This window comes from Nonomuraea sp. NPDC003709, assembly GCF_040610775.1.
Lineage (GTDB): Bacteria > Actinomycetota > Actinomycetes > Streptosporangiales > Streptosporangiaceae > Nonomuraea > Nonomuraea angiospora_A.
Map to the genome: position 1 here is coordinate 123632 of NZ_JBEXMW010000024.1, position 55477 is coordinate 179108.

The 55477-nt window shown below is 71.4% G+C and carries 58 protein-coding genes and 1 tRNA gene (2 of these 59 cut by a window edge); 23 read left to right on the top strand and 36 right to left on the bottom strand.

Annotated elements, in window-relative coordinates:
• Positions 1 to 402 carry the 5' portion of a DUF3105 domain-containing protein gene (locus tag ABZX61_RS50395; protein WP_355206328.1) on the bottom strand. The gene continues 312 nt to the left of window position 1, outside the view, so only the first 402 of its 714 coding nucleotides appear in the window; its start codon is at positions 400 to 402; its stop codon lies beyond the left edge, outside the window.
• A gap of 128 nt (positions 403 to 530) precedes the next feature.
• Here ABZX61_RS50395 and ABZX61_RS50400 point away from each other — a divergent pair, with 128 nt between their 5' ends.
• The gene (locus tag ABZX61_RS50400) at positions 531 to 1166 is read left to right on the top strand and encodes a DUF305 domain-containing protein (protein ID WP_355206331.1); all 636 of its coding nucleotides are present in this window, start codon (positions 531 to 533) and stop codon (positions 1164 to 1166) included.
• Between the two features lie 8 nt (positions 1167 to 1174).
• On the top strand, positions 1175 to 2596 hold the full coding sequence (locus ABZX61_RS50405) for an NAD(P)/FAD-dependent oxidoreductase (protein WP_355206334.1): 1422 nt from the start codon (positions 1175 to 1177) through the stop codon (positions 2594 to 2596).
• Positions 2597 to 2617: 21 nt separating this feature from the next.
• Here ABZX61_RS50405 and ABZX61_RS50410 read toward each other — a convergent pair whose 3' ends face one another.
• From ABZX61_RS50410 to ABZX61_RS50435, 6 genes are all read right to left on the bottom strand, one after another.
• The gene (locus tag ABZX61_RS50410; protein ID WP_355206336.1) at positions 2618 to 3667 is read right to left on the bottom strand and encodes a low specificity L-threonine aldolase; all 1050 of its coding nucleotides are present in this window, start codon (positions 3665 to 3667) and stop codon (positions 2618 to 2620) included.
• Positions 3664 to 4293, bottom strand: a complete 630-nt coding sequence (locus tag ABZX61_RS50415; RefSeq protein ID WP_350728684.1) for an SDR family NAD(P)-dependent oxidoreductase — start codon at positions 4291 to 4293, stop codon at positions 3664 to 3666. The genes ABZX61_RS50410 and ABZX61_RS50415 overlap by 4 nt, the downstream gene beginning before the upstream one ends.
• Entirely contained in the window at positions 4290 to 6365 is a 2076-nt protein-coding gene (locus tag ABZX61_RS50420; protein ID WP_355206340.1) for a DUF6421 family protein, read from the bottom strand. Before ABZX61_RS50420 ends, ABZX61_RS50415 begins: the two co-directional genes overlap by 4 nt.
• Before the next feature lie 70 nt (positions 6366 to 6435).
• Positions 6436 to 7092: a response regulator transcription factor gene (locus ABZX61_RS50425; RefSeq protein ID WP_185072735.1), complete on the bottom strand. Its 657-nt coding sequence runs from the start codon at positions 7090 to 7092 to the stop codon at positions 6436 to 6438.
• Between the two features lie 70 nt (positions 7093 to 7162).
• Entirely contained in the window at positions 7163 to 8890 is a 1728-nt protein-coding gene (locus ABZX61_RS50430; RefSeq protein ID WP_355206343.1) for a serine/threonine-protein kinase, read from the bottom strand.
• Positions 8890 to 10359, bottom strand: coding sequence for a zinc ribbon domain-containing protein (locus ABZX61_RS50435; protein WP_355206345.1), 1470 nt, complete (start codon positions 10357 to 10359; stop codon positions 8890 to 8892). Before ABZX61_RS50435 ends, ABZX61_RS50430 begins: the two co-directional genes overlap by 1 nt.
• A gap of 103 nt (positions 10360 to 10462) precedes the next feature.
• Here ABZX61_RS50435 and ABZX61_RS50440 point away from each other — a divergent pair, with 103 nt between their 5' ends.
• The gene (locus tag ABZX61_RS50440; RefSeq protein WP_355206348.1) at positions 10463 to 12550 is read left to right on the top strand and encodes a hydantoinase/oxoprolinase family protein; all 2088 of its coding nucleotides are present in this window, start codon (positions 10463 to 10465) and stop codon (positions 12548 to 12550) included.
• Complete coding sequence (locus ABZX61_RS50445) at positions 12535 to 14259, top strand: hydantoinase B/oxoprolinase family protein (RefSeq protein ID WP_355206351.1); 1725 nt, start codon at positions 12535 to 12537, stop codon at positions 14257 to 14259. The genes ABZX61_RS50440 and ABZX61_RS50445 overlap by 16 nt, the downstream gene beginning before the upstream one ends.
• Here the strand turns inward: ABZX61_RS50445 and ABZX61_RS50450 are convergent.
• From ABZX61_RS50450 to ABZX61_RS50495, 10 genes are all read right to left on the bottom strand, one after another.
• A complete protein-coding gene (locus ABZX61_RS50450) occupies positions 14178 to 14747 on the bottom strand; it encodes a Uma2 family endonuclease (RefSeq protein ID WP_355206354.1) in 570 nt (189 codons plus the stop codon). The genes ABZX61_RS50445 and ABZX61_RS50450 overlap by 82 nt on opposite strands.
• Before the next feature lie 32 nt (positions 14748 to 14779).
• Positions 14780 to 15418, bottom strand: coding sequence for an adenosylcobinamide amidohydrolase (locus tag ABZX61_RS50455; protein WP_355206356.1), 639 nt, complete (start codon positions 15416 to 15418; stop codon positions 14780 to 14782).
• Positions 15415 to 16188, bottom strand: coding sequence for an ABC transporter ATP-binding protein (locus ABZX61_RS50460; RefSeq protein WP_355206359.1), 774 nt, complete (start codon positions 16186 to 16188; stop codon positions 15415 to 15417). Before ABZX61_RS50460 ends, ABZX61_RS50455 begins: the two co-directional genes overlap by 4 nt.
• The gene (locus tag ABZX61_RS50465; RefSeq protein WP_355206361.1) at positions 16185 to 17219 is read right to left on the bottom strand and encodes an iron ABC transporter permease; all 1035 of its coding nucleotides are present in this window, start codon (positions 17217 to 17219) and stop codon (positions 16185 to 16187) included. Before ABZX61_RS50465 ends, ABZX61_RS50460 begins: the two co-directional genes overlap by 4 nt.
• Positions 17220 to 17221: 2 nt before the next feature.
• Complete coding sequence (locus ABZX61_RS50470) at positions 17222 to 18196, bottom strand: ABC transporter substrate-binding protein (protein WP_355206364.1); 975 nt, start codon at positions 18194 to 18196, stop codon at positions 17222 to 17224.
• Between the two features lie 198 nt (positions 18197 to 18394).
• The gene (locus ABZX61_RS50475; RefSeq protein WP_355206367.1) at positions 18395 to 19252 is read right to left on the bottom strand and encodes a Gfo/Idh/MocA family oxidoreductase; all 858 of its coding nucleotides are present in this window, start codon (positions 19250 to 19252) and stop codon (positions 18395 to 18397) included.
• A gap of 106 nt (positions 19253 to 19358) precedes the next feature.
• Positions 19359 to 20201 (bottom strand): SDR family oxidoreductase, encoded by an 843-nt coding sequence (locus tag ABZX61_RS50480; RefSeq protein ID WP_355206370.1) that lies wholly within the window; start codon positions 20199 to 20201, stop codon positions 19359 to 19361.
• The gene (locus tag ABZX61_RS50485) at positions 20198 to 21400 is read right to left on the bottom strand and encodes a cytochrome P450 (protein ID WP_355206373.1); all 1203 of its coding nucleotides are present in this window, start codon (positions 21398 to 21400) and stop codon (positions 20198 to 20200) included. The genes ABZX61_RS50480 and ABZX61_RS50485 overlap by 4 nt, the downstream gene beginning before the upstream one ends.
• Complete coding sequence (locus ABZX61_RS50490) at positions 21397 to 22353, bottom strand: phosphotriesterase-related protein (protein ID WP_355206375.1); 957 nt, start codon at positions 22351 to 22353, stop codon at positions 21397 to 21399. The genes ABZX61_RS50485 and ABZX61_RS50490 overlap by 4 nt, the downstream gene beginning before the upstream one ends.
• Entirely contained in the window at positions 22346 to 23128 is a 783-nt protein-coding gene (locus ABZX61_RS50495; RefSeq protein WP_355206377.1) for a phytanoyl-CoA dioxygenase family protein, read from the bottom strand. Before ABZX61_RS50495 ends, ABZX61_RS50490 begins: the two co-directional genes overlap by 8 nt.
• Positions 23129 to 23224: 96 nt before the next feature.
• Between ABZX61_RS50495 and ABZX61_RS50500 the strand changes: the two genes are divergently transcribed.
• The 3 genes from ABZX61_RS50500 to ABZX61_RS50510 all read left to right on the top strand — a co-directional run bounded on the left by ABZX61_RS50500 (position 23225) and on the right by ABZX61_RS50510 (position 25465).
• A complete protein-coding gene (locus ABZX61_RS50500; RefSeq protein ID WP_355206379.1) occupies positions 23225 to 23869 on the top strand; it encodes a hypothetical protein in 645 nt (214 codons plus the stop codon).
• A gap of 64 nt (positions 23870 to 23933) precedes the next feature.
• Entirely contained in the window at positions 23934 to 24842 is a 909-nt protein-coding gene (locus ABZX61_RS50505) for a TIGR03621 family F420-dependent LLM class oxidoreductase (RefSeq protein WP_355206382.1), read from the top strand.
• Positions 24843 to 24880: 38 nt separating this feature from the next.
• Entirely contained in the window at positions 24881 to 25465 is a 585-nt protein-coding gene (locus ABZX61_RS50510) for a histidine phosphatase family protein (protein ID WP_355206385.1), read from the top strand.
• A gap of 4 nt (positions 25466 to 25469) precedes the next feature.
• On the opposite strand, the gene ABZX61_RS50515 is transcribed toward ABZX61_RS50510, so the two are convergent.
• The 6 genes from ABZX61_RS50515 to ABZX61_RS50540 form a co-directional block, all read right to left on the bottom strand.
• Positions 25470 to 25733 (bottom strand): sigma factor, encoded by a 264-nt coding sequence (locus ABZX61_RS50515; RefSeq protein WP_355206387.1) that lies wholly within the window; start codon positions 25731 to 25733, stop codon positions 25470 to 25472.
• Positions 25733 to 26614, bottom strand: a complete 882-nt coding sequence (locus ABZX61_RS50520; protein WP_350741574.1) for a maleylpyruvate isomerase family mycothiol-dependent enzyme — start codon at positions 26612 to 26614, stop codon at positions 25733 to 25735. Before ABZX61_RS50520 ends, ABZX61_RS50515 begins: the two co-directional genes overlap by 1 nt.
• Positions 26615 to 26634: 20 nt before the next feature.
• Positions 26635 to 27393 (bottom strand): hypothetical protein, encoded by a 759-nt coding sequence (locus tag ABZX61_RS50525; RefSeq protein ID WP_350741572.1) that lies wholly within the window; start codon positions 27391 to 27393, stop codon positions 26635 to 26637.
• Positions 27394 to 27436: 43 nt separating this feature from the next.
• Positions 27437 to 27694 carry a hypothetical protein gene (locus ABZX61_RS50530; RefSeq protein WP_350741570.1) on the bottom strand — a complete coding sequence of 86 codons (258 nt, stop codon included), beginning with the start codon at positions 27692 to 27694 and terminating at the stop codon, positions 27437 to 27439.
• A gap of 88 nt (positions 27695 to 27782) precedes the next feature.
• Positions 27783 to 28019, bottom strand: coding sequence for a DUF397 domain-containing protein (locus ABZX61_RS50535; protein WP_185072716.1), 237 nt, complete (start codon positions 28017 to 28019; stop codon positions 27783 to 27785).
• Positions 28020 to 28841, bottom strand: a complete 822-nt coding sequence (locus tag ABZX61_RS50540; RefSeq protein WP_350741585.1) for a helix-turn-helix transcriptional regulator — start codon at positions 28839 to 28841, stop codon at positions 28020 to 28022.
• A 377-nt stretch (positions 28842 to 29218) separates the two neighbouring features.
• Between ABZX61_RS50540 and ABZX61_RS50545 the strand changes: the two genes are divergently transcribed.
• Together ABZX61_RS50545 and ABZX61_RS50550 are read left to right on the top strand one after the other, a co-directional pair.
• Positions 29219 to 29713, top strand: coding sequence for an ATP-binding protein (locus tag ABZX61_RS50545; protein ID WP_350741568.1), 495 nt, complete (start codon positions 29219 to 29221; stop codon positions 29711 to 29713).
• Between the two features lie 80 nt (positions 29714 to 29793).
• Positions 29794 to 32211, top strand: a complete 2418-nt coding sequence (locus ABZX61_RS50550) for a helicase-associated domain-containing protein (RefSeq protein ID WP_355206392.1) — start codon at positions 29794 to 29796, stop codon at positions 32209 to 32211.
• On the opposite strand, the gene ABZX61_RS50555 is transcribed toward ABZX61_RS50550, so the two are convergent.
• Complete coding sequence (locus tag ABZX61_RS50555) at positions 32195 to 33208, bottom strand: ABC transporter substrate-binding protein (RefSeq protein WP_355206394.1); 1014 nt, start codon at positions 33206 to 33208, stop codon at positions 32195 to 32197. The genes ABZX61_RS50550 and ABZX61_RS50555 overlap by 17 nt on opposite strands.
• An 85-nt stretch (positions 33209 to 33293) precedes the next feature.
• Between ABZX61_RS50555 and ABZX61_RS50560 the strand changes: the two genes are divergently transcribed.
• Genes ABZX61_RS50560 through ABZX61_RS50570 form a run of 3 tightly spaced genes read left to right on the top strand, consistent with a single transcriptional unit; the run spans position 33294 to position 36177 of the window.
• On the top strand, positions 33294 to 34376 hold the full coding sequence (locus ABZX61_RS50560) for an iron ABC transporter permease (protein WP_355206397.1): 1083 nt from the start codon (positions 33294 to 33296) through the stop codon (positions 34374 to 34376).
• Positions 34373 to 35380 (top strand): iron chelate uptake ABC transporter family permease subunit, encoded by a 1008-nt coding sequence (locus ABZX61_RS50565; RefSeq protein WP_355206400.1) that lies wholly within the window; start codon positions 34373 to 34375, stop codon positions 35378 to 35380. The genes ABZX61_RS50560 and ABZX61_RS50565 overlap by 4 nt, the downstream gene beginning before the upstream one ends.
• Positions 35380 to 36177 carry an ABC transporter ATP-binding protein gene (locus ABZX61_RS50570; protein ID WP_355206402.1) on the top strand — a complete coding sequence of 266 codons (798 nt, stop codon included), beginning with the start codon at positions 35380 to 35382 and terminating at the stop codon, positions 36175 to 36177. Before ABZX61_RS50565 ends, ABZX61_RS50570 begins: the two co-directional genes overlap by 1 nt.
• A 43-nt stretch (positions 36178 to 36220) precedes the next feature.
• On the opposite strand, the gene ABZX61_RS50575 is transcribed toward ABZX61_RS50570, so the two are convergent.
• Positions 36221 to 36820 carry a helix-turn-helix domain-containing protein gene (locus ABZX61_RS50575; protein WP_355206405.1) on the bottom strand — a complete coding sequence of 200 codons (600 nt, stop codon included), beginning with the start codon at positions 36818 to 36820 and terminating at the stop codon, positions 36221 to 36223.
• A 120-nt stretch (positions 36821 to 36940) separates the two neighbouring features.
• On the opposite strand from ABZX61_RS50575, the gene ABZX61_RS50580 reads away from it, so the two are divergent.
• Entirely contained in the window at positions 36941 to 38233 is a 1293-nt protein-coding gene (locus tag ABZX61_RS50580) for a tryptophan 7-halogenase (RefSeq protein ID WP_355206408.1), read from the top strand.
• Here the strand turns inward: ABZX61_RS50580 and ABZX61_RS50585 are convergent.
• Positions 38184 to 39437 carry an ArgE/DapE family deacylase gene (locus tag ABZX61_RS50585; protein WP_355206411.1) on the bottom strand — a complete coding sequence of 418 codons (1254 nt, stop codon included), beginning with the start codon at positions 39435 to 39437 and terminating at the stop codon, positions 38184 to 38186. The genes ABZX61_RS50580 and ABZX61_RS50585 overlap by 50 nt on opposite strands.
• Positions 39438 to 39488: 51 nt before the next feature.
• Between ABZX61_RS50585 and ABZX61_RS50590 the strand changes: the two genes are divergently transcribed.
• Entirely contained in the window at positions 39489 to 40421 is a 933-nt protein-coding gene (locus ABZX61_RS50590) for an endonuclease/exonuclease/phosphatase family protein (protein ID WP_355206414.1), read from the top strand.
• A gap of 47 nt (positions 40422 to 40468) precedes the next feature.
• The gene (locus tag ABZX61_RS50595) at positions 40469 to 40789 is read left to right on the top strand and encodes a co-chaperone GroES (protein WP_350741555.1); all 321 of its coding nucleotides are present in this window, start codon (positions 40469 to 40471) and stop codon (positions 40787 to 40789) included.
• Here ABZX61_RS50595 and ABZX61_RS50600 read toward each other — a convergent pair.
• Together ABZX61_RS50600 and ABZX61_RS50605 are read right to left on the bottom strand one after the other, a co-directional pair.
• Positions 40784 to 41728: a hypothetical protein gene (locus tag ABZX61_RS50600; protein WP_355206417.1), complete on the bottom strand. Its 945-nt coding sequence runs from the start codon at positions 41726 to 41728 to the stop codon at positions 40784 to 40786. The genes ABZX61_RS50595 and ABZX61_RS50600 overlap by 6 nt on opposite strands.
• A 54-nt stretch (positions 41729 to 41782) precedes the next feature.
• The gene (locus tag ABZX61_RS50605) at positions 41783 to 42238 is read right to left on the bottom strand and encodes a TIGR02611 family protein (protein WP_355206420.1); all 456 of its coding nucleotides are present in this window, start codon (positions 42236 to 42238) and stop codon (positions 41783 to 41785) included.
• A 150-nt stretch (positions 42239 to 42388) separates the two neighbouring features.
• Here ABZX61_RS50605 and ABZX61_RS50610 point away from each other — a divergent pair, with 150 nt between their 5' ends.
• The 4 genes from ABZX61_RS50610 (at position 42389) to ABZX61_RS50625 (ending at position 45444) form a co-directional block, all read left to right on the top strand.
• Positions 42389 to 43297, top strand: a complete 909-nt coding sequence (locus ABZX61_RS50610) for an aryldialkylphosphatase (protein ID WP_355206423.1) — start codon at positions 42389 to 42391, stop codon at positions 43295 to 43297.
• Between the two features lie 34 nt (positions 43298 to 43331).
• Positions 43332 to 43721: a PPOX class F420-dependent oxidoreductase gene (locus ABZX61_RS50615; protein ID WP_355206426.1), complete on the top strand. Its 390-nt coding sequence runs from the start codon at positions 43332 to 43334 to the stop codon at positions 43719 to 43721.
• Positions 43722 to 43765: 44 nt separating this feature from the next.
• A complete protein-coding gene (locus ABZX61_RS50620) occupies positions 43766 to 44677 on the top strand; it encodes a histidine kinase (protein WP_355206529.1) in 912 nt (303 codons plus the stop codon).
• A gap of 122 nt (positions 44678 to 44799) precedes the next feature.
• Positions 44800 to 45444: a response regulator transcription factor gene (locus tag ABZX61_RS50625; protein ID WP_355206532.1), complete on the top strand. Its 645-nt coding sequence runs from the start codon at positions 44800 to 44802 to the stop codon at positions 45442 to 45444.
• Position 45445: 1 nt separating this feature from the next.
• On the opposite strand, the gene secY is transcribed toward ABZX61_RS50625, so the two are convergent.
• Both secY and ABZX61_RS50635 read right to left on the bottom strand, forming a co-directional pair.
• The gene (gene secY / locus ABZX61_RS50630) at positions 45446 to 46735 is read right to left on the bottom strand and encodes a preprotein translocase subunit SecY (protein WP_355206429.1); all 1290 of its coding nucleotides are present in this window, start codon (positions 46733 to 46735) and stop codon (positions 45446 to 45448) included.
• An 83-nt stretch (positions 46736 to 46818) separates the two neighbouring features.
• Positions 46819 to 47601: a putative hydro-lyase gene (locus ABZX61_RS50635; RefSeq protein WP_355206432.1), complete on the bottom strand. Its 783-nt coding sequence runs from the start codon at positions 47599 to 47601 to the stop codon at positions 46819 to 46821.
• A gap of 66 nt (positions 47602 to 47667) precedes the next feature.
• On the opposite strand from ABZX61_RS50635, the gene ABZX61_RS50640 reads away from it, so the two are divergent.
• Positions 47668 to 49299 (top strand): sodium:solute symporter family protein, encoded by a 1632-nt coding sequence (locus ABZX61_RS50640; protein WP_355206434.1) that lies wholly within the window; start codon positions 47668 to 47670, stop codon positions 49297 to 49299.
• Entirely contained in the window at positions 49296 to 49457 is a 162-nt protein-coding gene (locus tag ABZX61_RS50645) for a hypothetical protein (RefSeq protein ID WP_355206437.1), read from the top strand. Before ABZX61_RS50640 ends, ABZX61_RS50645 begins: the two co-directional genes overlap by 4 nt.
• A gap of 366 nt (positions 49458 to 49823) precedes the next feature.
• Here the strand turns inward: ABZX61_RS50645 and ABZX61_RS50650 are convergent, their stop codons facing one another.
• Positions 49824 to 50060 (bottom strand): hypothetical protein, encoded by a 237-nt coding sequence (locus tag ABZX61_RS50650; protein ID WP_355206440.1) that lies wholly within the window; start codon positions 50058 to 50060, stop codon positions 49824 to 49826.
• Positions 50057 to 50284 (bottom strand): DUF6158 family protein, encoded by a 228-nt coding sequence (locus tag ABZX61_RS50655; protein ID WP_350741535.1) that lies wholly within the window; start codon positions 50282 to 50284, stop codon positions 50057 to 50059. The genes ABZX61_RS50650 and ABZX61_RS50655 overlap by 4 nt, the downstream gene beginning before the upstream one ends.
• 95 nt (positions 50285 to 50379) lie before the next feature.
• On the opposite strand from ABZX61_RS50655, the gene ABZX61_RS50660 reads away from it, so the two are divergent.
• Positions 50380 to 51312, top strand: coding sequence for a LysR family transcriptional regulator (locus tag ABZX61_RS50660; protein ID WP_355206443.1), 933 nt, complete (start codon positions 50380 to 50382; stop codon positions 51310 to 51312).
• Between the two features lie 177 nt (positions 51313 to 51489).
• On the opposite strand, the gene ABZX61_RS50665 is transcribed toward ABZX61_RS50660, so the two are convergent.
• Entirely contained in the window at positions 51490 to 52011 is a 522-nt protein-coding gene (locus tag ABZX61_RS50665; protein WP_355206446.1) for a histidine phosphatase family protein, read from the bottom strand.
• A 229-nt stretch (positions 52012 to 52240) separates the two neighbouring features.
• Here ABZX61_RS50665 and ABZX61_RS50670 point away from each other — a divergent pair.
• A tRNA-Ile gene (locus ABZX61_RS50670) sits at positions 52241 to 52314 on the top strand.
• Positions 52315 to 52742: 428 nt separating this feature from the next.
• On the opposite strand, the gene ABZX61_RS50675 is transcribed toward ABZX61_RS50670, so the two are convergent.
• The 3 genes from ABZX61_RS50675 to ABZX61_RS50685 all read right to left on the bottom strand — a co-directional run.
• A complete protein-coding gene (locus tag ABZX61_RS50675; RefSeq protein ID WP_355206449.1) occupies positions 52743 to 53261 on the bottom strand; it encodes a tyrosine-type recombinase/integrase in 519 nt (172 codons plus the stop codon).
• Positions 53258 to 54334, bottom strand: a complete 1077-nt coding sequence (locus ABZX61_RS50680; protein WP_355206452.1) for a hypothetical protein — start codon at positions 54332 to 54334, stop codon at positions 53258 to 53260. The genes ABZX61_RS50675 and ABZX61_RS50680 overlap by 4 nt, the downstream gene beginning before the upstream one ends.
• Positions 54335 to 55069: 735 nt before the next feature.
• A protein-coding gene (locus tag ABZX61_RS50685) for a tyrosine-type recombinase/integrase (protein ID WP_355206455.1) crosses the window boundary here: on the bottom strand, positions 55070 to 55477 show its 3' portion. The gene runs 738 nt beyond the window's last position; the window shows 408 of its 1146 coding nt (coding positions 739–1146); its start codon lies off the right edge, out of view; its stop codon occupies positions 55070 to 55072.

Genomic DNA, 55477 nt, shown 5'->3' on the forward strand with positions numbered 1-55477 from the left:
CTTCAGCTTGTCGACCTGCGCCTTGGGCAGGTCGGGCCGGTAGGTGATCCAGACGGCCCCGTGCTCCATGGAGTGCACGGCGTGCTCACTGTGGATGGGCTTGTCGTAGACCGAGCACGCCTGCCAGTAGTTGTTGTGCTGGCCGCCCACCGGAGGGTTCTCCTTGTAGGTGACCGCGTTCCACACGTGCTGCCCGGCCTCGTACTTGTAACTGGCCACGGCGTCCAACGAGGTCTCCCTGGCCTGCTTGACCAGGTAGAAGCCGACCACGCCGACGAGCACCACGATGATCAGACCGCCCGTCCCCCACATGAGCAGCGCGGCGCGGCGTTGTTTGCGCTTCTGCTCGGCCCGCATCTTCGCAAGATGCTCGCGCCTCGCCTGCGCCTTCTCCTTCGTCATCGTTCCTCCATCGGCGTACCAACTCCGGTCACCCTATTGCCTCCCGGCGTATGCGGAGAATAAGGCGCTTATAAGCGTCCGATCACGACGCCATCGGTGGGTACGCTGGACGGGCCATGGAAAAGCCCGTGAGTAAACCCATCCTGATCGCCTGCGGCGTGCTCGTGCTCGCCGTGGCCGCATTCTTCCTGTTCGGCCGTGACGGCACGCCCGGCGACACCTCGGCCGAGGCCGGGTTCGCCCGCGACATGGCCACGCATCACGCCCAGGCCGTGGACATGTCGTTCATCGTCAGGGACAAGGGCCCGGCCAAGGAGATCAGAAACCTGGCCTTCGACATCATCAACACCCAGGCCAACCAGCGCGGCATGTTCCTGGGCTGGCTGCAGCAGTGGGGTCTCGACCAGGCAAGCGACCAGAAGCCGATGGCCTGGATGGCCGGCCACGGCCACGGCGGCACCGCGACGCCCGCCAACGGTGCCGCGCCCGGCTCCATGCCCGGCATGGCCACGCCGCAGGAGCTGACCCAGCTCAAGGAGGCGCAGGGCACGCAGGCCGAGGTGCTGTTCCTGCAGCTGATGATCCGCCACCACGAGGGGGGTGTGCAGATGGCCGAGGGGCTGCTCAAGCTGTCCACGCGCGCCGAGGTCGTCAGCATGGCGCAGAAGATCGTCCAGGGGCAGAGCGGCGAGATCAAGCTCATGACGGAGCTGCTCAAGCAGCGCGGCGCGCAGCCCTACCCGTCGATCCTCAAGCCCCAGTAAGGCCGGCCGTGGACGGGGACGCCGACGCGGTCGTGGTGGGCTCCGGGCCCAACGGGCTCGTCGCCGCCGTCACACTGGCCCGCGCCGGGCGCAGGGTGCTGCTGCTGGAGGCCGCCGACCGGTTCGGCGGCGGGCTGCGCTCCGGCGAGCTGACGCTGCCGGGGCGGGTACACGACCTGTGCGCGACGGTGATGGCGATGGCGGTGGCGTCTCCCGCGTTCCGGGCGCTGGACCTTCCGGGTGTGGAGTTCGCGCATCCTCCGGTGCCCGTGGCCCATCCGCTCGACGACCGTCCCGCCGTACTCGTGCACCGCGACGCCCACCGCACCGCCCAGGGCCTGGGCCGCGACGCGGGCGCCTGGCTGGCGACCGTGGGCGCGGCCGCCCGCGCCGGGCTCCCGCTGGTGGACCTGCTCCTCAAGCCGCTCGGCCCGTGGCGGGCCACGGGGCCGCGTACGTTCGCGCAGGCGGCCGGGTTCGGGCTCGCGGCGGCCCTGCCCGCCACGACGTTCGCCCGGCGGGCGTTCCGGACCGTGGAGGGGCGGGCGCTCATCGCGGGCATGGCCGCCCACTCCGTACGGGACCTGCGCGCGCCCATCACCGCCGGATACGGGCTGATGCTGGCGTCCCTGGCCCACCTGGCGGGCTGGCCGCTGGTGCGGGGCGGGTCGCAGGTGCTGGCCGACGCGCTGGTGGCCGAGCTCAGGTCGCTGGGCGGGGAGGCGGTCACCGGCCACCGCGTGCGCCGGCTGTCGGAGCTGTCCGCGCCGACGGTGGTGCTGGACGTCTCGCCCCGGCAGTTCCTCGCGATGGCGGACCTCCCGGCGGGCTACCGGCGGCGGCTGGCCCGCTTCCGCTACGGTCCCGGCGTCTTCAAGATGGACTGGGCCCTGGACGGGCCGGTGCCGTGGCGGGATCCGGCGGTGGCGGACGCGGGCACGGTGCACCTGGGCGGGACGCTGGAGGAGATCGCGCTGAGCGAGGCGGAGACGACCGCCGGCCGGCACTCGCCCCGGCCGTACGTGCTGGCGGTCCAGCCGTACGCGGCGGATCCGACGAGGGGCGGGCACACGTTCTGGGCCTATTGCCACGTGCCCGCCGGCTCGACCGTGGACATGACGGACGCCATCGAGACCCAGATCGAGCGGTACGCGCCCGGCTTCCGCGACCGCGTCCTGGCCCGCCACACGATGGGCCCGGCCGCGATGGAGGCCGCCAACCCCAACCTGGTGGGGGGCGACATCACCGGCGGCCTGACCAGCCTGGTCCAGTTCCTGCGCCGCCCCGTCTGGTCGCCGGCGCCGTGGCGCACCCCGCTGCCGGGCGTCTTCCTGTGCTCGGCCTCCACCCCACCCGGCCCGTCGGTACACGGGATGGGCGGCTGGCAGGCGGCCCGCCTCGCCCTGCGGACCACCCCCGCCAAGCCATAACGACCACCGGCGACGCAGGGGTCAGGGGTGCATCTCGTCGGTGAGGGCGGCGGCGAAGGCGTCCACGTCGGACTCCGTCGTGTCGAAGGCGCACATCCACCGCACCTCCCCCGTCGCCTCGTTCCACGTGTAGAACCGGAACCGCTTGGCCAGCCGCTCCGTCACGTCCCGGGGCAGGATCGCGAAGACCGCGTTCGCCTCCACCGGCCGGGTGAGCGTCACCCCCGGGATGCCGCTGACCGCCTCGGCCAGGCGCCGGCCCATGGCGTTGGCCTGGCGGGCGTTGCGCAGCCACAGGTCGCCCGACAGCAGCGCCTCGAACTGCGCCGACACGAAGCGCATCTTCGACGACAGCTGCATGAACGTCTTGCGGATGTAGTCGACCCCGCTGGCGGCGGCCGGGTTGAGGACGACGACGGCCTCGCCGTACAGCAGCCCGATCTTGGTGCCGCCGAAGGAGAGCACGTCCACCCCCACGTCCGTCGTGAGGGCCCGCAGCGGGACGTCGAGGGCGGCGGCGGCGTTGGTGAGGCGGGAGCCGTCGAGGTGGACGAGCAGCCCCAGGTCATGGGCGTGCGAGCAGATCGCCGCGATCTCGTCGGCCGTGTAGAGGGTGCCGAGCTCGGTGGTGTTGGAGATGGACACCACGCGCGGCTGCGCCCGGTGCACGTCGCCGAACCCCCACGCCTGCCGGTCGATCAGCTCCGGCGTGAGCTTGCCGTCGGGCGTGGGCACGGTGAGCAGCTTGATGCCGCCCGCCACCTCGGGCGCGCCGCCCTCGTCGGTGTGGATGTGGGCGCTTTCCGCGCAGATGACCGCCTCCCAGTGGGTGGTCATCGAACGGAGGGAGACGACGTTCGCGGCGGTGCCGTTGAAGACCGGCCAGGCCTGCGCCTGCTCGCCGAAGTGCCGCTTGAAGACCTCCGCCATGGCCTCGGTGTAGACGTCCTCGCCGTAGGCGGTCTGGTGGCCGCCGTTGGCGGCGGCGATGGCCTGGAGGATCTCGGGGTGTACCCCGGCGTAGTTGTCGCTGGCGAACGCCTTGAGCCGGGGGTCGTGCCGGGAAGTCACGCAGTAAGGTCCAATCGGGTGCCGTTGACCTCGGCGGCGGGGCGGTCGTAGAGGCCGCCGATGGCCTCCGCGAGGTCGTGTACGTCGGTGAAGCCGGCGAACTTCGCGGCGGGCTTCTCGGCCCGCATGGCGTCGTTCACCAGGGCCTTGACCACCAGGATGGTGGCCGCGCTGCCGGTGCCGGAGAGCGCGTCGGCGAGGGAGAGCGTCCACGCCTCCGCCGCCGCCTTGGCCGCCGCGTAGGCGGCGCCGCCGGCGGAGGGCCGCTCGGCCGCCTTGGCCGAGACGATCACGAAGCGGCCGTTGTCGCTGTCCCGCAGCAGCGGCTCGAAGGCCAGCGACACGTTCTGGAGCGTGCGGATCAACAGGTCGTGCAGGAGGTCCCAGTCGTCGAGGCTGGTCTCGGCGAACGAGCCGGCGCCGCGCCAGCCGCCGACCAGGTGCACCACGCCGTCCACGCGGCCGTGATCGCGCTCGATCCAGTCGGCCAGGCCCTGTACGGCGGTACGGTCGAGCAGGTCGACGTCCTCCTTGTCGACCCCGATCACCGTATGACCATTTTTCCGGAAATATTCGGAAACGGCCTCCCCTGTCGGCCCTCCAGCACCCGTAACCAGAATGATCATGCGCGAAGTCCCTTAGTCGATTCGACCACTTCGGCCAGCTTACGGCGCAGTGCCTCGTAGAACATGCTCAGGGGGAACTCGTCCGGCAGCACCGCGTCCACCTTGGCCTTCTGCTCCTCCGGCAGCGCCTGGACGCCCTTGGCCCAGACGGAGCCGGGATGCGGCGCCACGTATGCGCCCACCAGCTCGTACGCCGCCAGCCAGTGCGCCAGCTTGGACCGGTCGATGCTGTCGCGATACAGCTTCTCGACCTCGCCCCGCAGGTCGGCGACCCCGTCCGCGACCCGCTCCCAGTCGATCGTGAGCCGGTTGTCCGTCCAGCGCACGATGTCGTTGCGATGCAGGTACGCGAAGAGCAGCTGCCCGCCGAGCCCGTCGTAGTTCCGCACCCGCTCCCCGGTGATCGGGAACCTGAACAGCCGGTCGAACAGGATCGCCACCTGCACGTACCGCGCGTGCGGCACGCCCTGGGCCTCCAGCTTGACGGCCTCCCCGAACGCGGTCAGGTCGCAGCGCAGTTCCTCCAGCGAGTACAGCCAGTACGGCATCCGCTGCTTGATCATGAACGGGTCGAACGGCAGGTCTCCGTGGCTGTGGGTGCGGTCGTGGACCAGGTCCCAGAGCACGAACGTGTCCTGCGCGAGCCGCTGCGAGGCCAGCAGCCTGGCCGCGTCCGGCGGCAGGTCGAGCTTGAGCGTCTCGGCGGCGGCCTGCGACACCCGCCTGAACCTGGCGGCCTCGCGATCGGCGAAGATCCCGCCCCAGGTGAAGCGCGCCGGAGCCTGCCGCACCGCGACCGTCTCGGGGAAGAGCACGGCGGAGTGGGTGTCGTAGCCGGAGGTGAAGTCCTCGAACGCGATCGGCACGAACATCGGGTTGTCGTAGCCGCCCGCCTCCAGCCCGGCCAGCCAGTCCGGCCAGATCGTCCGGATCCAGACGGCCTCCAGGTTGCGGGCGGGGTTGCCGTTCTGGGTGTACATGGGGAAGACCACGACGTGCTCCAGCCCGTCCTCGCGCTGGGTGTCGGGGTGGAACAGGTCGAGCGAGTCGAGGAAGTCGGGCACGCCGAGGTCCTGCTCGGCCCACTTCGCCAGGTCAGCCTGGACGGCCTGGAGGTACGCGGCGTCATGCGGGAAATATGGCGATATTTCGCCCAGGCGCGCGCCGATCTCGGCCACCAGCGCCTTCGCCCGCTCCTTCTCCTCCGGCACCGAGCCGTCCTTGACCTGCAGCGGACGCAGCTCCTCGACGGCCGCCTTGAGCCGGGCGAACCCGGCCGCCTTGGCCTCGTCGCGCGACGCTGCGGCGTCGCCGGCGTCCGGGACGCGGGCGGCCCAGGTGACCACGTTCCCCCAGAGGCGCCGGTGGTCGTAGTCCTCGATGGAGTCGTCGCCGAAGAGGTCGGAGTCGGCGAACGCGACCACGCGCCCCTTGCCGTACCGGACGGCGGCGGCCAGCGGCGCGCCCGCCGGGTCGGCGGTCGGCGAGGTCGCGAACAGCACCTCGCCCTCGCCCTCGCCCTCACTCTCCATCGTGAGGACGCCGGTGCGGTAGAAGCAGGCCGTACGGATCCCGGCGAGCAGGCCGGAGGTGGTGGCGGGCTCGGCGAGCACCCAGGTGGCCACCTCCCGGTGCGCGTGCTTCGGGTCGCGCACGGTGGTGTGCGCCACGCCCACCCCGAACCGCCCGAGCAGCTCACGCAGGTTGTTGCCGTACTTGTCCTGCTCCTCCTCGGCCAGCACCACCAGCCCGCCGCCGTCGGCGACGAAGGACTCGATCGCGTCCAGCTCGGCGGCGGTGAAGACGGGGCTGCCCTGCCCGATGGTACGTTCCCACCGCTCTCCCGACGGGTGCGCGATCACCAGGACGTCCTGCTCGGCGAGCGTCTCGGGCGTGAGCGCGCCGGCCGTGTGGGCGCCGACCGTGTGCCCCAGGTGCCGGAGCAGCCCGGCCGCGCGGGCGTAGCTGTTGTCGTCGGGATGGGCGGGGTTGATGGCCTCGGCCACCTCGCGCCGAACGGTCCACGACTCGCTGTGAGCCTCGTCGAACAGCACCCGAGGGAACGCTTGCATGAAATATCTCCTGTATCTACCGCCTTCTGACGGAAAATATACACATGATGCTCCATGTACCGCCAAACCCTCAGGCGGCGCCCGGCCGAACCACCCCGGTCTCGTACGCGAAGACCACGGCCTGCGCCCGGTCGCGCAGCGACAGCTTCATCAGCACCCGCGCCACGTGCGTCTTGACCGTGGCCTCCCCCACGTACAGCTCCCCGGCGATCTCCGCGTTGGTGAGGCCGCGCGCCAGCAACCGCAGCACCTCCAGCTCGCGCGGCGTCAGCTCGGCCAGCCGGGGCGAGGGCGTCGGCTCGGCCCGGCCCGCGAACGTGGCGATCACCCGGCTCGTCACGGCCGGGTCGAGCAGCGCGTCACCCGCGTGCACCACCCTGATCGCCTCCAGGAGCTGCTCCGGCGGCGACACCTTCAGCAGGAACCCGCTGGTGCCGGCGCGCAGCGCGGCGTAGAGGTTCTCGTCGGTGTCGAACGTGGTCAGCGTGATGACCTTGGGCGGCGACGGGTCGTCCAGCAGCTCCTTGGCCGCGGCCAGCCCGTCGAGCCGGGGCATCGAGATGTCCATGAGCACGATGTCCGGCCGCGTACGCCTGACCACGGCGACGGCCTCGCGCCCGTCGGACGCCTCCCCGACCACCTCCATGCCGGGATCGCTGTCGACGACCATGCGCAGCCCGGCCCTGACCATCGCCTGATCGTCGGCGATGACTATGCGAATGCCCACAAGCCGGAGGGTAGACGCCGGGCACCCGCCTTGAACACCCAGGCCAAGCCGCACGCAAGTGAGTCACAAGTCACGACACATGGACGCTCTGCCGGATGCGGGTCTGGGTGGCGTCGTCGCACGTGGCCTTGGCGCAGAAGTACATCACGAGCATGGTCTTGGGCTGGCGGTCGATCACGTAGCTGACGAAGCCCAGCCTGGTGCCGGACGCAGGGTCGTGCAGGGAGCCGTCGAAGCGGGTGGCGGGACTGGTGCCGGCCTGGTCCGGCACGGGTTTGCCGACGTCGACCTGGCCGGGCAGCAGGGCCTCCATCTTGGCCTTCATCTGCTCGGAGTTGCCGCCGGCGTCGAGGGTGTCGGAGACCTGGACGTAGACGCCCGAGGCGGAGTCGGGGTCGTCCTCGACGACCTGGGAGATCGCCGACCAGTCCGCTCCGGGGCCGGCCACGAACAGGGACTCGAACTCCTGGGCGTGCGGCGAGACCACCGCGAACAGGTCCTGGTGGGTGCGCACGGTCCAGTCGCCCGGGTACTCGAACGTGAGCGGCGCGGCGGCGCTGGTCTTGTAGCGGGACCAGGTGTCGCCGCGGTGGTTCATGATGATCATGGCGACGAGCGCGAGGGCCGCGACGGCGGCGACCAGCGTGGCGGCCACGATCGGGACGCGTCCCGGGCGTTTCTTGGGCGCGGTCGGATGCGTGGGGGGCGCGGGGGCCCGGTCCGACCCGATCGGCGGGAACGGGGGCCCCAGGACGGGCGCGGGACGCGGGCCTGAGGTGAGCCCAGACGCGGGGCCGGTCGGGGGGCCGGTCGTGGGTCCCGTCGTGGGTCCCGTCGTGGGTCCGGTCGTGGGTCCCGGGACAGGCGCGGGGTACGGCGCCGGGTGCGGCCCGGAGTGGGGACCCTGGCGGGGCACGAGGTGCGGCCCGCTGGTGGGGCCGCTCATGGGGTCGGACTGGTGCCCGCTGATCGCGTCACGCAGCGCGGTCACGAACTCCGTACAGGTGGCGTAACGCTGCTCGGGCGCCTTGGCCAGCGCCCGCATCATCACGGCGTCGATCTGCGCGGGCAGGTCGGGCCTGAGCTGCGACAGCGGCGTCGGCTGCTCGGCCAGGTGGGCCCAGAGCAGGGCGATGTCGTTCTCGCGCTGGAACGGCAGCCGCGCCGACAGCCCCTCGTAGACCACGCACGCCAGCGCGTACTGGTCGGCGCGGCCGTCGATGTGCTCCTTGTTGATCTGCTCGGGCGACATGTAGCGGGGCGTGCCGATGAACTGGTCGGTCTGGGTCAGCCCGGAGATCGACGAGCGGTGCTTGGTGATGCCGAAGTCGGTGAGGTAGACGTGGTCGCCGGCCATCAGGATGTTGGCCGGTTTGACGTCGCGGTGGATCAGGTCGTGCGCGTGCGCGGCGTCGAGGGCGGCGGCGACCTGGGCGAAGACCTGGTTTGCCTGGGCGATCGGCAGCGGTCCGCGGTCGTAGATGAGCCGGCGCAGGTCGAGCCCGTCGACGTAGCGCATGGCGATGTAGAGGACGCCGTCGGCGTCCGCGTTGGCCTCGTAGATCGGGATGATGTTGGGGTGCTCGATGCTGGCGACCGTTCTGGACTCCAGGATGAACCGCTGCCTGAACCGGTCGTCGACGCTGAGCACCGGGTTGAGGATCTTCAGCGCCACCCGGCGGCTCAACCTGGGGTCGAGCGCAAGGTAGACCACGGCCATGCCGCCCTTGCCGACGATGTCCTCGATGTAGTACCCGGCCACCTCCTGGCCGATAAGCGATCTTTCGTTCAATGGCATCACGTCTCGATGGGGTGGCCGCAGTAACCGCAGAAGCGATGCGCGGGCCCGAGTCGCATGCCGCACGAGGTGCAGTACTTGATCCCCGGGTTCGGCGCGGTCATCACCTGCTGTTGTTGCTGCGGGACCATGGGGAACGCCTGCGACCGCCGTACGACCACGGTCTGGTTGGCCCCGTCGTCGAGCGGTGGCGCGGCCGCCCCCGGTGGTTCTGGCGGCTCTGTCACCTTTTCAGGAGCACGGCGGCGCCACAGCAGATACGCCCCGCCCGCGGCCGCCATGAAAAGGATTCCGGCCGCCACGATGAACGGCCACAGCGGGGTCGACCGGGTGGTGGTGGCCGCCACCTGTTTCGTACCCTGGTCCTCCGGCCCGCCCCGTTTCTCCAGCGAGGTCTTCAGCAGCTTGGCGGCCACCACGTTGCCCGGATAGAGCTCGAGCACGCGCTGGAAGCCGGGCGCGGCCTCCGTGTAGTACTTGGTGTGGTAGCGGGTCAGCGCCGCCTCGAACGCCGTGTCGATCGCGCCTCTGCGCGGCGCCACCTTGGCGGCGGCCAGGATGCCGTTGATCTCCCTGACGCCGATCATCCTGCCCTCTTTGCCGCCACCCACCAGCAGGCCGATGACGTGGCCGTTCTTGTCGCCGATCACGGGGGCGCCGATGAGTCCCTGGTCGGCCAGGCCGCCCAGCTTGACCGGCTCGTCCACCTTCTTCTCCGGGTCGGCGAACGGCCTGCCGTTGTCACCGCCCCCGCCACCCTTGCCCAGGTGGGCGATCTCGACGGTCTCCAGGACCTTCGGGCCCGGCCGGCCGAGGAAGCCCGCCACGTTGGTGGGCGCGCCCTCCTGCTCGGGCACCTGGTCGGCGAGCGGCGCGGTGGGCATGCCGACGCCTCCGGTCATGGGGGTCACCGGCACCAGCACAGCGGGGCTGTCGGGCGTCGGGCCGGCCTTGATGCACTTGACCTTGATGCCGTTGGGGGTCGGCGGCGACACGTTGGGATAGGCCGTGATCTCGGTGGTCACGTTGATGATGCAGGTGGCGGTGTCGGTCTTCGGCGGGTAGCACTCCGCCAGGTGGTGGTTGAGCAGGTCGTCCTTGAGCTTGTGCTTCTCGTAGTCGAGGGGGATCTTCACCTTGTGGTGCTCGGCGAAGACCTTGTTCGCCGCGTAGATCGCGACGTCGTTGGGGTTCACGGCCAGGCGCCTGAGCGCGACGATCGTGCCGTCGGGGTTGACGACGGTCCCCGTGCCCGCGGCGAACGGGATGTCGTAGGACCGCTCCACATGTTTGAGCTCGCCGATGTGGTCGAGCAGGGTGATCTCCACATGAGACACGGCTTCCAGTCGCACCACGGCGGGGGTCACCAGGTCGGTGATCCCGCTCGGGTGTTCGTGAGCCGCGGCCGGCATCGCGATCAGCACCAGTGCCGTCGCGACGCCACCGGCAAGAGCTGTGAGGCGCGCCATCTCCGCTCCCAACGCAGGTCTAGGACCAGGGTCCCAATCGCATGCTGTAAGTCAATAGACCGCCACGTAGACAAGCGCTTGCTAGGGGGCATAACGTACCCAGGTGGGCTACACGATCGGCGTAGATGTCGGTGGCACCTTCACCGATGTGGTCCTTGGAGGCACGTTCGGCGCGATTGCCGTGGCCAAATGTTTGAGCACCCACTACGACCCCATCGCGGGCATCGTGGCCGGCGTTACGCGCGCGCTCGGCGACCGCGACCCCGCGCAGGTCACGCGGGTCGTCCACGCGACGACGCTGGCCACCAACGCGGTGCTCGAACGCAAGGGGGTCCGGGTGGCTTTTGTCACCACCCAGGGCTTTCGCGCCGCCATCCCGCTCGGGCGCTACGCGCGGGTCGAGGAGGACCGCTACGATCTGCGCTTCTCGCCGCCGCCTCCGCCGGTGGCCGCGGGCGACTGCTTCGAGGTGGTGGAACGCGTCTCGGCGCGCGGGGCGGTGCTGACGCCGCTGGACCTCGATTCCGTACGCCGGGCCGCTGCGGCGATCACGGCCCGCGGCATCACGTCGGCGGCGGTCTGCCTGCTGCACTCGTACGCCAACCCGGCCCATGAGCGGCAGGTCGCCGAGCTCCTGCGGGAGTCGATCCCGGACGTGGTGACGTCGTCGGAGATCTGGCCGGAGATCCGCGAGTACGAGCGCGCCACCACCACCATCATGTCCGCATATATCGGCCCATTGATGGCTTCGTACCTTTCGCAGCTCCAGGAGCGGCTGGCCGAGATCGGGATCCGCGCGCCCGTCCACGTCATGGAGTCGAGCGGCGGTGTGATCTCCGCCGAGCTGGCCGCCCGGCGCGCGGTGGCCACGATCGAGTCGGGCCCGGCGGCGGGGGTGCTGGCGGCGGCCGGGACCGGGTTCCCGGACGTGATCTCGTTCGACATGGGCGGGACCACCGCAAAGGCGTGCGTCGTACGCGGCGGTGCGCCCGAGATCACGAACGAGTTCCACGTCGGCGGCAAGGGCAGCTTCGGCGGCCGACGCGCGGGCACCGGCGTGCCCATCAAGACCCCGGCCATCGACCTGGCGGAGGTGGGGGCGGGCGGGGGCAGCGTCGCCTGGCTCGACGCGGCCGGCGCGCTCCGCGTCGGCCCGCACTCGGCGGGCTCCTCCCCCGGGCCCGCCTGTTACGGCCTGGGCGGCTCCGAACCCACGGTCACGGACGCGAACCTGGTCCTCGGTTACCTCTCCTCGGCCTCGCTCCCCCTGACCCCGGACCTGGCCGCCAAGGCCCTCGACCGGCTGGCCTCGCCGCTCGGGGTCTCCCGGGAGGAGGCCGCGTACGCCGTGCACGAGATCGTCAGCGCCTCGATGGCGTCGGCGGTGCACGTGGTGACGGTGCAGCGCGGCATCGACCCGCGCGGCTTCGCCCTGGTCGCCTTCGGCGGCGCCGGTCCCATGCACGCGGCCCGGGTCGCGGAGCGCTTCGGGATCGGGACGGTCGTGGTGCCCGCGCACTGCGGCGTCGCCTCGGCGGCCGGACTCCTCACCGGCGCCCTCTCCACGGACCGCGTCCTGTCCCGCCTGGACGCCCCCGACCCCTCCGCCGTCTTCACCTCCCTGGCCACCGACGCCGCCGCCGACCTGGGTGTCTCACTCTCGGACCCCGGGGTGCTGGTGTCACGGTCGGTGGACGTCCGCTTCAAGGGCCAGTCCCACGACCTGACCGTCGGGTGGACGTCTTCCCGGGAGGAGCTGGCGTCCCGCTTCTTCGCGCGGTACGAGGAGGTGTACGGGATCGCGCAACGGGGCGAGATCGAACTGGTCAGCTACCGCATCCACCTCACCGCCCCCACCTCCCCACCCCCCGACACCACCGGGAATGAGGCCGCCGGGAACGGGACGGCCGGCGACGGGGCAGCCGGGAACGGGGCAGCCGAAGACGCGACAGCCGGGGGCGGGGCAGCGGCGGCCGTGCCCCGGGCGAGGCGGGCGTACTTCCCGGAGACCGGCGGCTACGCCGAAGTCCCCGTCCACACCAGGGACACCATGGCCGGCGGCCCGCTCCACGGCCCCGCGATCATCGAGGACGCCGAGTCCACGATCGTCGTCCCGCCCGGCTGGACCGCCACCCTCGCCGAGACCCGCGCCGTCCACCTCACCAGGAGCACGACATGCCCGACCTCCTGACCGCCGAGGTGCTCAGGAACGCGCTCGTCGTCGCGGCGGAAGAGGCCAGCATCGTGGTGGTCCGCTCCGCGTACTCGACGTTCATCGTGGAGGGCTCGGACGCCTCGGCCGCCGTCCTCGACGCCCGGGGCCGCCTGATCGCCCAGTCCATGGCCACCACCCTCATGAACAGCATGGCGCTCAAGGTGGCGCTCCCCGAGCTCCTCAAGGACATCCCCGCGGACCGGATGAGCCCGGGCGACGTGTACGTGCTCAACGACGCCTACCGGGGCGGTGTGCACACCAACGACCTGCTCGTCTACCGCCCGGTCTTCGTCGGCCAGACCCCGGCCTACTTCACCGCCACCATGATCCACGTCTCCGACCTGGGCGGTCTCTCGGCGGGTGGCATGGCCCCGCTGGCGACCGACATCTTCCTGGAGGGCCTCCAGCTCCCGCCGGTGCGCCTGGCCACCGAGGAGGGCCTGGACCCGACCGTGGAGGCCATCCTGCGGGCCAACAGCCGTACCCCTGACAAGGTCATGGGCGACGTGCGGGCCCTGGTGGCCGGGACGGCGGTGGCCGCCGCCCGGCTGGAGACCCTGGTCGGCGAGTACGGCGCGGAGGGCCTGAGCGCGGGCGTCGACGACTACCTGGACTACACCGAGGCCAGGACCCGCGCGGCGCTGGCCGAGCTGCCGGCGGGCCGGTTCGAGGCGGCGTACCCGATCGACGATGACGGCATAAATCCCGAAAAATCGCATGAAATCCGGGTCGCCGTCACCCTCGGCGACGAACGAGCCGTGCTGGACTTCGCGGGCACCGGCCCGCAGGTTCCGGCCGCGATCAACGCCTCGGCCTCGCAGTCCCTCGCCGCCGCCGTCTTCGCCGTCCGCTGCTTCCTCGACCCCACGATCCCCATGAACGACGGCTGCCTGCGCGCCATCGACGTACGCCTGCCCGAGGGCTCCCTGCTCAACGCCCGCTCCCCCTACCCGTGCGGCGGCCGGTACGTCCCGATCTACGCCGCCATGGAGGCCGTCTTCCAGGCCATGTCCGACGCCGCCCCCGAGCGTGCCATCGCCCCCAGCGGGATCCTGCAGCCGTTCTCGATCGCCGCCGTCGGGGCGCCGTACTGGATCCACCTCTCCTACGACTTCGGCGGCGTGGGCGCCCGCCGGGGCCTGGACGGCCCGGACGCCACGGGCGTGCACTTCGGCATCGGCCGCAACTCGGTGCCGCAGGCGGAGCCGGTGGAGAGCCGCTGCCCGCTGATCGTCGAGTCCGTCGAGACCATCCCGGACTCGGGCGGCCCCGGCCGGTTCCGCGGCGGGCTGGGCTCGCGCACGGTCTACCGTTTCCTGGCCGACTGCCACGTCACCACCCGTGGCGACCGCCTCCGCCTCCCGCCCCCTGGCCGTGCCGGCGGGCAGCCGGGGCGGCTCGGCGGCTTCTTCAGGCGCCACCTGGACGGGACGGTGGAACGGCTGGCGTCCAAGGTCAACAACGTGCGGTTCGCGGCCGGGGAGGCGTTCATCGTGGAGACGACGGGCGGCGCCGGCCTCGGCCCACCGGCCGAACGCGACCCCGAGGCGATCCTGGCCGACCTGGAGGCGGGCCGCGTCACGCCACGGGGGGCGGCCGAGGACTACGGCTTCGAGACCAGGTCGGCGGGGTCGAAGCGCACCGGGAAGGGCGACGACAGGGGGACGCCGGTCCCGGCTCCATAGGCGATCGGCGGGCCATAGGTGTCGCCGTCGAGTTCATGGACGTAGAGCACCTCTTCGTCCGGCTCGATGCGCCAGTAGACGGGGATGCCCGCCGCCGCGTAGGCCAGAACCTTCAGCGCTCTGTCACGCCCTTGGGTGTCCGGGCCGACCACCTCCCCGACGAGATGCACCTGCCCAGGTGAGAGCACTGGCTCGTCCGCCTTGATCGCCTCTTCCGGCACGACCACCAGGTCGGGGATGTAGAAGTCCCGGTCGCTCGCTTGCACGCCGACGCCCATCAGCGGCGTCAGGTCGTGCGGCACCTCGCGATCGAGAACGCGCATCGCACAGGAGATGGCCCGCTGGTGCGGGATCGTCGGCAGCGGGCTGATCAGGAGGCTTCCGTTGAAGAGTTCGTAGCGATTCCCGTCATCGGGAAACGTGAACAGGTCCTCGACGGAATAGGGCGGCCTGCCAGGGAGGACTGTCGGCCCGGCGATGGAGATCACGTGCCAAGTATCGGACCTCACGCACACTTCCGTCACGTGAAGTCACGAGGCCGCCACGCTTCGGTGCCCTGGCGGACCGCCGCGTGGACGGCGCGGGCCGCGCGGGCGCCCCACTCCGAGCGCGGCCCGCCGAACAGCTCCGCGGGCCCCTCCGCCGGCGCGGCCACGCAGACCGCGTCCGAGGCCGTGCCCGTGCACGGGAAGCCCGCCTCGATCAGCGCCTGGGACTTCGCCTCCGTGACCGTCATCACCGCGTTGACCAGGGCCGCGTCCGTCATGGCCACCGGCAGCACGGTCACGATGTTGATGGTCCCCACCCGCATCGGCGCCAGCTCCGGGTCCGCGCTCCCCTCCGGGGCGGCGGCCCAGGTCGGGACGCGGAGGCCGACGGTCGCGTACGCCTCCACGCCGCCGTCAGAGGCCTGGACGCAGCGGTCGACGGAGGCGGCGGTCAGCATGCCGACGCCGTCCCCCTCCGGGCCTAACGACAGCAGGTGGTCGACCGGGTCCATCCGTGAATACCCGGCCACCACCTGCGCGTTCAGCACCCACTCGCGCGGGCCGATCCCGCCGCCGAGCAGCGCGGAGGAGATCATCCGCCAGCCCGGCCCGAACTTCCACAGCAGCGCCCCCAGCCGCGCCCCGTCCTCCACCCGATATGTGAGCTTCATGGCCCTCCCCTGACGAGGTGCACGACGGGCCGGCCGTCCGGCCCCGGCTCGATCTTCACATGGGCGTCGAAGTGCCGTCCCACCAACGGCTCGGTGAGCACCTGGGCGGGCTTGCCGGAGGCCACCGCGCGCCCGCCGGCCAGCAGGAGCAGGGAGTCGGCGTAGAGGCCGGCGACGGTCAGGTCGTGCAGGGTGGTGACGACGGTCAGGCCGTCCGCCCGCCGCAGCCGGTCCACCAGCTCCAGCACCTGCTGCTGGTGCCCGAGGTCGAGGGCCGTCGTGGGCTCGTCCAGCAGCAGGACGGGCGCCTCCTGGGCGAGGGCCCTGGCCAGCACCACGCGCTGGCGCTCGCCGCCGGACAGCTCCCCCGCGCGCCGCATGGCGAGCGCGGTCAGGTCGAGCCGTTCGAGCACGCCGGCGGTGACCTCCCGGTCGTGCGCGCTCTCGCGGCCCAGGTAGGGGATGTACGGGGTGCGCCCGAGCAGCGCGTAGTCGAAGACCGTCATGTCGGGCGGCAGGGCCGGGGCCTGGGGGGCGTAGGCCAGCAGGCGGGCACGTTCGCGGGGCTTGAGCCGGGCCGCCGGACGGGAGTCCAGCGTGACCTCGCCCCGGTGCGCGACGAGGCCCATGACGGCCTTGAGCAGGGTGGACTTGCCCGCCCCGTTGGGCCCGATGATCGCCAGCCACTCGCCGCGGCGCACCTGGAGGGAGACGTCGGACACGACCTCGCGGTCGCCGAGCCGTACCGACAGCGCCTGGGTGCTGATCACGTCGCAGTCCGCCTGGTCATGCGCAGGACGCCGACGAAGAACGGCGCCCCCACGAACATGGTCACCACTCCGATCGGCAGCTCGGCGGGTGCGATCACCGTACGCGCGATGAGGTCGGCCAGCACCAGGAACGCCCCGCCGCCGATCAGCGAGAGCGGCAGGACGATCCGGTACGAGCCGCCCGCCAGCCGCCGCACGATGTGCGGGATGACGATGCCCACGAACCCGATCAGCCCGCTCACCGCCACGGCCGCCGCGGTGGCCAGGGAGGCGGCCAGCAGCACGGTGAGGCGCACCCTGGCCGCCCGCACGCCGAGGCTGGTGGCCTCCTCGTCGCCCACGGACAGCACGTCCAGCATCCGCCCGTGCAGCAGGAGCAGCACGGCCGAGACGGCGGCGTACGGCAGGACCAGCCAGAACTGGTCCCACCCGCCGCCCACGTCGCCGAGGATCCACGAGTAGACGCGCTGCAGTTCCTCGACCTTGAACTGCTGGATGAACGTCTGGATCGCGGTCAGGAACGAGGTGACCGCCACCCCGGCCAGCACCAGCGTCGCGGTGCCGCCGGAGCGCCCGGCGGTGTTGCCGAGCGTGTACGCCAGGAACACCCCGCCCACGGCCCCGAGGAAGGCCGCGACGGGGATGCTCGCGCCCGACTCCGGCAGCAACACGATGGCCACGGTCGTCGCCAGGCCGGCCCCGGCCGCGGCGCCCAGCAGGTACGGGTCGGCGAGCGGGTTGCGGAACACGCCCTGGTACCCCGCCCCCGCCATGGCCAGCAGCCCTCCGACCACCGCCGCCACCAGCACCCGCGGCAGCCGCAGCTCGAACAGCAGCCCCTGCTCGACCGGCGCGAGCCCGGAGTCCACGTGCACGAACGGCAGCCAGTCAACGGCCTGGAGCACCACCTGCCACGGCGAGATGTCGGCCGCCCCGTCCAGCAGCCCGGCGATCATGCAGACGGCCAGCACGCCCAGGGCGCACGCGATCCAGAGTGGTCTGGCCCTCGACGGGCCGGCCTGCGCCGCCATGGTCAGCTCTTGGCCCCGGCCTTGGCGACCGCGGCGCCGATGGACTCGGCGAGCTGGACGACGCGCGGCCCCCAGCGGGAGGCCAGGTCGTCGTCGAGCTGGATCACCTGGTCGTTCTTGATGGCCGACAGACCCTTCCAGCCCGGCCGCTTGGCCAGGGTGTCCTTGCTCTGCTGGCAGCACTTGACGTCACCGAGGAAGATCATGTCGGGGTCCGCCTGGGCCACGAACTCGGCCGACAGCTTCGGATAGCCGCCCGCCTGGTCGGGCGCCTTGTCCGCGATGTTGGTGAGGCCGAACAGGCCGTAGACCTGGCCGATGAACGTCTGGGACGTCGCCGCGTACGGCGTCTGGTCGAGCTCGTGGTAGTACGTGAGCTTCTTGTCCTTGGGCGCCTCGGCGGCCAGTTTGTCCATGGCCGTCTTCATGCCGGAGACGACCTCGTCGGCCTTGGCCTGGTTGCCGGTGGCCGCGCCGATCTCGGCGATCTCCTCGTACGCCTCGTCGAGCTTGGTGGCGGCCGGTTCGAGCAGGACGGGCACGTTCACCTTGCCCAGCTCGGCGACGATCTGGTCGATGTCGTTGGAGACGATGACCAGGTCGGGCTTCTGGGCGACGATGGCCTCGACGTTCGGCTTGAAGCCGGACAGGTCGGTCTTGGGGGCCTCGGCCGGGTAGTTCGACTGGTCGTCCACGGCGACGACCTGCGGGCCCGCGCCGATGGCGAAGAGCGTCTCGGTGTGGGTGGCCGAGAGGGAGACGATCCGCTCGGGCTTCTTGGCGAGGGTGACCTTGCCGTTGCCCGCCTCGACGGTGACGGGGAAGCCCGCCCCGGAGTCAGGCGCGGAGGCGGAGGCGGGGGCGGAGGAAGCGCTGGGGGCGGCGGACGGGGTGGCTGTGGTGCCGGTCTGGCCGCATCCGGCCAGGATCAGCGTTCCCAGCAGCGCGCCCGCGAGGGCCGTACGTCGGGGCCTCACGAGTAGTCCTTTCACTGTCGGAACCGAGAGACCCGCGTTTGAGCGACGGATCACCCTTTTCCACGAGGGTTGATGACGTCAGCGCAGAGGCAGGCGACCTGGCTATGACAGTTGCGGGACAGCGCCGGACTCGCACCGGACTTCGCTGCGACCCTGCGCATCGGACAAACGCTATCAATCCTCCGGATGCCCGCGGCGTCAAGGGGCCAGTTGGGACTCCGCCTCGGCGATGATCTCCTGGAGCCTGAGCCCGTGGGCGGCGTCGAGCGGGTGGCCGCCGCCGTTCCGCACGGTTCCGGCGAACTCCTCGGCGATGGCGTCCAGGGGGTCGTCGTCGAAGTGCGGGAGCACGGCGCTGCCGGTGCGGCCGTACACGGCGAACGTCGCGGGCGGCAGGTCGCCGACCGCGGCCATGCACAGCGACGCCTCGGAGACCGCGCCGCCCTCGTGCTCGAGCAGCAGGCCGGTCCAGCCGAGCGAGTTGCCGTGCGCGCGCACGCCGGTCACCGGGCCGAGCGCGGCGCCCAGCAGGTCGATCACGTGCGGGCCGACGTCGAGCAGCACGCCGCGCTCCAGCCGCCAGGGGGTGGCGAAGGGGTGGTCGCCGAGGAGGGTGCCGGAGATGTTCGCGGCGTGGCCGCCGAACGGCTGGATCTCGCGGCACCGGGCCAGGAAGGCGCGGGCCTGGGGGGCGTACCGCAGGGTGAGCACCAGCTGGGAGGCGACGCCCGCCTCCGCGACGGCCTCGGCCAGGCGCCGCGCGCCGTCCAGCGTGTCCGCGAGCGGCTTCTCCAGCAGCAGCGCCTTGCCCGCGCGGGCGGCGCGGACGCCGAGCTCGGCCTGTACGGCGGGCGGCACGCAGAACGCCACGGCCTCGCAGGCGTCGAACAACTCCTCGACGCGCTCGAACACCGGTGCTCCGAGCCGGGCGGCGGCCTCGGGACGGCGGGCCCACACCCCGGCCAGCCGCGTGTGCGGCCCCTTGGACAGCATCGGCGCGTGCGCCATCTCGGCCCACGGGCCCGCTCCGATCAGCCCGACCGCCACCGGCTCCATGAGACCTCCCCTGTACCGCACGTATGGGGAGGATCTTCCCACACCACCGGCATGACGGCCGGTGGCTCGATGGGCGGGTGCCCCGCGCGGCGCCCGCCCATCGGCGTCAGTGGGGCCCGTCGTTCAGATCGCGCCGGCGCTGGACGGCGTGCTGCGGGCGGTGGGCCAGGGTGCCGGAGTCGATGGTCAGGGTCTGACCGGTGATGCAGCGGGCCTCGTCGGAGGCGAGGAAGCACACCAGGTTCGCGACGTCGTCGGGGGTGCACGGCCACGGCAGGAGGCGTTCGGCGGCCTTGTCGGCGAGCTGCCCCTGGCTCAGGGCCCGCTGGGCGGTCTCGGTGAGGACGAGGGCGGGGGCGACGGCGTTGCAGCGGACGCCGCGGGAGCCGTACATCGTGGCCACGTAACGGGTGAAGCCGATCAGGGCCGCCTTCGAGGCCCCGTACGCGGCGTGGACCTCGTCCCCGACCAGGGCGGACACCGACGACATGAGGACGATGGCGCCGCCGTCCGGCATGGCGGGCACCGTGTGCTTGACCATGAGCATGGCGCCGCGCAGGTTGACCTCCATCGTGCGGTCCCAGACCCCGACGTCGAGCGAGTCCAGATCCCGGTCGCGGCCGTAGACGCCGGCGTCGAGCGCGGCGGCGTTGGAGTGCAGGACGTCCACCCGGCCGAACGACGTCACCAGGGCCGCGACCGCCTCCTCCACCTGCTTCTCGTCGGAGACGTCGCAGGTCAGGGCCATGGCCGTGCCGCCGTGGGCGCGGATGGCGGCCGCGGTGGACTTCGCCCCGGCCGCGCGCAGGTCCAGGACGCCGACGCAGGCACCTTCGGCGGCCAGGCGGGCCGCGCAGGCCGCGCCGATGCCCGAGCCCGCGCCCGTCACCATCGCGACCCGGCCGTCGAACCGGCCTGAGACGAACCGGCCCGAGGGGCGGCCGCTCACCACTCCACCGCCAGGGACGTCAGGCCGCGGCCGACGATCGACCTGCGGTGGGCGACCGGCTCGCCGGGGACGAGCCGCAGGCCGGGCAGACGGCGGCCGAGCACGTCGAGCGCGGTGCGCAGCTGCAGGCGGCCGAGCGCGGCGCCGACGCAGAAGTGGATGCCGTAGCCGAAGACCATGTGCTCGGCGGCGTTCGGCCGGTCGATCAGGAAGCGCTCCGGCTCGGGGAAGACGCTCTCGTCGTGGGCCGCGGAGTCGGTGGAGAGCAGGACGAAAGCGCCGGCCGGGATCGTCACGCCGTGCAGGGGGATGTCGGTGACGGCGTAGCGGAACGAGCCCAGCGACGCGCCGTCGATGCGCATGCACTCCTCGGCGGCGTTCGCGACCAGGTCGGGCTCCACCGGCCAGGCACCCTCCCGCAGCAGGCGCAGGACGGTGTTGCCGAGCTGGTTGGGGACGGTGTCGTTGCCGCCGAGCAGGATCGTGGAGATCAGCTCGACGACCTCGCGATGGGTCAACTCCGCGCCGATCAGGGAGGTCATCAGGGACGTGAAGTCGTCCTGCGGGTCCTTGGCCCGGGAGGCGACCAGGCGGTCCACGTAGTCGAGATAGGTCAGGAAGCTGCCGGCGAGTTCGAGCTGGCGCTCCGGCGGCTGCGGCGACAGGAAGAGCTGGAACCAGTCCTTGACGTGCGCCTGCACGAACGCCTCGTCGGCCTCGGGCACGCCGATGAAGCGGGCGGTCAGCTTGATCGACGGCTCGTGGCCGATCTCGCCGACGAAGTCGGCGCTCTTGCGCGGCTCCAGGCGGTCGAGCAGGTCCTCGTTGAGCCGCCGGAACTCCTGCTCCATGGCCGCCACGGCGCGCGGCGTGAACGCCTTCGACACCGATCGGCGCAGGCGGGTGTGGTCGGGCGGGTCCACGTTCGCCACGAAGCTGGACAGGAACGAGCCGTGCTCACCCAGCTTCTCCCTGGTCTCGCGGGTCAGGCTACGGGAGATCGTGAGCGAGCCCTTGGAGGAGAAGCGCCGCGGATCGCCGTAGGCCGCGCGCACGTCGGGGTAGCGGGTCAGGACGTACGCGCCGAGGTGCTCGCTGCGGAAGACCGGCCGCTCCCGGCGCAGCCCGCGGAGGAAGTCGTACGGGGCGGCGACGTGCCAGTCCGCGCTGACGTCGAAGTCCTCGATGTCACCGGTCATGCGAAGATCCTCCGCGGGTTGTCGACGAGCATCTGGTGGACCTGGTCGTCCGTGACGCCCCTCTTGCGGAGCTCGGGAACGACGTCGCGGGGGACGTGGAGAAGGTGGTAGTTGGGGTGGCGCCGCCGTACGACGTCGGCGTCGAAGCGGTCGTTGAAGCAGTACGAGTCGTGACTTAAGACCATTTTTCCGGCGTGTCCGCGCTCGCATAGCTTCGCCACGATCTCCACGCGGTCCTCGAACGGGCTGATCGTCTCGATGCCGAAGCGGTCCATGCCGAGGTAGGAGCCGTTGGCGATCAGCTCTTCCAGGTAGGCCACGTCCGTGGAGTCCCCGGCGTGCCCGATGACCACCTGGCCCAGGTCCACGCCGAGCTCGCCCAGAAGGCGCTGCTGTTCGAGGCCGCCCCTGGAGGCGCTGTGGGAGTGCGTGGTGATCGGCGTGCCGGTCTCCAGGTGCGCCTGCGCGACCGCCCGGAACACCCGCTCGCAGCCCTTGGTCATCCCCAGGTGGTCGGAGGCGCACTTGAGCATGGCCGCCTTGACGCCGGTCCGGCCGATCCCCTCGACGATGTCCCGTACGAAGAACTCGGCCAGCCGGTCCGGCCCTCCGAACAGCGACCCCGGGCCCCGGTTGGCGAAGTACGGCGGCAGGGCGTCGTAGGTGTACAGGCCGGTGGCGGCCACGATGTTCACGCCGGTCAGCTCGGCCACGCGCTGGACGGCGGGGATGTACCTGCCGAGCCCCACCACGGTCAGGTCCACGATCGTGTCGATGCCCTCGGCCTTGAGCGCGTCGAGCTTGCCCGCCGCCTCGCGCGCCCGCGTCTCGAGGTCCCAGCCCTCGGGGATGTCCGGCCAACTCCACAGGATCTCGGGGCTCAGCCCGAAGACGTGCTCGTGCATGAGCGTCGCCCCGAGCTCCGCCACCGGCCCCCGTACGGTCTCAGGCATCCCGGCCTCCGAGGCTCACGACGGGGAATCTCTCGTGCTCGAACGGCCGGTTGACCTCGAGCCCGAGCCCGTCGGTCTGCCGGTAGGGCAGGCCGGTGTAGAGGGCGTCGGCGTCGAAGTACGTGACGGTGAACGACAGGCGCGGGCTGTCGCGGCGGTTCGCGGGCGCGCCGTGCACGGTCAGGGCGTGGTGCACGGTGGCGTCGCCCGCCTTGAGGTCGAGCGGCGGCGACAGCTCCAGCTCCTTGAGCCACGGGTGCTGGGTGAGCTGGTCGTCCCCCGGGCGGGTGAAGCTCCGGCCGAGCAGCCCGTACCGGTGCGAACGGTCGTAGAAGCGCAGCGACCCCATGTCGGCGGGCACGTCGGCGAGGGCCAGCCACACGGTCAGCATGGCCGAGCGGTCCATCGGCATCCAGGGGAAGTCCTGGTGGAACTCGGTCGCGCCGTGCTCCCCCGCCTCCTTGACCAGGAGGTTGGTGACCTGCACGCGCACAGCCCGGACGCCGCGCAGCAGCCGTACGGCGTTGCGCCCCATCTCGGGGCTCGACGTCAGCGCGCCGAACATCCCGTCGCTCGCCGCGATGTCCCTCGACTGCCCGAACGCCTCGTCGACCAGCGTCTCGTGGCTCCTGGACCGGCCGTTCAGTAAGCCGGTGGCGCGTTCACGCAGGGCCGCGACGGTGCCCGGGTCGATCAGCCGGCCGAGCCGCACCCAGCCGTGCTCGCCGAAGAACGCCGCCTCGTCGTCCGTCACCTGGCGCACCGGGATCTCCATGCCCCCAGTCTGGCACCTAAGCAAGCGCTTGGTAAACCCGCGATTTGAGTAGCCCCTACTCATGCACGCACCGCCCCGCGGGCTCACCCTCGGGGCATGACCACAGTTGAGACAACCTCCTCCACCGCCGGTTTCACCCGGAGCGCGATGATCGCCTGCGCCGCGATCTCACCGCTCACCATCGCCGTGTCGCTCCTGCTCGGCCCGTTCGACGCCACGGCCGAGGGCGAGCCGTACATCCGCGCCATCGTCGCCGACCTCGGCGCGTACGCGCTCTGGAGCTGGGTCGCCGCCCTCGGCGCCGTCACCCTCATCCCCGCGATCTTCGCGGTGAGCAAGGTGGCCCGGTCGGGGCGGCCCGTGCTGGGGCTGGTGGGCATGATCCTCGCCTTCGCCATGGCCCTGCCCTTCGGCCTGACCTCCGACGACACCATCTACGCGGCCGCCAAGGCCGGGCTCGACGTGCCCACCACGAACCGGCTCGTCACGGAGCTGAGCGAGGGGATGCCGACGTCGATCTTGGGGTTCACGTTCTTCCTGAGCCTGCTCGGGTTCGTGCTGCTGGGGGTCGCCGCACTCCGCAGTGCCGCGCCGAAGTGGGCGGCCATCGCCATGATCGTGGCGCCGTTCCTCATCCCGGTCGCCTGGATCGCCGGGCTCCCGGGCGCGGTGGGCGGCGTGGCCTGGCTCGTCTTCACCGCCGCCACCACAGGTATCGCCCTCGCCCTCCCCTCCCGCTGACCCGCGTGGCCGGTCGGCGCGTACAGTGTCGCCCAAGCGCTTGCTCAACGTGATGGGAGGCATCGTGCGGCGGTTCAGGTTCGGGGCGGTGGTGCGGGAGGCCGGGTCGGGCGCGGCGTGGGCGGAGAAGGCGCGACGGCTCGAAGCGCAGGGGTACGACGTGCTCCTCGTGCCCGACCATCTCGTCGGCCCCAGGTTCGCCCCCATCGCCGCGCTGACGGCGGCCGCCTGCGCCACCACCCGGCTGCGGGTCGGCACGCTGGTGTTCGCCAACGACTTCCGGCATCCGGCCGTGCTGGCCAAGGAGGCGGCCACGCTCGACCTGCTGTCCGGCGGGCGGCTGGAGGTCGGGATCGGGACCGGGTGGATGGCGCGCGACTACGACGGGGCCGGGCTGACGCTGGAGCCGCCGGGGGTGCGGGTGGAGCGGCTGCGGGAGGCCGTGGCCGTGCTCAAAGGGCTCTGGGGGGACGGGCCGTTCAGCTTCCAGGGCAAGCACTACCGCATCGACGGCCTCGACCAGCAGCCCAAGCCCGTGCGGAGGCCGCGCCCGCCGATCGCGCTCGGCGGTGGCGGGCCGCGCATGCTGCGGCTGGCGGCCGAAGAGGCGGACGTCGTGAACCTCGGGATGCGGGTCCGGCCGGACGGGAGCGGGCCCGACGACCGGGACGGCGGGCCGGCGGCGTTCCTGAGGAAGATCGAGATCGTCCGCGAGGCCGCGGGCGACCGCTACGACGCACTGGAGCTGGGGACGAGCGTGGTGCAGGTGGGCGAGCGGAAGGCGGAGGAGGCGTGGAGCGCGGCCGACAGCTCGTCGCTCGGCGAGACGCCGCAGGTCCTGCTCGGGACTCGCGCCGACATCATCGACAAGCTCCGCTATTGGCGGGATGAGCACGATATTTCGTATTTCGTGGTGCATCATGAGCGCGACCTGGACGCCTTCGCCCCCGTTGTCGAGGAGCTCGCCACCTGACGCCGGGCCGGAATCGGGCATACCGGATGATGGACTCCATGGAAGAGATGCTGCTGCTCCGGCACGGTGAGACCGAATGGAGCAAGGCGGGTCAGCACACCGGACGTACGGACCTGCCTTTGACGGAGCACGGCGAGGACCAGGCCAGGGCGTTGGCGCCGCTGGTCAAGGGGCAGTCGTTCGATCTGGTGCTGGTCTCCCCCGCCCAGCGCGCACGGCGTACGGCGGAGCTGGCCGGCCTGACCGGCTACGAGGTGGACCCGGACCTGTGGGAGTGGGACTACGGCGGCTACGAGGGGATCACCACGCCGAAGATCCGCGAGAGCCACCCCGGCTGGTACCTGTGGCGGGACGGCGTGATCCCCGGCGACGCCGAGCACCCCGGGGAGAGCGCCGAGCAGGTCGCCGCCCGCGCCGACCGGGTGATCGAGCGGGCCAGGAAGGCCGGGGGGCGGGTGGCGCTGGTGGCGCACGGGCACTTCCTGCGCGTGCTGGCCGCCCGCTGGCTGGGCCTCGGGCCCGAGGAGGGCAGGCTGCTGAAGCTGGACACGGGCACGTACTCGCGGCTCGGCTTCGAGCACGCCGAGCCCGTGCTCCTGACCTGGAACGCCCCGATCAGCTGACGGGTCAGCCGACCTTCGAGCGCACGGCCGACTCGTGCAGGGCCCGGCTGACGAGCCAGCCGCGCAGCGATCCCAGCGCGGGGTCGTAGGAGAGCGGCTGCTCCCACAGGGCCGTGAACACGTTCTGGGTGATCTCCTCGGCGTGCGCCTGGCTGCCGGTGACCCTGACCGCGACCCCGTACACGTACGATCCGTGCTGGTCGTAGGCGTCGGCCAGCGCGTCGAGGTCACCGGCGGTCAGCCGCGTGCACAGTTCCAAATCGCTCATCAATCGCACCCCAACGTGGCGGCGGCGCTGATCATGTCGCGGGCGAGGGCGGAGTCGCCCTCGGCGGCGTACGGGAAGGAGTCGGGCGGCCGGCGGTTGGCCAGCAGCCGGCAGAAGTCCACCGCCCCGGCCGACAGCAGCACGGCGACGTGGTCGGAGGTGGGCGACAGCGGGATCGTCCAGGTGCCGCCGCCCGGCCCGGTCAGCACGACGGTGGCCGAGACGTCGCGGCGCGGCTCCCGCATCGCCCGCGGCAGCAGCGCCAGCCCGAACTCGGCGATCATGTGCACGTGCTCGGGACGCGGCGGCTCCTGGGAGCGGTCGGTGGCGGCCCTGATGTCGTCGGCGTGCGTCCACGTCTCGAACGTGCGCTGGATCAGGGCCTGGCGCAGCGGCGCGCGGGCCGGCCTGGCTCCCGCCAGCGCGACCTCGACGCCGAGCAGCACCTCGCTGCCGGCGGAGACCCGTTCGAGCAGGCTGCCGGCCTGCTCGCGCCAGCGCCGGTGCACGGGCAGGCCGCTCATGCCGCGCACGCCCATGAACCGGGCCACGGTCGCGTCGTTGGCCGCCAGGTGCTCCATCAGCCCCCTGACCGTGCCGTGCCCGGCGATCGGGGCCTCCCACTGGGGCCCGCTCAGCTCGCCGAGCAGGTCGTCCATGAGCGCGACCTGCTCGGCGTACGGGACCACCACGGACGACACGCCCAGCACGGCTGGGCTGCGGCGGCGGCGCGCCTTGGACAGCACCGCCTCGCGCAGCGTGGGCGGCGGCTCCGCCGCCGGGTCGGGATGGTCGAGCAGCGCGATGGCGGCGCGACAGTCGGGGCACGCGGCGACGTGCTCGTCGGGGCTCTGCCCGTTGGAGAGGTACGAGTCCGTCATGGCCACCTCCGCAGCCGACGCTAACCCGGCGGGACCTCCGGCGCCAGGCGGCAACCGGGGAACGGTGCCAGAAGCGTCTCACGCCAGGGGCCTTCCAGATAGTCGCGAGCCCGTTTGCTCCAGTCCAGAAGCCGGGAATCGGGCGCGACCTCGTCGTCGAGGCCCAGGGCGGCGTCGCGGGCGCGCTGGGTGGCCAGGTGGTCGTCGAGGGAGACGGCCCAGACGGTGACGGCCTCGGTGTCGCAGAACAGCACCTCGTACAGCCCGACCAGGGTGTGGCCGTGCTCGGCGAGCAGCGGCGCCCGCTCGGTGCGCACGGCGTGCAGGTAGTCGAGCGCGGCCCCCGGGCGGACCCGGGCGCTCTCGAAGAGGTAGAGCTCGGCGGCGGGCGCCTCGGACAGCGGCGGGCAGCCGGGCACGGCGCCGAGGGGCCGGGAGAAGGCGGAGAAGCGCAGGTCGTCGATGTCGGACAGGAAGAGCCGCTCGTCGACGCCCTGGTAGATCTCCATCATCTGCCGCCAGCCGCCGTCCCACCCGCCGTGGCAGTCCCACAGCGTGACGGCCTTGAACTGCGGATGGCCGGTGATGCCGACGGCGTAGAAGGCGCCCACCAGGTCGATCTCGCGGGACCTGATGGACATGCCGGAGGTGAGCGAGGGCGCGGCACGGCTCTCGTCCTCGCGTTTGTAGCGGGTCAGCCAGGTGAGGTACTCCAGGGGCCGCCTGGAGTTCATCGGCCGGAAGTCGACCTCCTCGATCAGGTGGATCGCGCGCCGCACCACGCCTCCTCTACCAAGCGGTTGCTTGGCACGAGGATAGCGATCAGGTCAGCGCTTGGGAAGGTTGCGGCCCCCGCCCCGTGAGCCACTCCAGGACCCTGCGGTGCCCGGAGGCGGCGTCCTCGAAGTGGCCCCAGTGCCAGTACCGCGGCTGGTCGCGGATACCGGTCACCCAGGTCCGGTAAGAGACGGAGGCCCCCGTGGTGGCGGGCGCCACTCCATACGTACGGATCACGACCTTGCCGCCGGGTGCGAACAGCACGTCGTCGGCGATCGGATACAGGGTCATCTGGTCGAGCATGACCCTGATCCTCGCGGCAACAGAAGGCCGGGCTGTTAAGCCTCCGGCGCGCCCCCGTTAAGCGGGCGCGCCGGAGGTTACAAGGCTGTTAAACGAGCAGGCCGTCGAACTCTCCGTCCTTAACCCCGAGCACCAGGGCCCGGATCTCGTCGCGGGTATAGATGAGGGCAGGGCCGTCGGGGAAGCGCGAGTTGCGGACCGCGATCCCCCCGTCAGGAAGCTCGGCGAGCTCCACGCAGTTGCCCTGCGAGTTGCTGTAGCGGCTCTTGCGCCAGGCGACCTGCGTCAGGTTCGCCGCGGGCATGCCGTTGTAGGTCTGGTTCATCTACATCTTTCTGAGAAGACCGCCGATGAGCTCGACGGTGCCCCCTGGCGTGGTGCTCTCCACGCACAACTGCTCCATGGCCGTGAGGTACGGGTCGATGTCCTCGCGTTTGTCCAGGTACAGGGCACCCCATAGCTGCTCGACGTAGACAACGTCCGACAAGTCGGACTCGGGAAACCGCAAGATGCTGAACGCGCCCCCTTCAGCGGCGTGCTTACCGAACCTGAAGGGCATCACCTGAATGGTGATGTTGGGAAGGGCAGCCACTTCCAGCAGATGCTGGAGCTGCTCCGCCATGACCTCCCGCCCGCCGATGGTCCTCTTGAGCGCTGCCTCGTCGATGACGGCCCACAGGCGGGGTCCGTCCTTCTGGGTGAAGCGCTCCTGACGCTGCATGCGCATATGCACGCGGCGCTCGATTTTGTCCGGACTCAGACCGGGGTTGCCAAGCTGGAATACCGATCGCGCATACGAGGCGGTCTGCAACAAACCGGGCACGAACTGCACCTCGTAGGTGCGGATCATCTCGGCGGCCTCCTCCAGGCCCACGTAAGTGGTGAACCACGAAGGCAGCTCGGCCGAGTACTTGTGCCACCACCCGGGGGTGTTGGCCTCGCGAACCATCTCCAGCAGGGCACGGCGCTCGGCATCGTCGACGACGCCGTACAGGGTGAGCAGGTCTTCCACGTCACGTGTCTTGAAACCGACCCGACCGAGCTCCATCCGGCTGATCTTGGACTCGGACGCCCGGATGTGGAATCCGGCCTGTCCGCGGTCGAGCCCGCTGGCCTCACGCAGGCGCCTGAGACTCGCCCCCAGCATGATGCGCCGAACGGTCGAAGCAGAACCGGGCGGATCAATGGACACGTGCTGCTCCTTGTTCGTTTCCTTGCGACGCGGTGGGCCGCGTTCGGCGGTCCACCGCAAGTAGCGGAGTATGCACCTATGGTGGGCCGCACCCAGCGGATCGCCATAAGTAGCGGAGTCTGCACTTACGGTGAGCTGCGGTCGGCGGCCCACCGCATGTTGCGGGGTATGCACGTACAGTCTGTCACTTCACGGCCGAAAGATCATGGGCCGCGGACAAGATCCCCTTTCCCCCATATTGACCATTTGAGGGCAACGGTAGCGCTTGCACAGGTTGTCTGCACGTGCATTCGCTCTTGCACCTGCACGAGAGTTTGTCGCAGAATGATCACGTGCAATCCACCACGGCGCCCGGCCAGTGGACCACGTTCGATTGGTGGCCTCCGGTCGGCTGGTGGCCGGAGGCGGCCCGCGATCTGCTGGTCCCCGGCCCGTCCGCGAGCGCCACGTTCGTGCTCCCGCCCAGCCCCGCCTCGGTCCACTCGGCCCGCAGCTTCACCACCGGCACGTTGTCGGGATGGGGGCTCGCCGAGCTGACCGAGAACATGGAGCTGGTGGTCTCCGAGCTCGCCACCAACGCGCTGCGCCACGGCCTGCATCTGGACGAGCCCCACTGCCGGCGCCCCGTCCACATGTCCCTCGTCCGCCGGGGACCCCTCGTGACCGGCGCATTCACCGATCCAGGCTCCTCGGTGCCGGTGCTGCGATACCCTGGCCCCCTTGACACCGGCGGCCTCGGACTCCACATCGTCGAATCACTCAGCCTCCGCTGGGGCTGGTCCGCACTTGCACCTCACGGGAAGATCGTCTGGGCAGTCCTCTCCTGACCGGGGGTGATCTGCATTACCGTGGATGCTCATGGCTCACGGTGAGTCCCCGCGTGCGACCCCATGAGAGTTGCTCACAGATGGAAGATCACCTGCTCGGCTGGCTGCGAAAACTGAACGAAGACAGGCTGGGCCGTGTCCTGGCCAACAGGCCCGACGCCATCGCCGCTCCCTGGCCGCGGCGGCTCGACACCCTGGCCCAGCGGCTGAGCAACGGCTTCGCCGTGATGGAGACCCTGCGGGCCCTGCCGCTGCCCTGCCTGCAGCTCGCCGAGGCCGCCCTGGCCATGACCCGCCCCACGGCCGAGCGGCTGGCCGGCTTCGTGGACGCGCCGGTCGAAGAGGTGACCCCCTGGCTGGAGCACCTGTACGACCACGCGCTGGCCTGGCCGGGCGAGGACGGCGTCATCCATCTCGCGGAGGGCGTCGCCCGCTGGTGGTCCGCCCCGCTCAGCCTGGGCGAGCCGCTGGACCACTACCTCAACTCCTGGTCGATCGGCAACGACGCGCTCCACGCGCTGGCCCGCAACCTCGGCCTGTCCTCCCACGGCCACAAGCGCCGCGTCATCACCCGCGTCACCGAGGCGCTCGCCGACCGCGAACGCCTCAACGCGCTGCTGCGCGGCGCCCCCGACGGCACGATCCCGCTGCTCGACCGGGTCGCCTGGCAGGGCCCGGCGCTCAACGTCGACGGCGGCCGGTTCGTCACCCCCGGCACGCCGGAGAAGTGGTGCGCCGACCACGGCCTGCTCTTCCGCCCGAGCTGGCACGTCGCGGAGATCCCCCGCGAGGTGGCGATCTGCCTGCGCGGCCCCGGCTACCACCCGGCCTTCCGGCCCGAGGCTCCCGAGGTGGCCACGATCCCGGTCGACCCCGAGGAGGTCGACCACCTGATGACGCTGGCCGCGCCGCACGTGGTCGAGCGGTGCGCGGCCCTGCTCGACAACACCGCCAAGACACCGCTGCCCCTGCTCAAGACCGGCGGCGTGGGCGTGCGCGAGGTGCGCAGGGTGGCCAAGGAGACCGGCTGCGACGAGGACGAGACACGGCTGCTCCTGGAGGTCTGCGCGGTGGCCAGGCTGCTGGCCTGGGACGAGCAGTCGGGCGGCATGATCCCCACCGAGCGCTTCGACCGGTGGCGGCTCGACGAGGGCTCGGCGCGGCTGCGGGTGCTGCTGGCGGCCTGGTGGCGCATGGAGCGCTCGTCGCTGCGCAAGGTCGACGGCAAGTACGGCACCGTGCTCGGCGACGACCCCTCGGGCAGCGCGGTCGCCAGGATCCGCAGGGCCGTGCTGCCGGTCCTGTCCGGTCTGCCCGCGGGCACGGCCTTCGCCGACCGTGACAGCCTCGTGGCCAACGTCCACTGGCACGCGCCGCTGCTCGACCTGGAGCTGCTGCTGGCCTGCGCGCCCGCCGTGCTCGACGAGGCCACGCTGCTGGGCCTGCTGGCCAACAACGCGATCACCGACCTCGGCCGGGCGATGGCCGGGCTCATCGCCGGGCCGGGCGACGAGAACGACGACGCCGTGCCCATGGTCGAGCACGACCCCGTGCTGGCCGAGGCGGCCACCAGGGCGCTGGCCAGCGTGCGCAGGAGCGCGCTGTTCGGCCCCGACCTGACCGCGGTCGTGACCGGGCCGCCGTCGGCGGAGCTGGCGGCGCTGCTCGACCGGGCCGCCGACCGCGAGTCGCGGGGCGCGGCCTCGGTGTGGCGGTTCACGACCGAGAGCGTGCGCCGGGCGCTCGACCACGGCTACGACGCCGACGCCCTGCTCGACGAGCTGGCCGGGGTCGGCACGATCCCGCAGCCGCTCGAATACCTCGTACGCGACACCGCGCGCAGGCACGGCGAGGTCACCGTCACCACCGTGGGATGCGTCGTCCAGGCCGGCGACCCCGCGCTGCTGGCCGAGATCGCCGCGCACCGGCGGCTGGGCCGGCTGGGCCTGCGGCTGCTCGCGCCCACGGTGCTGGTGAGTGCCGCGCCCGCCGACCGCACGCTGGCCGCGCTGCGCGAGGTCGGCTACTCCCCCGTGCCCGTCGCCGACACCGGCCAGATCACCATCCACCGCGCCAGGCCCGAGGAGCCGCCGAACGGCAAGCTGATCCTGCTGCCGGGCGGCCAGGTGGCCGAGCTGTCGGAGTTCCCCGGCCTCGCGGAGCTGGAGGTGCCCTACATGCTCGCCGAGCCGACGCCCGACCCGTACGAGCATGCCCGCCGCCTGGTCACCGCCGGCCGGACCGCGGACGACAGGAACGGCCGCACGTGGGCGATCATCGGCAGGATGGCCACCAGGCTGCCGACGGCCCAGCAGTCGCTGCTCGGGTTCGTGGTCGACCGGGGCGTGCGCGCCGGCATCACGCTCACCGACGGGCTGACCGCCACGATCAGCCACGGCGAGCTCAAGGGCGGCGCGCTGGACGCGTGGTGCGAGGAGGCGGGCGACTACCTCGAGTTCCCCCTCGCCGAGATCGTCGAGGTCAGGGGAGCTCTTTAGCCTTCTTCAGGTTGGCCACCAGCCCTTCGAGGAAGGCCGCGTAGCCCTGGTAGCTGTAGGGCGCCTCGGCGTTCCACGGGTAGAGCTGGCCGGCCTCGACCGCGGGGAGCTTGGCGAAGGTGGGCTTCTTCATCATCTCCTCGGGCTTGAGCGACTGGGTGCGGGTGTCGTAGAGGATCACGTCGGCGTCGTACTCGTCGGCGTTCTCCCAGCTCAGCGTCTGGAAGAAGCCGCCCTCGTCCACCTTCGCAGGCTTGACGACGTCGAGGCCCGCGTCCATCAGGTGCACGATGTCCGGGTACTCCGGCGGGTTGACCACCCACATCGCGTCGGGGCCGCCGGACATCATGAGGATCTTGAGGTTCTTGAACTGCGCGAGCTCCTTGGTGGCGGCCTCCATGCGGGCCCTGGCCTCGGGCACGCCCTGCATGTCGGCGCCGAGTGACCTGGCCAGCTCCTCGTACTTGCCGATCACCTGGGTGGCGCTGCGGCCGGTCAGCATGATGCCCGCGGTCGGGGCGACCTGCTCGATGGTGTCCTTCGACTTCTCGGGCACGTACCAGAGGGTGCCCTTGATGTACATGCTGCTGACCAGGAGGTCGGGCTGGAGGGCGATGTACTGCTCGACGTTGAACTCGTCCCACACGTTGCCCAGGCCCTGGACCTTGGTGATGTCGACGTTGCCGACCTGCGGGTCCTTGGAGCCGTCCTTGAGCTTGTGCGGGCCGAACACGGCGACGGGGCGCACGCCGAAGTCCCACAGGGCGGCGGCGGCGCCGACCTGGGCGACGATCCTGGACGGGGTCTTGGGCTGCTCGGCCTTCTTGCCGCGGTCGTCGGTGAACGACCAGCTCTGTGCGGTGGAGGACGAGGCGGTGGGAGCGGCTGACCCGCCGGGGGCCGCCGGCTCGCCACCGCACGCCGCCAGTGTCAGAGCTGCCGCGAGGCCCGCGGCGGACGCCAGAAAACCCCTGCGAGGCAGAACCGGTCCCGACATGTACATCTCCTAAGGTTAGGCTTGCCTGATTACTGGACGTTTAGATTAGCCTTACCTAAGTTTGACCGCTACGAGAGGGGGTCGGGTGCGCCCGGCTGAAGACACGGCCCCGCCGAACTGGGGGGCCACGACGGGCGATCCGCCCGCCACCGGCCACCCCGCTCCCGCCGCAAGGGCCTTCGTGCTCGTCACCGGGCTCGTCGTCACGGTGGGCGTGCTGGCGCTCGTGGCGATGGCGAGTGTGGCGCTGGGGGCGCGGTCCGTGTCGTTCTCGACGGTGATCGACGCCTTCCTCGCCCCGAACGGCTCCAACGACCACACGGTCATCCGCGAGCTGCGCGTCCCGCGTACGCTGCTGGGCCTCGGCGTCGGCGCGACGCTCGGCCTGGCGGGGGGGCTCATGCAGAGCCTGACCCGCAACCCGCTGGCCGACCCCGGCCTGCTGGGCATCAACGAGGGGGCCGCGCTCGGCGTGACGCTGGCGCTCGGCCTGTTCGGGCTGTCCGATCCGGCGGTCTACGTCTGGTTCGCGTTCGGCGGCGCCGCGCTGGCCTCCGCCGTCGTCTACGCCCTGGCCTCCGCGGGCCGCTCGGGCTCCAGCCCGGTACGCCTCGCGCTCGCCGGCGTGGCCTTCGGCATGGTGTGCACGGCGGTGGCCTCGGCCATCCTGCGCATGGACGCGCAGACGTTCGACCGGATGCGGTTCTGGCTGACCGGGTCGCTGGCCGGGCAGACGGCCGACACGCTGGTGCGGCTGGCGCCGTTCATGGTGGCCGGGCTGGTGCTGGGGCTGCTGCTGGCCAGGCCGCTCAACCTGCTCGCCCTCGGCGACGACGCGGGCAGGGCGCTCGGCGTGGCCGTGAACCGTACCAGGATCCTCACCGGGGTGGCCGTCACTCTGCTGTGCGGCGCGGCCACTGCCGCCGCGGGGCCGCTGTGGTTCGTGGGGCTCATCGTGCCGCACGCCGTGCGCGCGGTGGTGGGGCCCGACCAGCGCTGGGTGCTCCCCTACTCCGCGCTGGCCGCGCCGGTGCTGCTGCTGGCGGCCGACGTGGTGGGCCGGGTCATCGCCCGGCCCGGAGAGGTGCAGGTGGGGATCGTGTGGGCGGTGATCGGCGCGCCGATCTTCATCATGCTGGCCAGGCGCAGGCGGGTGGCGGCGCTGTGACCGTCCGCGTCGGCCCCTGGTCCGTACGGCTCGCGCCCCGCGCCCTGCTCGTCGGCGCGATCCTCGTCGTGGTCGCCTGCGCGGTGACCGTGGCGGCCATCTCGACGGGCGAGTTCACGGTGCCCGTGCCCGACATCGTCTCCGCGCTCTTCGGCCAGGGCACGCCGGTCGCCGAGCTGATCGTCAACAAGCTGCGCGCCCCTCGCGTGGTGACCGGGCTGCTGGTCGGCGCGGCGTTCGGGGTGAGCGGCGCGATCTTCCAGAGCCTCACCAGGAATCCCCTGGGCAGCCCCGACTTCATCGGCTTCACCGCCGGCGCCTCGACGGGCGGCATCGTCGCCGTCGTGGCGGGCGGCTCGGCGATGGCGATCGCCGGTGGCGCGCTGGCCGGGTGCGTGCTCACGGCCGTGCTCGTGTACGCGCTGGCCTTCCGCGGCGGCGTGCAGGGTTACCGGCTGGTCCTGGTCGGCATCGGGGCGAACGCGCTGCTGCTGGCGGTCAACTCGTACCTGCTGACCAGGGCGAACATCAACGACGCGGCCACCGCGGGCGCCTGGCTCACCGGCAGCCTGAGCGGGCGCGGGTGGGATCACGCGATCCCCGTGGCGCTGGCGCTGGCCGTGCTGCTGCCGGTGTGCGCGCTCGTGGCGCGCCCGATGCGGATGATCGAGATGGGCGACGACGCCGCCAAGGCCATGGGGATCCGGGTGGAGGTCGTGCGCGCGGTGGCCATCACGGCCGGCGTGCTGCTGTCCGGGGTGGCCACGGCCGCCGCGGGGCCCGTCGCCTTCGTCGCGCTCGCCGCGCCGCAGCTCGCCCGGCGGCTCACGCGTTCGGCCGGGGTGACGATGGGGGCCTCGGCGCTCATGGGCGCCGTCCTGCTGACCGTCGCCGACCTGGCCGCCCAGCGCGTCCTCGCCCCCACCCAGCTGCCCGTCGGCGTGCTGACCGCCGCCATCGGCGGCACGTACCTCGCATTGCTCCTGCGAAAGGACCGCCACTGATGGCCCGTCTGTCAGGCACCGATCTCACGCTCGCCTACGACCAGCGCGTCGTGGCGGCCGACCTGAGCGTGGCGATCCCCGACGAGTCCTTCACCGTGATCATCGGCCCGAACGCCTGTGGCAAGTCCACCCTGCTGCGCGCCCTGGCCCGGATGCTCAAGCCGAAGTCCGGCGCCGTCCACCTGGACGGGAGCGTGATCACGTCGCTGCCGTCGAAGGAGGTGGCGCGGCGGCTCGGCCTGCTCCCGCAGAGCTCGGTCGTGCCCGACGGGATCACCGTCGCCGACCTGGTGGCCCGCGGCCGCTACCCGCACCAGCGGCTCATGCGGCAGTGGTCGCGCGCCGACGAGGCGGCCGTGTCCGAGGCCATGCGCGCCACCGACGTGGCGGAGCTGGCCGACCGGATCGTGGACGAGCTGTCGGGCGGGCAGCGGCAGCGGGTGTGGCTGGCCATGGCGCTGGCCCAGGAGACGCCGATCCTGCTGCTGGACGAGCCGACCACGTTCCTGGACATCTCCCACCAGATCGAGGTGCTGGACCTCTGCGCCGACCTGCACGAGGCCGGGCGCACCATGGTGGCCGTCCTGCACGACCTGAACCAGGCCTGCCGGTACGCGACCCACCTGATCGTCATGCGAGCCGGCGAGATCGTCGCGGAGGGGGATCCGACGGAGATCGTCACGCCTGAGCTGGTGCACCGGGTGTTCGACCTGCGCTGCGAGATCATCCCGGACCCGCAGTCCGGCACCCCGCTCATCGTCCCCGAATCCCGCCGCCGCATCTCCACCTCCGCCTGACCCCCACCCCTGCTACAACCGGCCAGCGGGCCGCGCGGTGGGGTCAGGGGGTGGTGGTGAGGGCGGCGGCGAGGGTGGTGACGGCCGTGACCGCACGGGTGGGGCCGTAGGCGTCCTTCAGGGCCGCGGCCGCCTCCGCGCCCATCGCGGCCAGCAGCGTGTGGGACAGCGGGTCCGCGTCACCGCCCGGGCGGCACTCGGCCAGCAGGATCGCGACGTGCCGGTGCCAGAAGCGGTAGGCCCCGATCCGGTAGCGGGCCCCCGGGCTGGCGGTCTCCGACATGCGGACCAGGTCCAGGTGGGCGAAGAGATAGTCGAGGTAGGCGGCCACGAAGGCGGCCAGCCGCTCGGACGCCGGAGCCCCGGGCCCGAGGGGCGGCGGGCCGGACAGGACGCGCTGCTGCAGGTCGCGTTCGCGATCGTCCAGGAGCGCCACGGCGAGCCCCGACTTGTCACCGAAGCGCCGGAAGAGCGTGCCCTTGCCCACCCCGGCCTCCGCGGCGACGGCGTCCATCGAGACCGCCTCCACCCCCTTCTCAGCGAACAGCCGGGCGGCCGCGGCCAGCACCTTCTCCCGGTTGCGCGCCGCGTCCGCCCGCTCTTTCACCGGCTGGCCGATCAGAAGCTCCAGGGACTCCGACATGATTCGGACTCTAGTCCATTTCAGTGCCCGCCGGCACAGCCGGAACGCGCCGTTGGACGTGGAACGGACGGCCGTCCCGGGTGACCCTCAGCCGGACAGATACCACACTGGGGGAATCTCATGGACCACGCCGTCGTCATCGGCGCGAGCATGGCAGGGCTGCTGACCGCGGCCGCGCTGCACCGCCGCTTCGCCACCGTCACCGTACTCGACCGCGACACACTGCCCGCCGTGGACGTCCACCGGCGGGGCACCGCGCAGAGCCGGCACGCCCACGGCCTGCTCGCCAGGGGCCGCGAAACCATCGACGAGCTGCTGCCCGGCATCACGGCCGAACTCGTCGCGCAGGGCGCGATGGAGGGTGACCTGCAGCGGCACTCGCGCCACTACCACGCCGGGCGGATGCTGGCCCGCGGCGACAGCGGCCTGATCGGGCTGCTCGTCAGCCGGCCGCTGCTCGAAGGCCAGGTACGCCGCCGGGTGAGCGCGCTCCCCGGCGTGCACGTCTCGCCGGGCAAGGTCGTCACCGGCCTGCTCTCCCGGGACGGGCGCGTCACGGGGGTGCGCCTGGCCGACGGGGAGCCGATCCCGGCCGACCTGGTCGTGGACGCGGGCGGCCGGGCCTCGCGCACGCCGCTCTGGCTGGGCGAGCTGGGCTACCGGCCGCCCGAGGAGGAGCGGGTGGGCATCGACCTGCGCTACGGCACGCGCGAGTTCCGCCGCCGGCCCGGCGACTTCGGCGGCGATCTCGTCGTGGTGATCGCCCCCACGGTCGAGTCGCCGCGCGGCGGGGTCGCGCTGGCGATGGAGGACGACCGTTGGATCGTCACCATGGCCGGGTACGGGGAGGGCCCGGGGCTGGGCCTGACCGAGTTCGCCGAGTTCGCCGCCGGCCTGTGGGCGCCCGACCTGCACCACCTGGTCAGCACGGCCGAGCCGATCGGCGAGCCGCGCACGTACCGGATCCCGGCCGGGATCCGGCGCCGCTACGAGCGGCTGGCCCGCTTCCCCGAGGGCCTGCTGGTCGTCGGGGACGCGGTCTGCGCGTTCAACCCGATCTACGGCCAGGGCATGACGGTCGCCGCGCTGGAGGCCAGGATGCTGCTCGAACCGGACCTACGGCCGCTGCCGTTCTTCCGGCGGATCGCGAAGATCGTGGACGGCCCGTGGGAGATCACGGTCGGCGGCGACCTGGTGATGCCCGGCGTGGAGGGCGACCTGACGCCGAAGGTCCGCATGGTGAACGCGTACCTGGAGCGCTTCCACGCGGCCGCCGCGCACGACCCCGAGCTGGCGCTGCGCTTCCTGCGGGTGTCGAACCTCTATGACCCGCCGCCGTCGCTGATGAGCCCGGGGACCCTGCTCAGAGTGCTCCGCAGCGGCGCACAACGAGCAGTGCCAGTGCCCGCGTGACCTCGCGCAGCTCCCTCAGCTCGACCTGTTCCCTGGGGGCGTGCGCGTACCGCACGTCCCCGGGGCCGTAGTGCAGGGTCGGGATCCCGCCGGCCGCGTACAGCCGCAGGTCGCTCCCGTACGGCGCCGCCGCCTCGGCGGGCCGCGCGCCCGTGACGTCGGCGACCGCCCGGCCGACCTCGTCCAGCAGCGCGTGCCCGGCGGGCAGCCGGCCGCTGGCGAACTGGCCGCCGGGCCACGTCACCACCGGCGGGTTCGCGCGCAGCCAGGGATCGGCGACGTCGGCGACCGCCTCCTCGAACGCGGCCCGCGCCGCCGCCGGGTCCTCGTCCAGCCGCACCCCGAGCCGGCCCTCGGCGACCAGCAGGTCGGGCACGGTGCTGGCCCAGTCGCCCGCGCGCACGGTGCCGACCTCGATCGGGTACGGCGCTCCGTCGCCCCGGAAGAGGCCGGGGACATCTCGGTTGCGCTCGGTCTCCAGCCGCCTGATCGCCTCGAACACCGGCCAGAACGCCTCGACCGCGCTGACCCCCTCGTGCCGCGTGGCCCCGTGGGCGGCCCGCCCGGCGATCTCCAGCCGGAACGTCAGCGCGCCCGCGTTGGCCGTGATGACCGCGCCGCTGGTGGGCTCGGTGATGACCGCGGCCTGCGCCGTGTGCCCCCGGGCGAGCGTGGCGAACGCGCCGAGCCCGCCGTCCTCCTCGCTGATCACGCAGTGCACCGCCAGCGGCCTGGCCAGCCTGACCCCGGCCTTCTTGATCGCCCGCGCGACGGCCAGGTTCGCGACCAGGCCCGCCTTCATGTCGCAGGCGCCCCTGCCGTGCAGCACGTCGCCGGTGATCCGGGCGGCGAACGGGTCGTGCCCCTCCCACTTGGCCAGGTCGCCGGTCGGGACGACGTCCACGTGGCCCTGGAGCGCGAGCGCCGGCGGCCCCTCGCCCTCGGTGACGGCCACGACGCCGTACCCCTCGCTCCTGGGCGCCTCGGTGCCGGGGAAGCCGGGACGGGCGGCCAGGCCGGCGAGGTCGAGTTTCCAGACGTCCACGTCCATGCCGGCTTCGGTGAGCAGGCGGGCGAAGCGGTGCTGCAGCTCCGACTCGGCGTCGGTGCCGGTCACGCTGGGGACGCCGACGGTCTCGGCCAGCAGGCTCACGGTCTCGACCTCGTCGATGGCGTTCAGGACGCCGGCCTCCACGTCGCGCATGGAGCACACCTTACTCATGAACCCGAATCGCGCTTTGTGGCGATACAAGGCGTGCGGACATGGGTGAGCTGGATCGTGGTGGTGCCGTTCGCGGGGTGGGCGGCGGTGCGGTTGAGCGGGTTCGAGCCGGACTGGCCGTGGGTGCCGGTGGTGGCGTACACGCCGTACGCGGTGTGCGCGGCGGTGGTGAGCCTGGCGCTGGCCTGCGTGCTGCGGCGGTGGGCGGCGGGCACGGTCGCGCTCGTCACGGTGCTGGCGTTGGTGCCGGCCGTGCTCCCCCGGGCCCTGGTCGACGGCAACCCCGACGCCGACGGGCCGGTGCTGCGGGTGCTCGCGGCGAACCTGCTGGTGGGGCGGGCCCACACGGCTGAGCTGATGGCGCTGATCAGCAGGTTGCGGCCGGACGTGCTGACGCTGCAGGAGTTCACGCCGGACGCCATGCGGCGGCTGGACCGGGCGGGGGTGCGCGCGCTGTTGCCGTACGCCGTCACGCGGCCGCGGGAGGGGGTCGGCGGGTCGGCCGTGTACGCGCGGCACCCGCTCACGGCCGGGCAGGCCATCAACTTCGGCGGCTTCGGGCAGGCCAGGGCCTGGCTCAGGCATCCCGGCGGGGCCCGCGTGGAGATCGTGTCGGTGCACCCGTGCGCGCCCAAGCGGATCGGGCGGCAACCGTGCTGGCAGTCCGGCCTGGAGGCGCTGCCGCCGGCGGGCAAGGAGTTGCGGGTGCTGGCGGGCGACTTCAACGCCACGCTCGACCACCTGCCGGTACGCGCCCTGCTGGCGAGCGGCTACCGGGACGCGGCCGACGTCATGGGGCGGGGATTCGTGGCGACCTGGCCGCAGGAGGGCTCGCGGGTGGACCTGCCGGGCGTGGCGATCGACCACGTGCTGGCGGACTCGCGGATGGCGGTGCGGGAGTTCCAGGTGCTGCCGCTGCGGGGCACCGACCACCGGCCCGTGTTCGCCGAGCTCAGGCTGCCGTGATCGCGCTTCCGGCGTCTCGGGGGTGTCCTGACTCGTAAACTTGGGCTGTGGTTGAGCCCAAGTTCGAAATTCAGATGCTGCACGACCGGGTCATGATCAAGCTGGAGTCGGAGGCCGCGGAGCGGCGCAGCGGCTCCGGGATCGTCATCCCCGCGACGGTCAAGCTGGCCAACCGGCTGGCCTGGGGCGAGGTGTGCGGCGTCGGGACGAACGTGCGCTCGGTCAAGGTGGGCGACAAGGTGCTCTTCAACCCGGAAGACCAGTCCGAGGTCGAGGTGCACGCGCAGGTCTATCTGGTGATGCGCGAGCGCGATCTGCACGCGGTGGCCACCCAGGAGACCGACCACGGCACCGGCCTCTATCTATGATCCTCGGGTGAAGGAGAGCCAGAGCTCCGCGGCCCACGTCGTACGGGGCAGTTCCGCGAGCACGCGTGTCGCCTTGCCGGTCAGGTCCAGCACCACCAGCCGGTAGGCGGTGCCGCGCGCCACGACGGCGATGACGTGGCTGTCGTCCCACCAGCCGAACAGCGCCTCCGGCCGGGCGTTCACCCGCTGGGCGATCTTGCCGGTGGCCGGGTCGACCAGGCAGAGCTGTTCCTTGAAGCGTGCCGGGCACCAGGTCGTCAGGCGGGTGCCCGACGGCGAGAACGAGTCCTCGGGGCCGGTCGGCAGGCCGACGCCGGCGTAGGTGCGCAGGACCGCGCCGTCCAAGGCCCGGTAGACGCGCAGGCCGGTGCCGTACATGGAGACGAGGTTGCCGTCGGGGCTCCACCAGAAGCCCGCTTTCGCGCTCAGGCCGGTGACCCTGATCGTGCGGGCGGTCTTGGCGGCCACGTCCACGACGGTGTAGCCGATCACGCGCCACGTGCCGCCGGTCTTCTGCTCGACCGTGAGCGCGACCCGCTTCCCGTCGCGGGACCAGGAGGCGTAGGAAGCCGTCAGGGGCTTCTTGACCGTACGGATCCGGCCGGCGGCGCCCGTGGTGCGGTCGGTGACGATCAGGGAGTCGTAGCCCGACCGGTACGCCCTGGGCACGCCTGCCGTCAGCCGGCCGCCGGGCGCGACGGACACCTCGGACAGCGCCTGTTGCCAGGTGAACGTGCTCCCGGTCGTGGACCTGAGGTACGTGCGCTTGGTGCCGAGGCCGTAGGCGGTCAGGCGTACCGGATCACCCGTTGTTTCGCGATATTTCACGCCTGCGGTCCCGGGGAGGACGAGGTCCGCCTGGGCGGCGGGACCCGCAAACCCCGCGGACGCGTGGCCGGAAAGCGTTAAGGACAGCGCGATGGCGATTTTGGCGATCACGCCCGCAGAATAGGCAGGAAAGCATGGAATATCGGTCCGGTATACCGGACCGATCTATATGTAACCCCGGACGAACGCGATCGCGTCGAAGCCGAGCGTGCGCAGCCCGAAGTAGACGATCACCGCGGCGGCGGCCACCGTCACGACGAGCACGACGACGCGCACCAGCCAGCCCTGCCGCTTGTACCACTCCATCCAGGCGTGCAGCGTGCGCTTGCCGAACTCCAGCACCCTGCGGGCCCAGTGGAACTCCACGGCCAGCACCGCCAGCCCCGCGAACACGACCGCCCATCCCGGCCCGGGGAAGGGCACCATGATCAGCCCAGCCACCACCATGACGGTCCCGATCACGCCGAACACGATCTTCAGCGTGAGCGCGCCCGTGCGCGTGGACCTGATCCCGTCCAGCCACCCGTGAAGGCCCGTACGGCGCTCGGGCATGCTGGAATGCTCGGCGGCCTCGCCCTTGAGCATGTCGGCGTCGCCGGTGTCGGAGTTCTGAACCTGCACAATTCCCCCCCGGCAGTCGGTGTGCCATCCAGGATACGGGCCCTCACTAGGTGCCGACTTGCAGGCGACTAGCAAGGCCTAAAACCCTCCGAACGGTAAAATTTCCCGCCAGAAGAGGCTACTCCCGGCAAACATCGGTTAATGTCTGCTATGCCCGAGGTCTTGCTTCGCACCGTCACCGGCCCTGTACGAGCCGCGGCCATCACCGGCCCCGTACTCCCCCACGAGCACCTGCGTACCGACATGCGCTGGGCCGTCGGCATCGACTCGGACCCGCACCGGTGGCTCGACGAGGAGCAGGCCGTCACCGCCGAGCTCCGCGAGCTGCGCCAGGCCGACGGCCTCGGCCTGGTGGTCGACCTGACCTGCATGGGGATGGGCCGCGACGCCGCCGCCCTGGCCCGCATGGCGGCCGGCAGCCGGGTGCCGGTGATCGCCTCGACCGGCCTGTTCGCCGAGCCGTTCACGGACGTCGGCGACGCGGACGTGGACACGCTCACCGCCCGCCTCATGGACGAGATCCTCAGCGGCGTGGACGACATGGGCGTCTTCCCCGGCGTGATCGGCGAGGTCGGCACCTGGGGCGCCGAGCCGACGCCGCGCGAGGAGCGCTGCCTGGTCGCCGCCGCCCGCGCCTCGCTGAAGTCGCGCCTGCCGGTCGCCACGCACGGCGCGCACGCCCCCGCGCTCCTGGAGATCCTGCTCGGCCAGGGCCTGCCGGGCTCCCGGGTGGCCGTCGGCTACGCGGGCACCGACCTGGGCGCGGCCAGGAAGATCGCCGAGGCCGGCGCGTACGTGAGCCTGGGCGTGCTCGGCCTGGGCCCCGACCAGGCGGCCAGGATCGCGCTCGGCCTCATCGAGGACGGCCACGCGGAACGCCTGCTGATCAGCACGGGCCTGAGCCGGGTCGCGCAGCTGCGCAAGTACGACGGGCCGGGCTACGCGCACCTCTTCCACGCGCTGCTGCCGCGCCTGCGCGAGGCGGGCGTCGGCGAGGACACGATCGGCCTCATCACCACCGCGAACCCGGTGCGCTGGCTCACAGGCGGAATGGCTTGACCCCAACCAATGTCAAGGTTGCAGACTCGCCTGCATGACCTTCACACCAGCGGAACTTGACTACCTTTCCTCGCAGCATCTCGGCCGACTGGCCTCCGTGTCGCCCGACGGGCAGGTGCAGAACAACCCGGTCAACTTCTTCGTCGACGCCGGGACCGGCACGATCACCATCGGCGGGCACGCCATGGGGGCGTCCAAGAAGTTCAGGAACGTCGGGAAGGGCAGCACCGTCGCGCTCGTCGTGGACGACCTGGCCTCGGTCGATCCGTGGGTCGTGCGCGGCATCGAGATCAGGGGCACGGCGGAGGCGCTGAGCGACGTGGACCCGCCTGTGCCGTACTTCTCGAGAGAGATCATCAGGATCACCCCGAGGAAGATCACCTCGTGGGGGCTGGACGGCCCGCGCCAGACCCGGAACCTGTGAAAGCTCGCTAGGATCGGGGCAACGCGAACCTTGGCCGGGTGGGGATGGTGACGGAGCAGACGCACAGGGCCGGCCGCCTGCGCCGGCCGCTCGCCGCCCTGTCACGCCTGACCCGGGCCGGCGACGTCCCCGTTGTGATCATGCTGGCGTGGGCGGGCTGGCTGGCCGTCCCGTGGTCGTTCAGCGGCCTCGCCCAGGCCCGCGCCGCGGCCGCGGCCGCCGCGGCGGAGGCCGAGCCGCCGCCGTTCTCCACGGAGTCCGTACGCGCCGAGCCGCTTTTCACTGGATCCGCACGTGTCGAGCCGGCGGCGTGGGGCATCCCCGCCGCCCAGCCCCACCGGCTCACCACGGTGCGTTCCACCGACGGCGCCGGGCCCGACCTGCTGGCGGCGGAGCGGGCCAGGATCGCCGGAGAGGTGCACGACGCGGCCGGGCACGGGCTGGCGGCCATCGCCATGCAGGCCGGGATCGCGCTCGTCACCCTGGACGACGACCCCGAGCAGGCGCGCGCCTCGCTGCGGGCGATCAGGGAGACCAGCACGACGGCGCTCGCCCAGCTGCGCGCGGCGCTCGACGGCATCGACCCGCCGGGGGCCGACCTCGCCGGGCTGATCGACGGCGTCCGGGCGGCGGGCGTGCCGGTGGACGTCGAGCCCGCGGACCTCGCCGTGCCCGCCCATCTCCAGGCCGCCGTCTACGGGGTGGTGCGCGAGTCGCTGACCAACGTCCTGCGGCACGCGGGGCCCACCAGGGCGCTCGTGCGGGTGGGCGGGGGTCCGGGCGAGTTCGTGGTGGAGGTGGCCGATCGGGGTGTCGGCCGTACGGGCGGGAGCGAGGGGCGTGGGCTGGCCGGGATGCGCGCCAAGGTCACCGAGGCGGGCGGCCATCTCGCCGCGGGACCGCGCGAGGGCGGCGGCTTCCAGGTGACCGCCCGGTTCCCCCGGACCTCCGCGTGACCACCCCGGACGGCGCGACCTCCCCAAGCCGGACGCCCGCCCCGAACCGGGCGCCCTCCCCGGACGGCGCGATCCCCTTGGACGGCGCAACCGTCCCGGACGGCGCGTCCTCCCCTGAAGGCGTGGTCAGGGTGGCCGTCGCCGACGATCAGGCGGTCGTGCGGATGGGGCTGCGGGCCCTGCTGGAGCGCGCGCCCGGGATGGAGTGCGTGGGCGAGGCCGCCGACGGCGCCGCCGCGCTCGCGCTGATCCGCCGCACCCGCCCCGACGTCCTCCTGCTCGACATCCGCATGCCCGGCATGGACGGGCTGGCCGTGCTGCGGGCCATCGCCGACGACCCCGAGCTGCGCGCCACCAGAATCGTCGTGGTGACGACCTTCGCCGTCGACGAGTACGTCTTCGCCGCCCTCCAGGCCGGCGCCAGCGGCTTCCTGCTCAAGGACAGCGCCCCGGAGGAGCTGGTCAACGCCGTACGCGTGGTGGCCGCCGGGGAGGCGCTGCTCTCACCGGCGATCACGAAGAAGGTCATCGGGCTGTTCGGGCGGCACGGCACCGAGCCGGTCGAAGGGCTGGAGACGCTCACGCCCCGCGAACGGGAGCTGGTGGCGTGGGTGGCCACCGGCCGGTCGAACGAGGAGATCGCCAAGGAGCTGGTGATCAGCCCCGACACCGTCCGCACCCACGTCAGCCGCGCCATGCTCAAGCTGCATGCCAGGGACCGGGCCCAGCTCGTGGTCTTCGCCATGCGAGCCGGGCTCAGCGTGTGACCTACCGCAGGAAGCCCTCGTAGTTGCGCTGCTGGAGCTGGGACTCGATCTGCTTGACGGTGTCCAGCCCGACCCCGACCATGATCAGCACGCTCGTCCCGCCGAACGGGAAGTTCTGCTGCGTACCCGGATCCCGGAGGATCGCGAACGCCACCAGCGGCAGCAGCGCCAGCACCCCCAGGTAGAGCGCCCCGGGCGCGGTCAGCCGGGAGAGCACGTACGCCAGGTATCGCGCCGTGGGGCCGCCCGGCCGGATCCCGGGAACGAATCCCCCGTAGCGCCGCATGTTGTCCGCCACCTCCACGGGGTTGAAGGTGATCGACACGTAGAAGTACGCGAAGGCGACGATGAGCAGCACGTACACGCTCATGTAGAGGGGATGCGTCCCCGAGGTCAGGTTGAGCTCCACCCACGTCCGCGCCGAGTCCCCCAGCAGGGGCGCCACCAGCGTCGGCAGGTACAGCAGCGAGGAGGTGAAGATCACCGGCACGATCCCCGCCTGGTTCACCTTCAGCGGGATGTAGGTGTTGGTGCCCCCGTACATCCGCCGCCCCACCATCCGCTTCGCGTACTGCACCGGGACCCTCCGCTGCGCCTGCTCCACGAACACCACGGCCGCCACCAGGCACAGCCCGGCCGCCGTCATCACCACGAAGCTCACTGGGCTCATCACGAAGATCTTCGCCATGTATCCCGGGAAGACGGCCACGACCTGCGTGAACATCAGGATGGACATGCCGTTCCCGATGCCCCGGTCCGTGACCAGCTCGCCGAGCCACATGACCACGCAGGCCCCGGCCACCATGGTCAGCACGATCACGGCCACGGGCAGCAGCCCCTCGTCGCGCAGCAGCGGCTTCGCGCACCCGGGCAGGAGCTGCCGGGAGCGGGCGAGCGCGACGATCGTCCCGGCGTTCAGCACGGCGAGCCCGACGGTCAGGTACCGCGTGTACTGGGTGATCTTCGCCTGGCCCCGCTGCCCCTCCTTCCTGAGGGCCTCCAGCCTGGGCACCGTCACGGCGAAGAGCTGCATGATGATGCTGGCCGTGATGTACGGCATGACGCCCAGCGCGAACACCGACAGCTGCAGCATCGCGCCCCCGCTGAGCATCTGCACCATGTCGAACAGCCCGCCCCTGGCCGACCCCACGCACTCCCGTACGGCCACCACGTCCACCCCCGGGGAGGGCATGAGTTGCCCGAGGCGGAACAACGCGATCAGTCCCAGCGTGAACAGCAGCTTCTTACGCAGCTCCGGCACCCGGAACGCCCTGGTCAAGACGGTCAGCATGGTCAAGGAGTCTGACCTGGGCGGCGCCCGGGGTCGTCCGCCGAGACGAGGCACCCGCGTACGCAAATCCGCGTACGAGGGTGTCAGGACGGCACGCGGTAGTCGTCGTCGCGGGCGTCCAGGATCGCCATGTGCCCCGGCAGGTGCCCGATCGCGTACTCGACGCCGCTGGCCATGACCGCCGCCTGCGGCGTCACCCCGCACGCCCAGAACAGCGGCACCTCCCCCTCCCGCACCTCGACCGGATCGCCGAAATCCGGCCGGGCCAGATCGTTGATCCCGATCCCCGCGGGGTCCCCGACGTGCACCGGCGCCCCGTGCACCAGCGGATACCGCCCGGTCACGTCGATCGCGGTCCTCACCAGCTCGTCCGGCACCGGCCGCATCGACACGACCAGCGGCCCCGACAGGCTCCCGGCCGCCGTGCAGGCCACGTCCGTGACGTACATCGGCACGTTCGTCCCCAGCTCCAGGTGCCGCACCGGCACCCCGGCCGCGAGCAGCGCCCGCTCGAAGGTGAAGCTGCACCCGATGAGGAACGGCACCAGGTCGTCCCGCCACCGCTCCACCACGTCGCCGAGGTCCGCGACCGGCTCGCCGTCGCGGTAGAGCCGGTATCCGGGCAGGTCGGTACGGAGGTCGCCGGGGAACAGCGGCGTGGACCAGGCGCCCGGCTCCCCCACGTCCAGGACGGGGCACGCCTGCGGGTTGAGGTGGGCGAACAGCAGCAGCTCGTACCGTAGCCGCCGGGGCACGGCGATCAGGTTGGCCTGCGTCCACCCCAGGCACCACCCCGCCGTGGGCACGCGCTCGCCGGCGCGGAAGCGCTCCCGCGCCTGCGCCGGGCTGAGATCGGCGACGTCCACACCCCGACAGTACGCCCGCGTGACAGTCCGCGTGATGCCGGGCGTTTCCGGGGTAGCGGGCTCGCCGTGCGTCTCGACGTGAACCTCCTCGACTACGTGCTCATCGCCATCTACTTCGCCACCGTGCTCGCCATCGGGTTAGCCGCCCGCAAACGGATCAGCTCCAGCCTCGACTTCTTCCTCGCCGGGCGCGGCCTGCCCGCGTGGATCACCGGGCTCGCGTTCGTCTCGGCCAACCTGGGCGCGATCGAGATCCTCGGCATGGCGGCCAACGGCGTGCAGTACGGCGCCATGACCGTGCACTACTACTGGATCGGCGCCGTGCCCGCCATGGTGTTCCTCGGCATCGTGATGATGCCCTTCTACTACCGCTCCAAGGTCCGCAGCGTCCCCGAGTTCCTGCGCAAGCGCTTCAACGGCGCCACGCAGCTGCTGAACGCGATCACGTTCGCGGTCGCGCAGATCCTCATCGCGGGCGTGAACCTCTACGCGCTCGCCCTGGTCATGGAGGCGCTGCTGGGCTGGCCGCTGCCGGTCTCGGTGGTGGTCTCGGCGGTGATCGTGCTGGCGTACATCACGCTCGGCGGGCTCTCCTCGGCGATCTACAACGAGGTGCTGCAGTTCTTCGTGATCCTCGCCGGGCTGATCCCGCTGACCGTGCTCGGGCTGATCAAGGTGGGCGGCTTCTCTGGGCTGGCGGACAAGGTACGGCAGAGCCCGCTCGGCGAGGGCGGCCTGCACACGTGGGCGGGCACGGCGGGCGACAACCCGATGCACGCGCACTGGATCGGGATCGTGTTCGGCCTCGGGTTCGTGCTGTCCTTCGGGTACTGGACCACGAACTTCGCCGAGGTGCAGCGGGCGCTGTCGGCCAGGAACACGAACGCGGCCCGGCTCACGCCGATCATCGCCGCGTACCCGAAGCTGTTCATCCCGCTGGTGACGGTGCTGCCGGGGATGATCGCGCTGGTGCTGTTCAGCGGCTGGGGGCAGGGGCAGGCGTACAACAACGCGATCCCGATGCTCATGCGGGACCTGCTGCCGAACGGCGTGCTCGGGGTCGCGGTGACCGGGCTGCTGGCCTCGTTCATGGCGGGGATGGCGGCCAACATCAGCGGGTTCAACACGGTGTTCACCAACGACATCTGGCAGTCGCACCTGCGGCCGGACCGCGACGACGGCTACTACGTGCGGGTGGGCCGGATCGCGACCGTCGCGGGCGTGGCGCTGGGCGTCGGGACGGCGTTCATCGCCGCCGGCTACTCCAACATCATGAACTACCTGCAGGCCCTCTTCTCGTTCTTCAACGCGCCGCTCTTCGCGACGTTCATCGTCGGGCTCTTCTGGCGGCGGATGACGCCGTGGGCCGGCTTCTGGGGGCTGCTCGCCGGCACGCTGGCGGCCTTCGCGTCGTACATCGCGTTCAAGGCCGGGATCGTGGACTTCGGCACCGAGCTGAACGCCAGCTTCTGGGGCGCGGGCCTGGCGTTCGTCGTGGACGTGATCGTGTCCGTGGCGGTCACGCTGGTCACCACGCCCAAGCCCGCCGAGGAGCTGCGCGGGCTCGTGTACGGGCTCAACGCCACCGACCTGGAGGACGACGCGCTCGCGGGCGACGCGCGCTGGTACCGCTCGCCGGTGCTGCTCGGCACGGGCGCCCTCGTCCTGGCCGTTGTGATGTACGGGGTGATCCTGTGAGTGACATTCGGATGGTGATCGGCGGGTTGTTCCTGGTGTACGGGGTGATCCTCGTCGTCGCCGGGGCGTTCGGGAGCGCGATCAACCTGTGGACCGGCCTCGCCATGGCCGTCTTCGGCGGCGCCTTCCTGGCCTGGGCCCGAGCCAGACGCCTCTGACCGCCCCTCCGGGCCCCGGCCCTGGCCGGCACCTTTCGCGGCCCCGGCCCGGCAGCACTGACCAGCACCTTTCGCAGCCCCGGCCGACGGCCCTGACCGGCACCTTTCATGGCACCGGTCCGGGCCAGACGGTCCTGACCGGCTCGGTTCGCCCGTTCATCGCAGGCCTTACTCGTCGCAAGCCTTACTCGTCGCAGGCCCTACTCGTCGCAGGCCCTACTCGTCGCAGGCCTTACGGCCAGCGATCACATCGCCGAGACCTCGTCAGGGCAGCGCGCGCGATCCGCACCACGTGGACCGCTCATGCGCGCCCCGCGGACGGTCGACGACGCGTCAGTACCCTCACTCAGCACTCGACGCCCTCACTCAGTACTCGACCTCGAACGTATGTGCCCCGAGGGCGTACCCGTCCTGCCTGGGCACCACGTACCCATGCTCGATCAGGTGCTTGAGGCTCTCGCGCACCTGCTCCTCGGTCAGCCCGCACGCCCGCACCAACGCGGCCGGAACCGCCATGCCGTGCTCCACCACCAGGGACGCCACCGCCTCGTAGACGTAGACGTCGACGTCCGACAGAGCCTGAACATCGTGGACCTCGATCATGATCGCTGTCTCGCCCCCTCCCTCAGCCGGTTCGGGTCGACCTCACGGTCCGGGTTGCGGCGAAGGTACTCGGATTCCAGTTCGTTCATCCGGGACGTGTGCACCGCCAGAGCGTCGTCCGACCCGTGGAAGAAGGTGTCGCTCCGGGTGGCGTGCAGTTGCCGCAGCTCGCGGACCAGATCCTCGTCGCTGAGCTGCGCCGGATCTATTCCCATCGTCGTCATGGGCTCCCCCTACCCCAGAGACCCTCGACAATATCTGTCACATTTCCTGACATATGGGCATTGTTTGTAAGAGATCGCCGCCTTACCGTCCCCTTATGGACCTCGAGCTCAGGCACCTCAGGATCGTCCGTGCGGTCGCGGACGCGGGAAGTGTGAGCAAGGCCGCATCCCAGCTCGGGCTGGCCCAGCCGGCCCTGACCGCCCAGCTCAAGCGCATCGAGCGGGTGCTCGGCGGCACGCTGTTCGAGCGCGACAGGCATGGCGCGCGACCCACCAGGCTGGGCGAGCTCGTGCTCTCCAGGGCACGAGTACTGCTTCCCGCGGCGCAGGAGCTGCAGGAGGAAGCCGTACGTTTCGCCGCCGCCCCCTCCCCCGGATTCCGCATCGGCGCCACCAACGGCCCCATACTGGGCGGCCTGGTCGACCGGCTCGCCGCGGAAGGGGCGGTCAGCACGTACACCTCCTGGTCGGCCCACGAGCTGACCAGCATGGTCGAGCTCGGCCGCCTCGACTACGTGCTGACCGGCGCCTGCGGCGACTCCGGCACCCCGACCGGCGCGCTCATGTGGGAGACGATCAGCCTCGACCCCGTGTTCTGCCTGGTCGGCGAGGACCATCCGGCCGCCAGGGAGAAGGAGGTGGAGCTCGCCGACCTCGCCGGCGAACAGTGGGCGGTGACGCCCGGCGACGGCTGCTTCGCCGACTGCTTCGCCACGGCGTGCGCGCGAGCAGGGTTCACCCCGGGCACGATCTACGAGACCGACGTGTCAACCTGCACCCACCTCGCCCAGGTCGGCCGCGCGGTCGTGCTCTGCCAGGCCACCCACCAGGCCGCCCAGGGCCTGACCATGGTGCCGTTCGCCGGCGCGCCACTGCGCTGGCGCCAACTCCTCGGCCACCACCCCACCGCCCCCAAGGCGGACTGGGTGGTGACACAGGCCAAACAAGCCCACCTGGACGCCGTACGCCGCAGCCCGGTCTACCACGACTGGCTGGTCCGCAACCCCAGCTACGGCACCGCACCCTAAGCTTCGCCCCGCCCCGTAAGTCTCGCCCCCGTCCCGTAAGTCCCGCCCCGGCCCGTAAGTCCCGCCCCGCCCCGAAAACCATCGTCTGCCCCGGGCTCCGCCCCACCCGTTGGACCCAAAACAACACCCCGGGGAGGGCACCCCACCCTCCCCCGCAACGACCCACCTCAGACCACCTCAGGCGATGCTGAACTCCCACCCCGGCCGCCACTCGAACGGCACGTCAACCAACTCCTCCAACGGAGTCCCATCCAGCAGATTCTGCAGCGCCCACCGATTGGCCGAATGCGACACCACGAGCACCAGACCCCCCTGCCACTCATCCATCATGTCCCGCAGAAACCCCACCATCTCCGCCACGACCCGCCGATAGCTCTGCCCACCCGGCCACGGCATATCGATATGCCTACTCCGCGACGCCGCCACCTCACCGACCGGCCGCCCGTTGTAGATCCCGTAATCGCACTCTCTGAGCCGCCGATCGAACCTGATCTCCTTGCGGCCGCCCGCAAAGCCGATCCCCGCCGTCTGCACAGCCCGCCCCAGGTCAGAGGCACAAACGACGTCCACCGCCGCCCCCAGCTCCACAGCCAGGCCCCGCCCCCGCGCAGACAACTCCCTGGGTAACCACCCGGTGGCGATGCCCGTTTCGTTGTCCACGGCGATGGAGTGAGTCTCGTAACCCAGCGTCACGGCCACGCCCAGACGCTACCGCCCCATCAATCCCCTACGACTCCGCTGGGAGCGAAGACCCCGAATATGATCGACCGAGGCTCCAACAACACTGCCGGGCATGGAATGATATCCGCGGAGACCCGTCTCCCGTTCGGCTGGACGCCACGACCGCATCCGATGCTCTAGCCTTAGCATGCGCAGGGGCTCGGCACGGTCTTCCGACGTCCCACCGCACGTCACACAACTTAATCCAGGGGCGGTAGCTCAGCCGGTCAGAGCATCGGACTCATAATCCGTGGGTCGTGGGTTCAAGTCCCACCCGCCCTACTCACCAATACCGCGTTCGACCTGGGATTTCTCGGTTCTCGCCGGCCCCGGATCGATTTGTTGATCATGGCTGGTTGCTCGGTGGTTGCTCTTGTGTACGGACCGTGTACCGCGGTAGATCATTTAGAGCGCCACCGTCAGCTCAGACCCTAGAGATGACCATCAGAAGATCAAGCCGGAAGGTCTGCTCAGCGTCGCCGGTCAGCGATAGTTTGATGCGCGGTCAAGCCTTGTCCAAGTCGGCTCGTCTTGCCTACCAGGCCGTTCGTGACCAGCAGATAAAAGATCCGCTGCTTCTCACAGCGATCCTCTCGGCCCCGTTCACAGCACAGGCCGGGGATCAATCGGCTGCACCGTCTGCGCATAGCCGCTGAGAGCAAACAGGCGGGCCCGCCGGAGAATCGGCGGGCCCGCCTGGGTTGAGTGGCTCAGGTAGTGATCGTGCCGGCGTGGTTCGGCAGGGTGATCAGCCGGGCCGTCTGGGCACCTGCGGCTGCAGTGTTGACCAGCGCGGCGGTGGATTCCGCGGCGGCCCGGGCCACCTCCGGGTAGACGCTGGTGTAGGTGTCGCGGGTGAAGGTAGAGGAGACATGGCCGAGGGTCTCCTGCACGACCTTCAGATCGACCCCGGCGGCGAGCATGAGCGAGGCGGCCCCATGGCGGAGGTCGTGCAGCCGCACCGGTGGCAGCCCCACCTGGAAGGCCAGCTGGTAGAAGTGGTCGCTGACCTGCTGCGGATGCAGCGGCCGGCCGATCTCGTCGGTGAAGACGAACCCACTGTTGGTCCAGGCCTCGCCCGCGGCCAGGCGTTCGGCGGCTTGACGCTTGCGGTGCGCGCGCAGCGCGGTGACGGTGTCCTCATCCAGCGCGATGGTGCGGTCGCTGGCCTCGGTCTTCGGCCTGCCCTGCACCGGCTCCCAGCCCAGTTGGGTGATCTGCCAAATCACCCCGGCGGTCCCGGCGGCCAGGTCGACGTCCTTCCAGCGCAGCCCGACCGCCTCCCCCGGCGTAGCCCGCGCAGGGCGATCAGCCGATAGAGAGCCGACAGCCGATGGGCGGCGGCGTGGGCGAGGAAGGTGTAGGTGTGGGAGGGCGTCCAGACCATCACCGGCAATGGCCTTGATACGGACGCGTACACGTTGATCATGTTGGCGCGGCTGAGCCGTGCCCCGCGCCGCTGCTGCTCGATGCCGAGCCGGTCGTGTAGTTCGCGGTTCCAGTCGGTGACCCGTTCGTCGGTCCATACCAGCGCCTTGGGGCGTTCCGCATCGGGGAGTTCGACCACCGCGGCCGGATTGAAGTCGATCAGCCGGTCCTGCTTGATCGCGATATTCAGCGCGTGCCGCAGCGTGGCGCGGATGCGATGCATGGTGGCCGGGCCGACCGGCCGCCGGTACCGCACCCGCGCCCGCTGCTCCACATCGCCGCTGGCGCGGGCGGTGGTGATGACGTCGTTGAACTCCTCGATCGCATCGAACATCCCCGCCACATCGGACACGCGTAGCCGGTCCAGCCGGATGTCACCCAGATACGGGGTGAAGTACAGACGGATGTGCGCCTCATACGAGCGGCGCGTGGTGGCATCGATCTTCCGCTTGCGCCGCAGAAACTCGGCCATCCATTCGGCGACCGTGACGGTGGGGTTGAGGTCTTGGCGGGTGCGGACCTTGCGCCGCACCTCCTCCACCGGCGGCAACGCCTTGCTGTCCTTAAGCACGGACAACATCAGCTCGGTGACCTTCCGCTGGATGTGCGGGTCCTCATCCAGCGCCAGCAGCGCGCGAGCGTGCTCCAACTCGGCCTCGACCTCCTCCAGCGAGGCAAAACCGCGCCTTCGCAGTGGGTTGCGCCGCCGCCCGTCGGCGTGCGCGGGCAGCTCCAGCTGGTAGGCCCACCGGCCATGGGTGCTGCTCCACCGCTCCCCGCCGCCCGGACGGCGCAGCTTCGGGCAGGCCTTGCCCAGTTTCTTGCCGGTCGCCTCGTCCCGGCAGGAACACGTCTTGAAGGTGGTTCCGTTCATCGTTGCCGTCGCGCCTTTCCCTTGTTCGCTGACCTCGCGTCGCCGACCGCCCTACGCCGCGTTTCCTCCGGCGCTCCCCCATCCCCGCGCCCCCGCCGATCGCCGTCGGCGCCGGTACGACCGGGGCAGGACACCACCGGCGGCATCGCGTACCCGGCCCATCACCGCGCGGCCGCCGTCCGGCGGCCCGGAGTGGGGATTGCCGCGCCCCGGGCCGGAGGGCGGCCCCGGTCGGCCCGCACAGACCCGTCATGGGGCCGCAGCGGCGATGTTCAGGGCCACCGGATGCCCCGGGGCGGTCGATATCGACGCCCACCTCCATCGCCCATGTCAAGCGATATCCGCTGGTCACATGTCCCGATGCACGCCCCGGCCGAGCCTGGGACGTGCTGCTGCTTTCCTCGGTCGCAGGACGCCGGCCTCGCTTTTAATCCGTAGGTTCCGGGTTCGAGCCCCGGGCGCCCTACCACTTTGACCTGCAGGTCCACCTATCCCTTGATCAAAGAATCACGAGGTGGGTCATAGCTGGGTCACGGCTGGGGCAAACAGACACCACGAGACCTTTCCGGCAAAGCGCTCAGCGGGGTGGCCGGTTCGCGGGACGACGCCGGAGATGGATCGTCCGTTTCCGCAGCCTATGGCCCATTCTTCGCGCTGTGGTGAGGGCCAGGCGTGCCGTCGCCTCCGCCGCCTCGTGATGGAGTTCGGGCAGGACCGAGGTGCAGGTGTCGGAGGTCAGCACGATACTGGCGTGCCCGAGCTGCCCCTGGGCTGCCCCTGGACCGTACGCAGGTCCACATGCGCGGCCAGCGCTGTGCTGGCGGCGCCGTGTCGTAGGTCGTGCAGTCGTAGCGGTGGCAGGCCGCTGGCTGCCACCAGGTATCGGAACCGGTAGGTCAGGTAGTCCGGGCGTATCGGCTGGCCGTCGGCGCGGGTGAACACCCAGCCGGCGGTGTCGAGCCCGCTCAGGTGCTGGCGTTGCTGGTGCAGGCGCAGCAGGCGGATTGTCTCGGTGTCCAAGGCGATCGTGCGCTGGCTCGCCGCACTTTTGGGTGGGACGACTCGTAGCTGGCCGTTGACGTGGATGAGCTGCTGGACCACCGTGAGCTCGCGGGTTTCCAGGCTGATGTCCGCCCACCGCAG

Excerpts from the sequence above, each read along its gene's own strand:
- ABZX61_RS50420 (WP_355206340.1), bottom strand. The coding sequence starts at position 6,365 with ATGCAAGCGTTCCCTCGGGTGCTGTTCGACGAGGCTCACAGCGAGTCG.
- ABZX61_RS50680 (WP_355206452.1), bottom strand. The coding sequence starts at position 54,334 with ATGAACGGAACCACCTTCAAGACGTGTTCCTGCCGGGACGAGGCGACC.
- ABZX61_RS50575 (WP_355206405.1), bottom strand. The coding sequence starts at position 36,820 with ATGTCGGAGTCCCTGGAGCTTCTGATCGGCCAGCCGGTGAAAGAGCGG.
- ABZX61_RS50475 (WP_355206367.1), bottom strand. The coding sequence starts at position 19,252 with ATGGAGCCGGTGGCGGTCGGGCTGATCGGAGCGGGCCCGTGGGCCGAG.
- ABZX61_RS50490 (WP_355206375.1), bottom strand. The coding sequence starts at position 22,353 with ATGCCTGAGACCGTACGGGGGCCGGTGGCGGAGCTCGGGGCGACGCTC.
- ABZX61_RS50585 (WP_355206411.1), bottom strand. The coding sequence starts at position 39,437 with ATGCGCGACGTGGAGGCCGGCGTCCTGAACGCCATCGACGAGGTCGAG.
- ABZX61_RS50555 (WP_355206394.1), bottom strand. The coding sequence starts at position 33,208 with ATGTCGGGACCGGTTCTGCCTCGCAGGGGTTTTCTGGCGTCCGCCGCG.
- ABZX61_RS50500 (WP_355206379.1), top strand. The coding sequence starts at position 23,225 with ATGACCACAGTTGAGACAACCTCCTCCACCGCCGGTTTCACCCGGAGC.
- ABZX61_RS50520 (WP_350741574.1), bottom strand. The coding sequence starts at position 26,614 with ATGACGGACTCGTACCTCTCCAACGGGCAGAGCCCCGACGAGCACGTC.
- ABZX61_RS50620 (WP_355206529.1), top strand. The coding sequence starts at position 43,766 with ATGGTGACGGAGCAGACGCACAGGGCCGGCCGCCTGCGCCGGCCGCTC.
- secY (WP_355206429.1), bottom strand. The coding sequence starts at position 46,735 with ATGCTGACCGTCTTGACCAGGGCGTTCCGGGTGCCGGAGCTGCGTAAG.
- ABZX61_RS50570 (WP_355206402.1), top strand. The coding sequence starts at position 35,380 with ATGGCCCGTCTGTCAGGCACCGATCTCACGCTCGCCTACGACCAGCGC.
- ABZX61_RS50660 (WP_355206443.1), top strand. The coding sequence starts at position 50,380 with ATGGACCTCGAGCTCAGGCACCTCAGGATCGTCCGTGCGGTCGCGGAC.
- ABZX61_RS50540 (WP_350741585.1), bottom strand. The coding sequence starts at position 28,841 with ATGCTGGGGGCGAGTCTCAGGCGCCTGCGTGAGGCCAGCGGGCTCGAC.
- ABZX61_RS50435 (WP_355206345.1), bottom strand. The coding sequence starts at position 10,359 with ATGGCGCGCCTCACAGCTCTTGCCGGTGGCGTCGCGACGGCACTGGTG.
- ABZX61_RS50430 (WP_355206343.1), bottom strand. The coding sequence starts at position 8,890 with ATGCCATTGAACGAAAGATCGCTTATCGGCCAGGAGGTGGCCGGGTAC.
- ABZX61_RS50530 (WP_350741570.1), bottom strand. The coding sequence starts at position 27,694 with ATGCTCGACCAGATGACCCTGTATCCGATCGCCGACGACGTGCTGTTC.
- ABZX61_RS50610 (WP_355206423.1), top strand. The coding sequence starts at position 42,389 with ATGCCCGAGGTCTTGCTTCGCACCGTCACCGGCCCTGTACGAGCCGCG.
- ABZX61_RS50615 (WP_355206426.1), top strand. The coding sequence starts at position 43,332 with ATGACCTTCACACCAGCGGAACTTGACTACCTTTCCTCGCAGCATCTC.
- ABZX61_RS50515 (WP_355206387.1), bottom strand. The coding sequence starts at position 25,733 with ATGAGCGATTTGGAACTGTGCACGCGGCTGACCGCCGGTGACCTCGAC.
- ABZX61_RS50510 (WP_355206385.1), top strand. The coding sequence starts at position 24,881 with ATGGAAGAGATGCTGCTGCTCCGGCACGGTGAGACCGAATGGAGCAAG.
- ABZX61_RS50415 (WP_350728684.1), bottom strand. The coding sequence starts at position 4,293 with ATGATCATTCTGGTTACGGGTGCTGGAGGGCCGACAGGGGAGGCCGTT.
- ABZX61_RS50455 (WP_355206356.1), bottom strand. The coding sequence starts at position 15,418 with ATGAAGCTCACATATCGGGTGGAGGACGGGGCGCGGCTGGGGGCGCTG.
- ABZX61_RS50655 (WP_350741535.1), bottom strand. The coding sequence starts at position 50,284 with ATGACGACGATGGGAATAGATCCGGCGCAGCTCAGCGACGAGGATCTG.
- ABZX61_RS50580 (WP_355206408.1), top strand. The coding sequence starts at position 36,941 with ATGGACCACGCCGTCGTCATCGGCGCGAGCATGGCAGGGCTGCTGACC.
- ABZX61_RS50550 (WP_355206392.1), top strand. The coding sequence starts at position 29,794 with ATGGAAGATCACCTGCTCGGCTGGCTGCGAAAACTGAACGAAGACAGG.
- ABZX61_RS50445 (WP_355206351.1), top strand. The coding sequence starts at position 12,535 with ATGCCCGACCTCCTGACCGCCGAGGTGCTCAGGAACGCGCTCGTCGTC.
- ABZX61_RS50495 (WP_355206377.1), bottom strand. The coding sequence starts at position 23,128 with ATGGAGATCCCGGTGCGCCAGGTGACGGACGACGAGGCGGCGTTCTTC.
- ABZX61_RS50535 (WP_185072716.1), bottom strand. The coding sequence starts at position 28,019 with ATGAACCAGACCTACAACGGCATGCCCGCGGCGAACCTGACGCAGGTC.
- ABZX61_RS50650 (WP_355206440.1), bottom strand. The coding sequence starts at position 50,060 with ATGATCGAGGTCCACGATGTTCAGGCTCTGTCGGACGTCGACGTCTAC.
- ABZX61_RS50485 (WP_355206373.1), bottom strand. The coding sequence starts at position 21,400 with ATGACCGGTGACATCGAGGACTTCGACGTCAGCGCGGACTGGCACGTC.
- ABZX61_RS50465 (WP_355206361.1), bottom strand. The coding sequence starts at position 17,219 with ATGGCGGCGCAGGCCGGCCCGTCGAGGGCCAGACCACTCTGGATCGCG.